This is a genomic window from Photobacterium sp. (genome assembly GCF_057456235.1).
The window spans coordinates 115,343-157,034 of sequence record NZ_JBVCPH010000011.1 but is presented as its reverse complement, the minus strand read 5'-3'; the positions used below and the strand labels follow the sequence as shown (position 1 = coordinate 157,034).

Annotated in this window: 28 protein-coding genes (1 of these 28 only partly in view); 6 read left to right on the top strand and 22 right to left on the bottom strand. The window is 48.9% G+C overall.

All coding sequences use genetic code 11. The features are described 5' to 3' along the window. Positions 1–374: 374 nt before the first annotated feature. Genes AC2204_RS13770 through dcuC form a run of 3 tightly spaced genes read left to right on the top strand, consistent with a single transcriptional unit; the run spans position 375 to position 3,967 of the window. Entirely contained in the window at positions 375–1,580 is a 1,206-nt protein-coding gene (locus AC2204_RS13770) for a PfkB family carbohydrate kinase (RefSeq protein ID WP_318926254.1), read from the top strand. 19 nt (positions 1,581–1,599) lie between these two features. Next, entirely contained in the window at positions 1,600–2,526 is a 927-nt protein-coding gene (gene rihC, locus AC2204_RS13765) for a ribonucleoside hydrolase RihC (RefSeq protein WP_318926253.1), read from the top strand. A gap of 19 nt (positions 2,527–2,545) precedes the next feature. Then, complete coding sequence (gene dcuC / locus AC2204_RS13760) at positions 2,546–3,967, top strand: C4-dicarboxylate transporter DcuC (RefSeq protein WP_318926252.1); 1,422 nt, start codon at positions 2,546–2,548, stop codon at positions 3,965–3,967. Between the two features lie 253 nt (positions 3,968–4,220). On the opposite strand, the gene AC2204_RS13755 is transcribed toward dcuC, so the two are convergent. The 14 genes from AC2204_RS13755 to hemL all read right to left on the bottom strand — a co-directional run bounded on the left by AC2204_RS13755 (position 4,221) and on the right by hemL (position 26,869). Continuing rightward, positions 4,221–5,633, bottom strand: a complete 1,413-nt coding sequence (locus AC2204_RS13755; protein WP_318926251.1) for a phosphoglucomutase/phosphomannomutase family protein — start codon at positions 5,631–5,633, stop codon at positions 4,221–4,223. Positions 5,634–5,712: 79 nt separating this feature from the next. Further along, a complete protein-coding gene (locus AC2204_RS13750) occupies positions 5,713–8,118 on the bottom strand; it encodes a glycoside hydrolase family 94 protein (RefSeq protein WP_318926250.1) in 2,406 nt (801 codons plus the stop codon). Positions 8,119–8,157: 39 nt separating this feature from the next. Further along, positions 8,158–10,089: a beta-N-acetylhexosaminidase gene (locus AC2204_RS13745; RefSeq protein ID WP_318926249.1), complete on the bottom strand. Its 1,932-nt coding sequence runs from the start codon at positions 10,087–10,089 to the stop codon at positions 8,158–8,160. A gap of 9 nt (positions 10,090–10,098) precedes the next feature. After that, positions 10,099–10,986, bottom strand: coding sequence for a glucosamine kinase nucleotide-binding domain-containing protein (locus AC2204_RS13740; RefSeq protein ID WP_318926248.1), 888 nt, complete (start codon positions 10,984–10,986; stop codon positions 10,099–10,101). After that, positions 10,979–12,712, bottom strand: coding sequence for a glycoside hydrolase family 9 protein (locus AC2204_RS13735; protein WP_318926247.1), 1,734 nt, complete (start codon positions 12,710–12,712; stop codon positions 10,979–10,981). The genes AC2204_RS13740 and AC2204_RS13735 overlap by 8 nt, the downstream gene beginning before the upstream one ends. 60 nt (positions 12,713–12,772) lie before the next feature. Continuing rightward, the gene (locus AC2204_RS13730) at positions 12,773–13,768 is read right to left on the bottom strand and encodes an ABC transporter ATP-binding protein (RefSeq protein ID WP_318926246.1); all 996 of its coding nucleotides are present in this window, start codon (positions 13,766–13,768) and stop codon (positions 12,773–12,775) included. A 29-nt stretch (positions 13,769–13,797) separates the two neighbouring features. Beyond that, the gene (locus tag AC2204_RS13725) at positions 13,798–14,769 is read right to left on the bottom strand and encodes an ABC transporter ATP-binding protein (RefSeq protein ID WP_318926245.1); all 972 of its coding nucleotides are present in this window, start codon (positions 14,767–14,769) and stop codon (positions 13,798–13,800) included. Continuing rightward, positions 14,769–15,797 carry an ABC transporter permease gene (locus AC2204_RS13720; protein WP_318926244.1) on the bottom strand — a complete coding sequence of 343 codons (1,029 nt, stop codon included), beginning with the start codon at positions 15,795–15,797 and terminating at the stop codon, positions 14,769–14,771. Before AC2204_RS13720 ends, AC2204_RS13725 begins: the two co-directional genes overlap by 1 nt. Before the next feature lie 2 nt (positions 15,798–15,799). Beyond that, entirely contained in the window at positions 15,800–16,786 is a 987-nt protein-coding gene (locus tag AC2204_RS13715) for an ABC transporter permease (protein WP_107284128.1), read from the bottom strand. 139 nt (positions 16,787–16,925) lie between these two features. Next, complete coding sequence (locus AC2204_RS13710; RefSeq protein WP_318926243.1) at positions 16,926–18,605, bottom strand: ABC transporter substrate-binding protein; 1,680 nt, start codon at positions 18,603–18,605, stop codon at positions 16,926–16,928. Between the two features lie 687 nt (positions 18,606–19,292). Then, positions 19,293–22,670, bottom strand: a complete 3,378-nt coding sequence (locus tag AC2204_RS13705; RefSeq protein WP_318926242.1) for a response regulator — start codon at positions 22,668–22,670, stop codon at positions 19,293–19,295. 276 nt (positions 22,671–22,946) lie between these two features. Further along, positions 22,947–23,966, bottom strand: a complete 1,020-nt coding sequence (gene rsmC, locus AC2204_RS13700; protein WP_318926241.1) for a 16S rRNA (guanine(1207)-N(2))-methyltransferase RsmC — start codon at positions 23,964–23,966, stop codon at positions 22,947–22,949. A 180-nt stretch (positions 23,967–24,146) separates the two neighbouring features. Then, positions 24,147–25,232 carry an AI-2E family transporter gene (locus tag AC2204_RS13695; RefSeq protein WP_318926240.1) on the bottom strand — a complete coding sequence of 362 codons (1,086 nt, stop codon included), beginning with the start codon at positions 25,230–25,232 and terminating at the stop codon, positions 24,147–24,149. Between the two features lie 338 nt (positions 25,233–25,570). Beyond that, positions 25,571–26,869, bottom strand: a complete 1,299-nt coding sequence (gene hemL / locus AC2204_RS13690; protein WP_318926238.1) for a glutamate-1-semialdehyde 2,1-aminomutase — start codon at positions 26,867–26,869, stop codon at positions 25,571–25,573. A gap of 215 nt (positions 26,870–27,084) precedes the next feature. Here hemL and clcA point away from each other — a divergent pair, with 215 nt between their 5' ends. Both clcA and erpA read left to right on the top strand, forming a co-directional pair. Continuing rightward, positions 27,085–28,488, top strand: coding sequence for a H(+)/Cl(-) exchange transporter ClcA (gene clcA, locus AC2204_RS13685; protein ID WP_318926236.1), 1,404 nt, complete (start codon positions 27,085–27,087; stop codon positions 28,486–28,488). Positions 28,489–28,547: 59 nt separating this feature from the next. Beyond that, a complete protein-coding gene (gene erpA, locus AC2204_RS13680; protein ID WP_318926234.1) occupies positions 28,548–28,889 on the top strand; it encodes an iron-sulfur cluster insertion protein ErpA in 342 nt (113 codons plus the stop codon). A gap of 101 nt (positions 28,890–28,990) precedes the next feature. Here the strand turns inward: erpA and shyC are convergent, their stop codons facing one another. Next, the gene (gene shyC / locus AC2204_RS13675; protein ID WP_318926232.1) at positions 28,991–30,310 is read right to left on the bottom strand and encodes a peptidoglycan DD-endopeptidase ShyC; all 1,320 of its coding nucleotides are present in this window, start codon (positions 30,308–30,310) and stop codon (positions 28,991–28,993) included. Positions 30,311–30,440: 130 nt separating this feature from the next. Between shyC and tyrS the strand changes: the two genes are divergently transcribed. Further along, positions 30,441–31,628 carry a tyrosine--tRNA ligase gene (tyrS, locus tag AC2204_RS13670; RefSeq protein WP_318926231.1) on the top strand — a complete coding sequence of 396 codons (1,188 nt, stop codon included), beginning with the start codon at positions 30,441–30,443 and terminating at the stop codon, positions 31,626–31,628. 68 nt (positions 31,629–31,696) lie between these two features. Here the strand turns inward: tyrS and AC2204_RS13665 are convergent, their stop codons facing one another. From AC2204_RS13665 to AC2204_RS13635, 7 genes are all read right to left on the bottom strand, one after another. Next, positions 31,697–32,308 (bottom strand): trimeric intracellular cation channel family protein, encoded by a 612-nt coding sequence (locus tag AC2204_RS13665; protein ID WP_318926229.1) that lies wholly within the window; start codon positions 32,306–32,308, stop codon positions 31,697–31,699. A gap of 123 nt (positions 32,309–32,431) precedes the next feature. Next, positions 32,432–33,256 carry a vitamin B12 ABC transporter substrate-binding protein BtuF gene (btuF, locus tag AC2204_RS13660; RefSeq protein WP_318926227.1) on the bottom strand — a complete coding sequence of 275 codons (825 nt, stop codon included), beginning with the start codon at positions 33,254–33,256 and terminating at the stop codon, positions 32,432–32,434. Further along, positions 33,257–34,213, bottom strand: coding sequence for a cobalamin biosynthesis family protein (locus AC2204_RS13655; protein ID WP_318926226.1), 957 nt, complete (start codon positions 34,211–34,213; stop codon positions 33,257–33,259). It lies immediately after the preceding gene. Then, the gene (mtnN, locus tag AC2204_RS13650) at positions 34,213–34,911 is read right to left on the bottom strand and encodes a 5'-methylthioadenosine/S-adenosylhomocysteine nucleosidase (RefSeq protein ID WP_318926224.1); all 699 of its coding nucleotides are present in this window, start codon (positions 34,909–34,911) and stop codon (positions 34,213–34,215) included. Before mtnN ends, AC2204_RS13655 begins: the two co-directional genes overlap by 1 nt. A gap of 169 nt (positions 34,912–35,080) precedes the next feature. Further along, positions 35,081–36,493, bottom strand: coding sequence for an FAD-dependent oxidoreductase (locus tag AC2204_RS13645; RefSeq protein WP_318926222.1), 1,413 nt, complete (start codon positions 36,491–36,493; stop codon positions 35,081–35,083). Positions 36,494–36,507: 14 nt separating this feature from the next. Further along, positions 36,508–40,971 carry a glutamate synthase large subunit gene (gene gltB, locus AC2204_RS13640; protein WP_318926219.1) on the bottom strand — a complete coding sequence of 1,488 codons (4,464 nt, stop codon included), beginning with the start codon at positions 40,969–40,971 and terminating at the stop codon, positions 36,508–36,510. 362 nt (positions 40,972–41,333) lie between these two features. After that, positions 41,334–41,692, bottom strand: partial view of a glutamate synthase subunit beta gene (locus tag AC2204_RS13635; protein ID WP_318926218.1) — the 3' portion only. 1,114 nt of this gene lie beyond the right edge of the window; 359 of the gene's 1,473 nt are visible here — the last part of the coding sequence; its start codon lies off the right edge, out of view — the gene reads right to left on this strand; it ends in the stop codon at positions 41,334–41,336.

Here is a 41,692-nt window from a genome sequence, read left to right as displayed (position 1 = left end):
GCTCTGCGGTGTGGCGACTAAAAACCTTACTAAGTACTTAGGGTGGCGGCGCATATTGAGTGATGATTCACTATCAAAGGCTACTTTTACAGAGAGAGTCGCTGGGTACTGGGCTCTCAACTAAGTTACTGAACAGAGCCCTACATATTTTACTGTTTATTGGTAAAGATTTTTGGTAGATGATTGAAACTGAAAACTCGAAATAACCCTGATAAAAAAAGAGAGTAAACATTCTTCGAATATCGATCAAAAAATCCTGAAGAGATGTGATCTTAATCGGACATTTCATGTCCGGTTCAGGGTGTTAATTATGATTTGCTCATTAGTTTTATAAACATTGTCATGATACTTTATATAAAGCAAGGGTGAGGTATATGAATAAGAATGAAAGAATAAGTATAATTAAAAATATTCTTATGGTTAATAAGTTTGTATATGTTGGAAAGTTAGCTTGTAAATTTAATGTAACAGAAAGAACAATTAGAAGAGATATAACATCTTTAGTTAATGCTGGAATTGCAGAGCCATTCTATGGTGGGGCATCCTTTGTAAGTATTGATAATGATAGGTGTTTTAAGAATATAGGTTTGAATAATATTATGGTTAAAGAAGGTGGGGGTGAATATAATAATATAGTTATAAACAAAGCACCTAAAGACGAAATGGTTTTTGTTTTAGGTTCATTTAATATTGATATTGTTTCTGAGTTAAGTGAATTTCCGAAAGTAGGAGAAACAGTACGTTCCATATCAACTAATTTTTACGCAGGAGGAAAAGGGGCAAATCAAGCAACGGCTGCAGCCAAGGTCAATAATAATGTACATTTAATGGCGAAGATTGGCTGTGATGATTTGGGAAAAAAAGCATCAAACTACCTGTCAGTTACAGATGTGAATTCATTGACATTATTAGAAGATAATGAAAAACCTACAGGAAATGCGATTGTTTTCGTTTCGAAAGGAACGAATAATAACTTTATTGCTATCAACTTAGGTGCTAACGAAAATATAAAGAAAAGTGAGGTCGTAGCTGCGTTTGATAAAATAAAAAAATCTAAAGTATTTCTTACTCAGTTAGAGAATAACTTTGACATTACCAAGTTAGCTATTAATTTAGCCAAAGAAAACAATGTACCAGTGATATTGAACCCTGCACCGTACAATGAAGTGGTTAAAGATATATTAACAAGCGTTGATGTTATTACGCCAAATGAAATTGAAGCGGAAGGATTGTCGGGAATACATATTCAATCTATAGAGGATGCAAAAAAAGCCGCTGAAATAATTCATCAACTTGGTGTGGAGGTTGTGATTATTACATTGGGCTCTAAAGGGGCGGTTATGTTCAATGGCACAGAATTTAAACATTATCCCTCATTTAAATCGGTTGTTGTTGATACCAGCGGTGCTGGAGACTCTTTCAATGGCAGCTTAGCGGCTTGTTTAGCAAATAAATATTCATTGGACTATGCGATTAAGTTTGCTTCTGCATTTGCGTCTCTGGCGGTGGAAAGAAAAGGTGCGTCTAACATGCCAAGTTACGACTTGGTTCAAAATAGGCTTTTAAATGAAAACTTCTGAATTTTAATTAGGTGATAAGATGATGAAAAAACAAATTATTATTGATACCGATCCTGGCATTGATGATGCGGTTGCACTCGCTATCGCATTGTTTAGTAAAGAGCTGGATGTAAAGCTGATAACGACGGTCGCAGGTAATGTTTCCGTTGATTTAGTCACTAAAAATACCTTAAAGCTTCTGTCTCACTATAAGAAGGAAGTCACTGTCGCTAAAGGGGCGTCACGACCTCTGAACGAACCGTTTATTGATGCATCCGAGATCCATGGTGCGTCGGGTCTTGAAGGTTATGATTTCCCCGCGGTTAATGATGCACTACTGTCTCAATCACATGCCGTAGAAGAGATGTACAAAACTATCATGAATGCTGAGCAGAAAATGACTCTGCTCGCAATTGGACCATTGACTAATATTGCGCTGTTGATCCGTACATACCCTGAGTGTTTAGACAAGATAGAAGAAGTTGTCATCATGGGGGGAGCCTATACGCGTGGTAATAAAGGGGTAATGTCAGAATTTAATATTGCGACGGATCCTGAAGCGGCTGATATATTGTTCAAGAGCGGACTTAAAATCACTATGGTGGGTCTTGAAATTGGTTTGAAAGCGCTCATCCTTCCTGAAGATAGTCAAAAAATTAAAGAGATGAATGTTGTCGGTGATATGTTCTATCACTTATTTAAAAAGTATCGTGGGGGATCATTTAATAAAGGTTTGAAAATGTATGATGCCACTGCTGTAGCATACTTGCTCAGACCTGATATGTTTCAGGTTCAAGACTCTTTTGTCGCGATCGAATTGATAGGGACTTATACGCGTGGGGCTACGGTCGTGGATCTTAATAATCGCCTGGCACAAAAAGAAAACTGTACTGTTTGTCTTGATATTGATCCAGACAAGTTCAAAGAGTGGATGCTGAGTTCGATCGACGCCATTAACATTAATTAATTAAATAAATAGAAAAATCATGGATAATTTATTAGTAGGTCTTTCTTCTATTATTGCAATCGGTGTCGTGATATTCATGTTGTTAAAAAACATGGATATTAAATTCACCTTACTATTCGCTGGCATGGGATTAATGTATCTTGCATTAGGAATAGGAAATACAATCCAGTTTAAAGGGTTTGAATCAACCGGTGCATTTTTGCTCGATCCTATTATGGTGATCCCAGAGCAGTTCGTTTCGACACTTTCTCGTGCAGGTATCATCATTCTGATTCTTGGCGGCTATGCGAAATATATGCAACATATTAAAGCGAGTGATGTCACGGTCTATATGTTGACTAAACCACTGGCAAAAATTAAAACACCGTATAAGTTGATCCCGTTCGTATTTCTTATCGGTAATTTTTTATCTTTGGTCATACCGAGTGCATCAAATTTAGCTATTATATTATTGGCTACATTATATCCTGTATTAAGGCAAGCTGGAATGTCCTCGCTAACGGCGGCGGCGTTGATTGCAACTTCCGCGACCGTTGTACCTACCCCTTTAGGTGGTGATAACGTCGCTATCACGCAAGAACTTGCTCATACCGCCGAATTTGCAGGTCTGACAGTGTCTGAATACGTGTTTGAATATCATGCGCTGGTTTCTATTCCAACCTTAATTTTCATGGCTATTCTGCATGTATTTTGGCAGCGCTATATGGACTCGAAAGGTGTAGCAGAGTCAGGTGAAAGTACTGCCGACACTGGGGTATCTGAAGAGAAATACCATGTTACCGGTAGCAGCCTATATAAAATTTGCTATTCAATTCTGCCATTGCTACCGATTGTGATTCTATTTGCGACCTATACACTCAATATTTTTGACATTGCTGATGTACAAGTCAGTGTTGGTTTGTCTGCATTTACCAGCTTATTTATTGCAGTTATTTTTGAACTCATTCGTACTCGTGACTTTAAGGAGACACTGAACAATACTAATAGCTTTTTCATCGGTATGGGCAATGCAATGTCGGTGGTGGCGCTATTAGTGTCGGCGTCAATCTTCGTCGTGGGCTTAAAGTCGATTGGATTGATTTCTGAACTTCAATCGTACATGCAAAGTGTTGATTCTTCAGGCTTTACGTTACCGCTCACTCTGCTATTGTTCACCGCGTTAATTACCATTTTGAGTGGCAGTGGGTTAGCACTATTTTACGCCATGGTTCCTCTCATGGTTCCGCTTGCAATGGCCGCCGACATCAGTCCACTCGCAGTTACGCTGCCGATGGGGATGGGGGGGAACTTACTGCGGGCTTGTTCACCGGTTGCCGCAGTGATCATCATCATCGCTGGAGTCACAAAACATAATCCTATGGATATAGTGAAGCGAACAGCAGTCCCGTCTGTTGGAGCGACTATTTTTATGTTCTTGTTATCAATGTATATCTATATTTAATTCTGTGTGAATTATGACGATGTACTGGCTGGGTGTTAGGACGCGCAATGTTGCAGTGGGATGGATATTAACTTGACGGTTGTTAATCGAAAGAGTGATCCTCATTTGTATTAAATAAAAAAGGGTAGCGGGGCTACCCTTGCCGCTAAAACTTCAAACGAAGGTTGGCGAAATGTAACAGCGATAGTGCTTGTTACAGTGGATTCAACAATGAATATCGTTGTCGCAGCCTGTAAGGCGCGAGCGCGAGAGGTTACACTTTCAGAAACACCTTCATTTGCTGCAAAACGGCTTCGGCTTGCTGCTGATCTTTCATTTCGACAAACAGACGCAGCAGTGGTTCTGTACCGGAGAATCGAGCCAGCGCCCAACCGCCATTTTTAAAGTAAACCTTAGCCCCATCGGCATAGCTGACTTTTTCGACATCATACTCAAACTCGGGCAGGGCCTTTTCTACGTAGATTTTATCGTATAGGCGTTCACGCTCAGAGGCTTTAAAGGTACAGTCCCCTTCAGCGGTGTAGGCATAGCCGTATTTTGCGTAGATTTCACCGAGCATTTCAGACAATTTTTTTCCGGTAACACTGATCATTTCAACCAATAGGCTCGAAGCAAATACACCATCTTTGCCCTTGATATGACCGCGAATAGTTAAGCCGCCAGAGCTTTCTCCCCCGATGAGTGAATCGTCAGCTTCCATCTGCGAGCTAATATGTTTAAAACCGACAGGGACTTCAAAGCACTTCTCTTGATAGGCTGCCGCGACTTTATCAAGCAGATGGGTTGTCGCGATATTACGTACCACTGAGCCTTTCCAGCCTTTGTATTCAAGCATGTAATAATAGAGAAGCAATAACACTTCGTTCGGGTGAATGAAGTGTCCTTTTTCATCAATAATGCCTAAACGGTCAGCATCGCCATCGGTACCAATACCGATGTCATACCCTTCATGGGCGACTAAATGCTTTAAGCGGTACAGTGTCGCGGCATTCGGTGATGGCATCAGGCCGCCAAATGAAGGGTTCTGACCATCATTGATCACATCCACATCACAACGGCCAGAAATTAGAACGGTTTGCAGTGCATTCTTAGCAACACCAAACATCGGATCGATCAGTACCCTTAGGTTGGCTTTTTTGATCGCTTCTATATCAATAAAATTAATGATTGAGTCGACGAACTCATTCATCGGATTAATCTTAGTGATCATCTTCGATTTTAGGGCGTCTTCAAAGTCGAGACTTTTTACATCACTTGCGGTCAACCCGGTAATTTGCTGTTCAATTTTTTGAGTGATGATTTCATCTGCGTCACGGCCACCTTCAATGAATATCTTGATGCCATTGTAATCGGCAGGGTTGTGAGAAGCGGTGATGCAAGCGGAGTACGTTGCGCCAATTTCCTTGCATTGAAACATTACTATCGGGGTCGGGACATATTTGTCGATAAAACTAACGTTGATTTCATTCGCCGCGAGCACTTCAGCAAACCAGGCGGCCGCTTTATCCGATAAGAAGCGGCGATCATAGCCAATAACAAAGCCGTTACCGGTAACCTGTTCTTTGAGCATTATGTTAGCAAGAGCCTGTGCGACTAATCTGACATTTTCTTTGGTAAATTCTTCGCCGATCAGGGCGCGCCAGCCACCGGTTCCAAACTGGATCATGTGGAACTCCTATTTCTCTCAATCGAAAAATGTAAAGTGGGGATGAAAGCCATCCCCAAACGTTACCTCACTATGAGGATTAGCCCATTACTACCGTAACAGTGTTGACCGTACCCTCAGCCTGCTGGGTTATCGCTCCTTCAATGGGTTCGCCATTTAGCGTGATAGAAACAACGCCTTTGCTGACATGATCCGGGTTTTCAACTTTGATGTTATATGTTGCTCCGCGCCACTGACGGGTAACGTCAAAGCCTGGCCATGCGGTTGGAATACATGGGTCGACAATCAGGCCGTCAAAGCTTAAGCGAACCCCTAGAATAAAGTTGGTGGCAGCAATGTAAGCCCAACCAGATGAACCGGTTAGCCATGGGTGGTTAGCACGGCCATGATCCTGGTGATCACGTCCCATGATGAACTGAACATAGGAATACGGTTCTGCCACCCGTTTTTCAATCATGTCGTTCTGGTTGTATGGGTTTAGTGCATCGTAGAATTTCATCGCCTGATCGCCGCGCCCCAGCTTAGCTTCCGCGACCCAGGCCCATGGATTTGGATGGGAGAAAATCGCGCCATTTTCTTTCACGCCTTGATAGACACGGGTAACGAAACCAATGTCGTCGTTAGGCGTGGCGAAAGAAGGGGCGTTCAGGTGCAGGCCGTAATCAGAGTACAGGTACTCATCAACCGAGTTCATCGCCTTTTCGCCGCGCTCTTGAGATACGGCCCCGGAAACAACCGCCCAGGTGTTAGATTCCAAGTGAACCTTGCCTTCAACCTGTTCGTTAGTACCGACTTTCTCGCCATTCTTGGTAATGCCACGGATATACCAGCCGCCATCTTCATCCCAAAGGTGCGCTTCACAGGCGTGTTGGACACCGCCGGCCATGTCTTCATAACGCGCAGCGTCTTCGTCTTTTCCTAGGAATTTAGCGAGATCAACAAACTCTTGAATTGCCCAGTAATGAAGGAATGCAACCATTGATGATTCGCCACCACCGAGGTTCAAGCAATCGTTCCAGTCTGCGCGCAAGCCTTTCGCGATACCTGTACGGCCAACCTGTTCGGCCGTGAAATTCAGCGCCGCTTTCATGTGTTCATAAACCGTGGCTTCACCGCCATCGGCAAATGGGATCACTTCGTCAAAGAAACGGGTTTCGCCGGTTTCCATGACATAGCGGCAGATCGTTGGGACAAGCCATAAATGGTCATCAGAGCAGGTATCTTCGATACCGTGGATCTTATCTTCATCACTTGGCGTTGGGACAACGGTCGGCGATTTCGATGGTTCTACATTGGCTTTTTCCGGATCAAACCAATCGGGATCGAAGAGGTGAAGGCCATAACCGGCTTTAACTTGACCGCGAAGCAGATCGACAAGGCGCTTGCGAGTCATTTCTGGGTTGGAATGAGGCACTGCCATTGCGTCTTGTGCGGTATCGCGATAGCCAAGCCCGGTACGGCCGCCGACTTCGATAAAGGAGGCAAAGCGAGACCAGACAACACATGTTTCGGCCTGGTACAGGGTCCAGGTATTGAGCATGGTGTCCAGACCTTCGTTTGGCGATGTCACCTGGAATTTAGCACAACGCTCATCCCAGTGAGATTTGATATCTGCGAAAGCGGCATCAACGTTAGCAAGGTCTTGATATTTAGCGCGTAGTTTTGCGCCGTTACCTTTACCTAAACCCAGGATATAAACAAAACGAACCTCTTCGCCGGGCTGAATAACAAATTGCTTGTGCAGTGAGCCGCAATGGTTGTAGCAGGTTTGCGCGGTATTCGAGCATTTGCCTTGTTCAACCGCGATAGGGTTAGACTCATCGCGGTAGAGACCGAGGAAGGAATCACGCTGGCCGTCATAGCTATCAGGGTCAAAGGTAGATGCAAGGTAGTAGAAACCTTCAAATTCATTGGTGTTGTAATAAAGATCGTATTCAATGACTCCCTCTTCATACGATGTACCCGCAGAGTACAGGCTCATCTGATGGTTTTGATTATCAGATTGAATATGGCTGAAGGAAAACTCTACAAATGAGAATGCGCTGATGGTGCGAGGCTTGTCGGTCTCATTCTTGATGACAACATCCCAGACTTCGGCATCTTCACCTTTAGGTACGAATAAGGTTTTTGATGCGGTAATGCCGTTGTATTCACATTTGAATTTCGAGTAAGAAAGGCCATGGCGGACTTCATAGCTGGCCTCATCAAGACTTTTTGCGACGGGCTGCCAGGAAATGGACCAGTAATCTCCTGTTTCGTCATCACGAAGGTACACGTAGTGGCCCGGGCGATCAAAAGATCCATTCGCGCGAAATTTTGTTACGCGATTATATTCAGGTGAATTGTAAAAGGAGTAACCACCCGCATTATGTGATATGACGGTACAGAACTTTTCAGTACCCAGGTAGTTGGTCCAGGGAGCCGGGACATCAGGACGAGTGATTACGTATTCTCTATTATCGTTATCAAAATAACCGTATTTCATTGCTTCCAATCCTTTTTAAATATTAACTATCTGTAGTTGCTATTCGCAGTGGCGGTAATTGATGCCCGCTTTGTCTAAGTATTTGAGTTGACCATTCAAACGCGCTTTAAAGTCATCCCAGTTACGCTGGTGAGGGGCGCTCCAGCAGAGCTCTGAAATAGCTAATAAGCGTGGATAAATCATGTATTCAAAGCGGCTTTGATTATTGACGAGCTCACACCACAGTGCCGTTTGAATACCGATAATGCGTTGGTGAGCCGGATCATCCGGGGCGAGTTCGGCGAATGGGCGATACTGATACACATTATCAAGAGGCAATTTTCCGGCCCAGTCGACACCCGGTTCATCGGCAGAATAGCCTTGTGCTAAGTCGAGATAGGTAAATTGTGCCGGTTGCATGACGACGTCATAACCTTGTTGTGCACAGTCAAGGCCTGCTTTTTCACTGCGCCATGAGAAAATGGTTGTTTGCTTGCTGACCTTGTCACCATCGGTGGCTTCCTCCCAGCCCATCATCTGCTTGCCTTTCGCTTGTAGTACTTCTTCAGCAAAACGTAACAGATGCCCCTGCAGTTCCTTGGGATCTTGATAGCCGTGTTGTGCCATTAAAGTCTGGCAAGCTTGGCTATCGGTCCAGACACCGGCAGGCACTTCATCGCCACCAATGTGCACAAAGGGGGCAGGAAATAATTCACTGATTTCAGTGAGTACATTTGAGATAAAGGTGTAGGTGCCTTTAAGTGCCGGGGATAGCACATTATCCGGATAGTTCTGAATACTGCGATATTGAGATTTATCGTCAGGATCAACCAGTAGATCCGGCAACGATTTGATCGCAGCACGGCAATGCCCGGGAATGTCGATTTCAGGAATAATGGTTATGCCCCGATCACTGGCATAGTCAATAAGATCCCTTGCATCCTGTTTGCTGTAGTAGCCCCCATAGCGCCGGTTGATGGTGGAAAATTGGGGGAGCAATACTTCATTCGGGCCACGCCATGCGCCGATACGAGTCAGTTCGGGATAAGCCTCAATCTCAATTCGCCACCCTTCGTCATCGGTAAGATGCCAATGGAAGGTGTTGAATTTATAACGGGCTAATTGATCGATGAGGTGTTTAAGGCGCTTGATCGAGTGAAAGTGGCGTGCGCAATCTAACATCATGCCGCGATAGGGGTAGTGTGGCTGATCTTGGATATCAACCATTGGAATGCTATAAGCGGCAACGGTATGATGCTCAGGATTGGCGGGTAACAGCTGCAGCAGGCTCGATGTTGCATGGGTAAAGCCGGATTTGGAGCTGGCCTGGAGCCAGATGTTATCCTGCTCGATAAGTAAGCGGTATGCGCCTTCTGCCATTTCAGGGTGAGCCTGATAATGGATATTGCCATCCCGATGGACCGGGAAATCCTCATGGAGTAATTCAGTCAACTCCTCTTGCAGCCACCGGGCCGGACCTGATGCTAACGTATTGGGTGAGGCTATCGCAGTCGATTGAGTGAACGTAAACCGGCCACGAATTGGCGTTACCGATGTTGGCAGAGGTATGATATTCAATGCCTTTTCGGGAGGGAGCTGGGTCGTAAATCGCTCTATTGCCGGCTGACCCAAGTCGATACAGGTGACTTCAACCGGGAGTGGTTGAATAAAGCCCTCGGTGGTGTTGGCGACCAGAAAAGCCTCAGGGATCCCGTCATCATGCAAGGTGAAGGGAGCCGTAGCCATGGTAAATTCAGTATAGAAATGTGAATTTGAGGCGAGCAGAGGGAGCGCTTCTGACGTTATAACGCAATAGCTCCCCAGCTGTTTAACCTGGCCACTTAACACCGACGTCGGCTCAATCCAGCGATTAATAACAAAGTGCAGTGACCAGTTTTTCACCGGCTGATCACTGAGGTTATGAAGCGTTAGCGCACAGCGAGACTCATGCTCTGCTTTGCTTATCACGGTGAAATCGACGCGGTAGCTCATTATGTCTCCTTAAAGTGGATACAGGTTGTGACAACCTTTTGCCATTGCGATAGCACCATCCATCGCATCACCCTGAGGCTGGGCAAGACGATTTTGTAACGGCGGTACGAGCCAGGGTTGAATTCGCTCCCCAATACTGCCCATTAAGCACACCTGATCGGCACCGCGCTTTATCAGTGCGGTCAGCAACATTTCCACGTCGGCGGCGGTTTGTTGCAGTAAGTCGATAGCCAAGCTATCGCCTTCGGCCGCATGAGCGAAAATAGCCGGTGAGAATTGGCCGTAGTCACAAGGGCGGGCTGTCTTTGACCAACTGACAACGGCGTCGACATCGTGTTCGAAGTGCGCCATAACATGTTGAGCGAGCAGAGTATGCGGTACTATCTCATCGACACTTAACAGCACCTGCTGGATCAGGCGCAGCCCCATCACGGCCCCGCCGCCGTGATCGGATATCGGGAACTCGCGCCCACCGACCACCTGCTGCTGGTTATCTTTGATCAAGATGCCGCAAGAGCCTGTACCGGCGATAAGAATGGCACCGTCTTCACCACGCCATGCCCCGAGGCAAGCGCCATACGCATCAGTATTTAATGTCATTGAGGCATAAGGGTGGGAGAGTGCCATAAAGGAGTACCAGGCATCCTTCTGCTCGGCACCGGCTAAAGCAAGGCCGACTGACATCGCACTGAAATCATCAGGGGTTAGCCCGGCCAGATCTGCCGCTGTTGCAATGGCATCTAGGATTGATGCCATTGCAACTTGGCCTCCTAATAAGATATTGGCACTGCCTGTTTTGGCCTCGCCAAGAAGTTCACCGTCAAGATCGCAGATCCGAGCTCGGCAGGAGGTTCCCCCACCGTCGACGCCCACATAATATTTAATTTGACTAGCCATGATAACGCTCCTTAAATTGCAAAGTTATTGCTAATAAGTACCAACCGCCATGAGGGATCCATTGCTCGCCCCAGCGCCAGTTCTGTAACATGTCGTCTTGCTGTTTCTCCGGTTTAAACGCAATGTCTTGCTCGTTCTCAAAACCGGCAGTGATCCCGTTGCACACCCCGCCTTTCGCATTGCTAAAGCCGAGTTCGGGCAGGTAATCCGGGTTATTGCGGCCATGGCCATCGACCATGCACATATCAAACGGATTTAATCCTACAATCCAATCGGTAAGGCGCTGACCATAGGTCATGAGCTTCGTTTTGACTGCGGTATCATCAACGATGTTTTGTGCCATATAAGCCATTGCGGCCAGCGAGGCAATACGGGCATTTTCACCTTGCCACCAATAACCGGTCTCATTGTTGTGAGGCATGAAAAAAGCCGTCTGCTTATCATCATCCACCGCTTTGACATACTGGCGCGGGTAGCCAAACGGGTTGTTAACTTCTGTTGTGATATTTAATTCAAAATCCAAGGCATTGAGCAGTATTTGGTAAGTTTTTTCATTTCTAATGACATCATGCTCAATGGCTAAATATTGCATTAATGCAATCGCGGGTAACCCTGCTTCTGCAGCATGAAAGTAAGGACGGCTGCCATCATCATTGGCAGACCAGTAATGCGCTATTTGGTGATCGGAGACCTGACGTGCAACTAAGCGTTGCGCCCAATGACGAGCTTGCTCCAAGTAGCGTTCTTGTTGCGTTGTTCGATAGAGCTCAACCGTGGCGAGAAGTGCACAGTACTCGTCGATGATGTTCTCCTGACCATTATCGAGGTAGTGCTTGTTCATCTCCTGCAGATGCCAATAGCCTTTTTCTGCAGCCTGAAGATAAGCGTCTGCTTGAATGGTTCCCGTATTCAGACGCGACGTCGAGGCGAACTGAGGCAAACGCGCCGCGGCTGCGAGGGCTGCAATTGACACTCCGCCACCCTGGCGGAAACCGGCCTGATAAGCATCAGACTTGATACCGTCCTGAGTTGAATACGAACAAATCTCCCGTTGCCCCGTGGACTTACTCCACTTGTCGAACACCGTCATATAAAAATAACCCTGCGGGTTTTGCATCCGCAGTAAAAAATCCGCGCCATGAAGTGCCTCTTCCATAAGGCGCTGGCGGGTAAAATCAGCAATATTTTCTTCGTCTTCGAGCACCTCATAAGCTTTAAGCATGTTCCAAACCACCATCGGGGTTTGTTGAGGATTTAAATAGTTACCGTTTGATAGGTGACTGAGGTACTTACTGACATCGCCGGACGCGTCATACCAGCCGCCACGCACATCTGCTGTTTCATCACTACCGAAGAGACGGATGTGCTGATCGGCGTGTTCATAGCTCCCAGAGCAACGCTGCGACTTAAAGTAATGCAAGAGATCACTAAAGGTACGCCGCATTAACAGCCCCTCGGCAATACAAAACGGTACCGATTGGGTATCGCCGAGCTGAATACGGTATTCGCCGCATTGATCCAGCGGGGTGAAATCGATCGAGTAGGTATACCCCGAGTGCCATTGTGCGACCGGACCACAGGCATTAAGAGGCAGCTGCATAATGGACTGCCCGTCATCACAGCGGATGATCTGTGCCGTCGTTACCGCAAGATCAGGCTGGGCCAAAACAATGGCTTGTTTGGCCCCAAGACGCTCATATCCAAGATGGTTCGTTAACAGCTGCATGTATCCTCCAATATGTAGCTGCCGTATTAGCAGCTACATAACACTCTTAATAAATATCGATTAGCTTTCGAATAAGTAACAACGTACGAAGTGGTTCTCAGAAAGCTGAGTCACTCCTGGCAATTCTTCCCGGCATCGTGCTGTGGCGTGAGTACAGCGTCCCGCAAACGGGCAGCCAAGGCTTGCCGGTGTCCAGAGCGGGATTTCACCCTTGTTGCCCTTGAGTTTTTCATGGATAGACTTGCTGGGATCGGGCACCGCAGAAACCAGTAGCTGGGTGTAAGGATGCTGGGGATCATGAATGATCTCCTCGGTATCTCCCCATTCGACCATGTGGCCGACATACATTACCGCCAGATCTTCGGCGATATAACGTGCCGTTGCGATATCGTGGGTGATATAAAGTAGCGCCATCTCACGTTCAAACTTCATCTCCTCCATCAGATTCAGTACCCCGGCACGGATGGAAACATCAAGCATCGACGTCGGTTCGTCAGCCAGTACCACTTCAGCGCCCACCGCAATGTTGCGGGCCAGATTGACACGCTGACGCTGGCCTCCCGATAGCTGGTGAGGGAATTTAGCCGCCGTCTCTTTCGGTGGGTTCAGTCCGACCTGGTCAAGCAGGCTGTAGATCTTTTCTTCAAGCTCTTTGTTATTGCCTTTACTGACTTTGTTGTGGATCAGCAGCGGGCGGGCGATATGGTGAAAAATAGTATGGGTCGGGTTCAGTGAACCAAACGGGTCTTGCCATACCATCTGGACGCCCTGACGGTACTGCATTAAATCGCGTCGGTTGGTGATATCGGCAATGTCTCGTCCGAAGTACTCAATGTGCCCCCCGGTTGGCGGATACATTTTGGCAATCATTTTAGCGGTGGTTGATTTTCCCGATCCCGACTCGCCCACCACGGCCAGGCCGCGGCTTTTGTACATTTTGAATGACACGTCATTGATTGCACGCATCTTGGATTTCTTTAACGAATTACTATTGACCGCAAAATCTTTAATCAGATTTTTACCTTCAATAATGGGCTTTCCGACAGGTTTATTCATAATGCCTCCTAATTACTTCCTATTTTTTATTAACTGCTTTTATTGAATAGGTGGCAGTTTGATAAACGACCTGGTTCAAGTTGGCGTAATTGAGTGGCAGTGCTGAAACAGGCGTCATGGGCTTTGTTACAGCGTGCCTGAAAACGGCAGCCTTGAGGTATTTCAAGCAAATTCAATGGATTGCCAGGAATGCCGGTGAGGCGGGTTTTCGGTCCGGTCAGTGGTGGAAATGAACTTCCCAGCCCTTCGGTATAAGGGTGGAAAGGCTGTTCCAGAATTTGTTTTGATGGCGCAACTTCGATGAGTTCACCTGAATACATGATGCCAATGCGATCGGAAAACTCGACCATCAACGAGAGATCATGGGTAATGAACAGGATCGAGAAGCCGAACTCCTCTTTCAGGGCATAGATTTTTTGCAGAATTTCACGCTGAACCACCACATCAAGGGCGGTTGTGGGTTCATCCATGATGATCATTTTCGGATTCAGTGCCAGTGCAATCGCTATCACCAGGCGCTGGCGCATTCCCCCCGAGAACTGGTGCGGATAGTCCCGCAGACGAGTGGGGTGAATGTCGACGATTTCCAATAGCCCTTCAGCACGGCGAATAGCCTGCTTACGATTCATATTGGTGTGGCGCATAATGACGTCACAAAATTGATCTTCGAGTGTCAGTACCGGGTTGAGTGCATTCATTGCACTCTGAAATACCATGGAGATCTGGCTCCAGCGAAAGGCCGTCATATTGGCCTCGCTGAGCTTAAGAATATCGCCATGACCGTCAAAGATCACTTCGCCACCAGAGATAAAAGCGGGCGGCTTATGCAGACGCATTAATGCCATTGCCACGGTTGACTTACCACAGCCAGACTCACCAGCCAGACCGAATATTTCGCCTTTACCGATATCAAAGCTGACATTGTTTACCGCACGTACATCGCCAGCATCTGTGATGTAGTCAACACAAAGGTTGCGAATGGAGATTTGTGGATTGGTCATTACTTTTCTCCTCCCTGAAGGGCTGGCTGAGCCGTTTCTAATGTCGCTTTTTGGGCTTCTTTATTTTGTGCTTCCATATTTTTCCAACGGCGCATCCCTTTGTGTGAACGAAGCTGTGGGTTAGCTATTTCATCCACCGCAAAGTTGAGCAGTGCCAGGCCGATTGCAACCAGAGTAAGCGCGATACACGGAACTAACAGCTCCCACCATGCGCCGACCAGCATCGAAGAGGATGTTTGAACGTTGTACAGCATGTTGCCCCAGCTGATCGTTCCCGGGTCGCCAAGGCCAAGGTATGACAATGTTGCCTCGGTCATAATCGCCAGCATGACCGAGCCGATGAAGCTGGCACCGACGATTGAAATCAGGTTTGGCAGGATTTCAACAAAGATAATGCGCCAAGACGATTCACCTAATACCTCAGCGGCTTTGATGAACTCTTTTTCTCTGATTGACAATGTCTGGGCGCGGACAACCCTGGCGCCCCATGCCCAGGCCGTTATCCCGATAACCAGGGTTATCGTTACAGGCCCCGCCTCACCAATGAAGGCCGCGAGAACAAATAATAAGGGCAGCTGTGGGATCACCAGCATGATGTTCATGGCAGCAGAAAGAATATCGTCAACCCGGCCACCAAAGTAACCGGCAGAAACACCCACTAAGGTTGCGAGAAAACAGACCATCAAGCCGGCGCCGAAGCCAACAGCGAGAGAGGTGCGTGCGCCATACACAACTTGAGACCAGACATCGCGTCCCATTCGGGTGGTGCCGAGTACGTGTTCGGCATTTTTCGACATCCGCAGGGTACGGCTGCTGTCGGCGAGGTTTTCAGCAATCCAGCCATCGGGGTTATTTTGGGCAGCCTTAACAACAAACGCAGGGTATTCGTGCGGGTTACCCGTTTTCTTGTTAGGCACATGTTCAGTAATGAACGGGGCAAAAACCGCGGCCAAAATAAACAGCGTGATAATGATTAAGCCGGCAAGGGCCTTATGGTTACTGGAAAGTAACTTAATTAAGCCTTTCATAATTATTTGCCTCCTTTACGTAGGCGAGGGTCAAGTGCCACGATGAGGATGTCAGCCATGAAGTTAAAGAACAGCATAAACAGGGTCATGATAAGCAGCTGACCTTGCAGAACCTGATAGTCACGCGCATTAATCGCGTTAAGAAGAACGGTGCCGAGGCCCGGGTAGTTGAAGATCATCTCGATAATGAGCTGCCCCCCGATAGCCATCCCCAGCGCCATCGATAGTGCCGTCACACTGGGTAGCATGGCGTTACGTGCCGCGTAGTTGAATACCACGCGGTTTTCACTTAACCCCTTGCCCTTTGCCATCGTGATATAGTCTTCGTTCAGCAGGTTGATCATGTTATTACGCATGTTGATCAAGAAGCCGCCAATCTGGATGATGGTGGCACAAAACAGAGGTAACACCGCGTGGTAGAGAACATCTTTAATGAATTCCCAGCTGGTCCAGTCAGGTGTGGTGCCTGCGGTATACGCATAGGTTGATGGGAACCAGCGAAGGCCGATCGCGAAGGTGTATAGCACCAGCATGGCAACGACCACGGGAGGTACGGCCTGAATGACCATCATCCCAGGTGAAATGAATGCATCGTATTTACTGCCGCGTTTCCAGGCTGCAAAAATACCGAGGGTCGAGCCTAAACAGAAGGCCAGAATAACGGCGGTACCCGCCAGGAACATTGACCAACCAACCGCACGGGCCATGATTTCATTAACGGTCTGCGGGAAGGTTTGAATCGAGATACCCAGATCCCAAGAAAGAATCCCTTTAAGGTAGATAAAGTATTCTTCGTGGATTGGGCCACCGACAAACCCCAATAATTGTTTCATTGCAGCGATACGCTCAGGCGTTACCTGCACAGCTGCGTTGGCGAACATCATGGTCACCGGATCTCCCGGCATCGCTCGCGGTAAAATAAAGTTCAGCGTAATCGCAAATAAAAGCGCTATCAGATAAAAAGACAGCCGTCGTATAAAGAATCCCATAACTCACACCTTAATCATCCAGCATTGATGTATTTTGCTAGATTCAGGACAGAAATCCCCCTGACGCAAAGCGCCATAAATTTCAATCGAAGGGGGAAGAGGCGGTGCGCAATGTGCGCACCGCAAGTTAATACCTAAATTATACTTTAGGCTTTAGATCAAGTACTTGTAGCAGACGTTCTTGGGTGTTGGTGATAGGCATTGGACGGCCTTTCGGGTTCTTCTCGTTCCACCAGCCAGTAAAGCGCGAGGTGTTGTACTGAGAAGTGTAAGCTCCTGACATGACAGGTACTGTTACTTGGTTTTCTGCAATGATTTTCTGGATCTTGTGAGCCATCTTAACTTGCTCGCCACGATCTGCGGTTTGGTAGAAACCCTCAAGTAATTTGTCTAGCTCAGCATTCTTCCAGTAGTGAAGCGCAAAGCGAGGCATACCATCATTTGCCTGGAAGCGTGAGTGGTAAGCACTGTCCCAGTAAGTGTACGGATCTGCACCGTGGAAGTAGTTGGTGTAAGCAACATCGTACTGAGCATCAAGCATTGCCTGGCTGTAAACCGAGAAATCAGGGGTACTTGATTTCGCTTTAATCCCGACTTCTTCAAGCATTTCAACACCTAGCTGTACGGTGTTGTTGAAGTCAGTCCAACCACTTGGTGATTGAATTGCCAGCTCAAGCTTTTTACCTGTTGGGGTTTCAACAAAGCCATCGCCATCAAGATCTTTAAAGCCCGCTTTTTTCAGCAATGCTTTGGCGTTGTCTACATTGTAGGTCATGAACGGCTTGTATTTTTCATGAACGGCTTTATCAGACCATGACTCAAATGCCTGACCTAGACCTGAGGCGTAATCATTCACCACACCGCCGCCGTAGAAAGCAATATCAATGATCGTTTCACGGTCGATGGCCATAGAGAAGGCGCGACGGAAATCGATGTTATTGATCGCTTCATTGTTACCCGCTTTCGGCGACTGGTAGTTGAACATGAATGCCTGGCTACCACCTGCAGGATACCAGTATTTATTATCTGGGCTGGCTGCTGCGTATGTGCTGTCAACATCCGGGATGAACGAGTACGTCCAGTCGAATTGACCGCTCAGTACCTGGCCCAGGAACTGATCGTTACCTGCAACTTGCGGCAGACGCAGACAGTCAACATCCAGGTTGCTGTTATCCCAGTATTGTGGGTTACGGCATTGAGTGTATAGCTGCGGGGTGAATGTTTCGATTTCAGTGAATGGACCGGTACCAACCGGGTTCTCATTGGTAAAGCGTGTAGGATCTTCTACCTTGCTCCAGATGTGCTTAGGAACAACGGATACCTTATTGATCAGGTATGGAACATTTGAGTTTGCTTCAGTCAGGTTGAAAGTAACTTTATCACCAGAAGCGATCACTGATTTCAGGCGTTGGTTGATACCTGTACGGTCAAGTTCAGGGTGTTTTTTCAGCATGTCATACGTAAATGCAACGTCTTCTGCTGTATACGCTTTTCCGTCAGACCATTTCACTCCGTCACGGATGACGAAAGTCACCTGCATTAGGTCGTCAGACATGTAATAGTCTTTTGCCAAACGCATTACCGGCTCGTTGCCTTTCAATTCGTTGAATACGACTAAAGGTTCATAGATAAAGTCTTGAACGGTATCTAATTGAGTTTGGAGAAACGGGTTAAAGTTACGTACAAATGTAGGGTAAAACTTTGGAACCATAGTCAGTTCAGTTCGCTCAGCAGCGGCGGCAATCGGTGCCGTTAATGCTGAGGTTGCAGCGGCAAAAACCGCAAGCGCTAACTTAGTTTTCTTAATATTGGCAAGCATAGCTGTTCCTTACTCTGTGCTTTTCGTTTCACTTATGGAAAATGAGTACCCCGAGGGGTAGTCCTTGAACCTGCTTCGATAGAATGAAAATACTCTTCTATTGAATGGCCTTGCAGGCTCTCAGTGCCACTAGGAAACTCTGAATAGCCAAAATCGTCAATGTGGTCGCCCGTTAAAAACGTTAAAAGAGGCGGGCTTACTGTCAAAAACGTTAATTTCATCCTAATTGATAACTTACGTCAGCTATGATTTTGAGTTCACCCTCACAGATTAGAAACCGCGTTTCACGTGGTGTGTTAGTGCTTACTATTGGTTATTTATTTTATTTTCAGTGTGTTACGTGTTGTGTTTTTATATTGTGATGTAACGCAGTAGGCATGGTGGAGTTAATTCCTGCCGTGAAATTTCACCCCGCCGTTTGTTGTGAGTTGCTTCTCATAAACTGAAATATCTTTTTTATGGTCGTGTTGTGAACGATTTTTCACCAACAAAAATGGTAATTCTGAGTGTGTGATAGCGATCTCCCGCCCTTTTTTTATTGCTAAATCTATTTTTTTTCATGATTGAATTTACGGTTTTTACTCCGGGTTTAGCCGCAAGAACCAGGGGACGGAAACAACAAATAAAGAAAAGCCCGCATCAGCGGGCTTTGTTATATCGGTCTTATTTTTAAGTCGATTGGGAAGTTTAACTGATGATATGCTGCAGCTTGTCCCGCATTGCTTTGACATCATGACGTTCAGGTGATGGTTCATTACAACGCGCCAACACAAAGTCGATAGTATTGATAACAGTGCGCCAGCGAGGCGTTTTCGGAAGCGTTTCGAGATGAAGATACTTATCGAGTGTACGTGTTTGCAGGGTACTGCGATCTAAATAGACCCGCCATAAACCACTTTCCTCGGCCAGTTCAAATTTAGTCTTCTGGGCCGATGATTCCCAATATTGTAGTGTTGCTTTCATGACATCGACCAGCAGTTGCCGAACCATGTCGCTCTTATTTTTTCCATTGTCACCCAGCCTATCGGCAAGTCGAGTGAATTCTCCTCCGAGCTCTCGTAGTTGCTGGAGGTTATCTTTATCACCATCGAATGCAAAACCTGACAGTACCTCAACCGCACTTTCTAACATGTTGATTCGATGCTGTACGGAAGGCCCTTCAATATCAAAGACGAACATCCGTTTAAGCCCCGATTCCTCCGGCAAATTGATCACATTTGTCTCTAGTGGCTTCAGTTCATCACCTATCCGATAGGTCAGGCTGCCATTAAAGTGGTGACTGTTACTGATATCATCAGGTAAATGGGTAAGCAGAAGATCATCGATATTGTGTCGTTCCAGCTGCTCGGGCGCGCGTTTAAACAGCTTTCCCGCTGCATTATTGGCGTAGCGGATCCGGCCTTCATTCTGGACGCACAGGATTGCTTCATTGGTCGACTCCATCAGCCCGAGCAGTCGGCTCTGGGTTTCTAATAAGCCCTCCTCGATGAGTTCCCGGCGTTGGATTTCCTGTTGCAGGGCCTGATTCTCCTGGCGCTGCATCTCTGTCTGGCCAGCCTGAATATGGGCGCCGATACGGGCGATCAACTCTTCTTTGTTGAATGGTTTCATCAGGTAATCATTTGCGCCGCATTCAAATCCTTTGATCCGATCTTGTACCTGACCCAATGCCGACAGCATGATCACAGGCAGCGCCAGTCGTGAATGCTGTTTGCGTAAGGTCAGACAAACCTCATAGCCACTCATTTCCGGCATCATGACATCAAGCAGCATCAGTGCGGGTTGGTGTTGTTCCAGCAATTTAAGTGCCTGAGGCCCGTTTTCTGCCGTGAGGACCCGATAGCCTTCGAGGCGTAAGAAGTTATTGAGCACTTGCAGGTTCACGGGTTCGTCATCGACGATAAGCAGCAGCTCGCCATCAGGATTTTCCGGCAGACTCTCCGTTTCACAGCTGGTGGTATTGATCGAAGAGACCTGAAAGTGGCTATTGCGCAGAGTCGGCTTGTTACTGGCAATCTCATCTTTTGAGGCCAGATTTAGCGTAAAGCTAAATGTCGCTCCAACCATTGGCTGGCTGCTGACATAGAGTCTGCCGCCCATCAGCTCAATGAGCTGACGGCTGATTGACAGTCCGAGCCCGGCCCCCTGACGATAGTTTGAGGAGCAGGTATTCGCCTGAATGAGCGGTTCGAAAATATGTTCCAGCTGCTCAGCCGGGATCCCCTGACCGGTGTCGACAACTTGAATACGAATTTGATTTTCCAGCACGGTTGCCGAAAGGACGATCTTTCCTTCCGATGTGTATTTGATGGCATTGCCGACCAAGTTGTACAGCACCTGTTCCAAGCGCTGTTCATTGGCCATAACGGGAGGAAGATCATCGGGGATCTGATTGATAATACGGATTGGCTTACTGTCCAGCAGATGGGTTGATAACTCCAGGACTAACCGGATAGCGGATGCCAGATCGACGGGATGCTTCTCGATATCCAGATCGCCGTAGCGCATTTTGTGGTAATCAAGCAGATCATCAACCAGATCAGTCAGGCGTTGTCCGCTATTGATCAGCATTTCCAACTGACGGCGTTGTGCTATTTGTACCGGGCCGTTAACCCCAGCCAACAGCGACTCGGCAATGCCGACCATGCCATGAAGCGGGGTGCGTAATTCATGTGATGTGGTGGCCAGAAATTCATCCTTCAGCTTATCGGCGATCTGGAGGTCTTCATTTTGTTGCTGAATAACGGTCAGGTTCTGTTCCAGTTCGTTATTTTGCTCACGGATCAGGGCGATCTTCTCCCTGACAGATCGTTGCATTCGGGCAAAACTCACCGCCAGTCGGCCGATTTCATCACGGCGTTCGGTGCTTTCAATCTTTTGCTCTAAGTCACCGGCCGATACCCGCTCCGTAGCCCAGGTCAGGCGTAATAAGGGGGCGGTGATAGAATTCGACAGCCAGTGCGAAATGATAATCACCAATACGATGGCGGTCAGCATGGCTGCGATAAAGATTTTTTCCAGCTGGCGAATTCGCGCAAAAGCTTCTTCTTCCGGGAGTTCAATCACTAAGGCCCAGGGGTAACCCAGAACATTTACCGGTGAAAAAGCACTGAGGACAGGGACGTGATTGAAATTGGTAAAACGACCCACTCCGGACTTGCCTGCCAGCGCGGCTTCTATACTTTGGCTGCTTAGCTTTCCCGGTAGGTTTTGACCGGGCGGGATCCGCAGTTGATGATCCGAGCCGACTAATAGGGTCTGGGCGAAGTTATTGTTACTGTCGCGATCATTAATCAGTTCGCTGATCGCCTGATTACTTAGTTCAAAAAATACGTAACTGTGTAAATAACCTTGCTGAATGATTGGAGCGGCAAACCACGCGGTGGTTTCTGTGCCATTAGGATGCTGGCTGAAATCGGTAAATACGACGGGCACCTGATCCGGCTCAGCCTGATGTTTTTTGGTCTTTTCAGCAATGGCGGCAAAGGTCTGGGTTAAGGCATCGAAAGCGGGGGGATCCGAGAGCAGATTAAGGCCGAACTTATCGTGGTTATAAACGGAGTACACAATATTTCCGTTGATATCAACCAGCATAATATCACTGAAGTCGGAGCGCTTCAGGTATTCCTGATAAACCCGATTGTAACGTTTATACATTAGCCGGTAACGTTCGTGACCAACATAATTGGTGAGGCTGTCGGTCGATTTTTCCGTGAGGGTTTCGGTAAAATAGCGACTGTTGCTGGTGCTTTTTGTGAGTGCTGCGATATCACCTAACTGATGAAAGGCTCCCACCAGACCATAAAAACGGCCGCCACTGGCATTTGACAGTTCAGAGCGGGCAAAACTCTGCACTTCTGATTCCTTTGCCGCAAAAAAACTGTTGAGTTGTTTTTGCTTGTTATCGAGCAGCGACGCAAGATGATTGGTGCTCTGCTCGGCCAGATCGTTAGAGTGAGAATTGAGGAAAAAGAAAGCGGATAGCGTCAGCGGAGTTATGCTGAGCACTAAAAAAGCCAGCATTAAAGTATGCTGGAGGCGCTTGAATCGTTTGGTATTCTGCATTCCTATGCCTGAATTTTACGTAATTGAATTCGAGTGAAGTCAGCCATCTAATGTCAACCATGCCTAGGCCATGGTGATGGATGGATTTTGACGTTTTGTGCGTATTGTTAATTTTATCTGCCGCGTATGACTCTTATACGGAGTTTATTTTTGCAATCAAGTAAGTTGGAAGGGAAGCGTGTACTGATACACAGAATTGACACTGTTGACGGAGAAATGGGGAAAAAAAGACCGATAATGGGCAGGCTGGGGGGAGGCAGCCTGCCGTCGTGGTAGTTATTTTGTGGCGGAATAGATATTGAATTTATTGGTTTTGGCGCTGATCTCGCATTGTCCCAGGCTCTGTTCAATCAGTGGCGGATAGCGCAGAAAGCTGTTGGCAACAACAATAAGTTTACCCCGCTCAAGCAGGTGGTCTGGCGCTTGAGCGATAAAATCTTCGGTGGCACGGTAGAAGGTTTTTAAACCCGCGTGAAACGGGGGGTTGCTGATTAAATAGTTATACCGTCCTTCGAGTGCGGAATAAACGTCTGTTGCGGTAAAGGTTGCCGTAAGGTTGTTGACCTCAAACGTCTCTCTGGCGGAGGCGAGAGCCAGCGCACTGATGTCACACAGCTCTAACTCGATACGCGGATTTTTCGCTTTCATCACTGCGCCGATCACCCCGGCCCCGCAGCCGAAATCAAGCACTCTTCCGCGTAGTGGTGGTAACGTATTTAATAACAGTTCTGAGCCTTTATCTAACTCACCGTGGCTGAATACACCGGGAAGCGAACGAACGGTTAATTCGACACCTGCAACGTTAATGGGATAGCTGCGGAACCATTGGCTGATGTCAAATGGCTGTACCTCGTTATCACAGCGTCCCCAGTAAAAGCTACAACGACGAGCAGTATCATACTTGGTTAACGGGCCATATGACTGAAACATCTTTTCTGCGCTTCGAACCCCGCAGCGGTTCTCGCCGACGATGCAGACTTCAGTGTTCGGGCCGAACTTAGCCAGTACCATCGACAGAAGATAGTCAGCTTCAGCTTTTGCTTTCGGCCAGTAAATTAAGACCATATCGATGTCTAACGAAGCCTCCAGCTGAGCGCCGAAGTGACATTCGAGCTGAGCGTGATGGCTCATTGATCGGTAGTAGCCATAGTTAGTGGTAAAGATCGCAACAGACTTGGCGACATTGGTCATTTCAAGCGGAAATGCATCGCTTAACTCGCCGACGACAAGTACCTTTCGATCTTCAAAAAACGCTAACTGGCGGGCAACGACCTGGCTCGCGGCGGTGTAAGACATAGATGGCCTCGATAAAACATAACTAGGTTAAGGGCGCGAATTGTTCCATAAAACACGGGGTATGGAAAGCGGATAGGCGCCACACGAAGAGTGCGGCGCGATAAGTGAATTCGGCTGGCCAAGCCGGGCGAATTGGAGTGATACCCGCGTTACACAAGGGGCCCCCTTAACCTGCGGCAATCAACTCTGATCTTGCGCGTCAAGAAACTCTTTAAATTCAAGCTCATAAAGTTTGAATAGCACAATGGTGACGGAGAAAATAATCGGGCCGTAAATTAAACCAATCAAGCCGAATAAGTGCAGGCCGCCTAAGATCGAGAAAAAGATCAGCAAGGTATTCATTCCTGAGTTCCCCTGCATTAATAACGGCCGTAAAATATTGTCGATGGAGCCCACGACGATGATCCCCCAGCCACAGAGGAACAGTGCCCATTCCCATTGATTGATCAGCAGCAGGTAAATAGCGGCGGGAAGCCAGATCAACGCGGTGCCAAATACCGGAATGAAGGAGGCGAAGGCCATCATCGACCCCCAGAATAACCCCGGGAAACCTGCCAGCCACATGGCAAAACCACCGGCAAAGCCTTGGGCTAGTGCAGTTAGGAAAGATCCTAGCACGGCTGATTTTGCCACTTGTTCAACTTCGGTCAACAGAGCGTTTTCCTGGCTGCGGGACAGCGGCAGAATGTGGCGTAAGGCCTTAACCATCTTGTCGTGATCACGTAATAAGAAAAACAGCACAAAAAGCATCAGCATAAAACTGATCACAAAGTTGGTGGCATCCCCCAGGATCTTTGCGCTGACATTGAGCAGTTGTGAACCGAATTTAGATGCCGATAAGGCAATTTTCTGAAGGATCGCCTGGGCATCAATGCCTTCAAACGGTGACCATTTGTTGATTAATAAAAGTGCTTTTTGGGCATAGGGGTGGGCGAGCAGTTCTTTGGCGCCCCCTTCGGATAACCAGGTATAGCTTTCTTTTGAGAAGGTGGTGCCCTGATGTACAATGGAGGAGAATACGATCAGTACCGGGATCACAATGATAAAGGTCAGCAGGGTGCAGGAAAGCATTGCGGCACTGTTTGGCTTCTTGGCCATCCTGCCTTCTATTCTGGTATGCAGCGGGTAATAGAGCAAAGAGATAATAAACGCCATCACAATCGGGCCTAGATAGGGCTCTACCAGTCGGTAGCTGGCATAGGCGGCAAGCGCCAGAGCAGCCATCAGCAGCCAGTGGCTAGATTCTATTTTAAACGGTTTTGGCACTTTGTTGTCCTTCGATAAGTAACACCACAGAGATCGTTATAATCGCCCTATTCCTCATCGGTAGCAATGTGAATACGCTGTTAATAGCATTTTTAATCAAAAACTTAAACGGTAGGGTGTAATGGGGTGCTGTAATTGCGGTGGCGACACCAAGAAAAAACGCAAGTTACCATTAGCGGGTCTGGTGGTGTTCGGGGTGTGTCTGCTTGTTATCTACTTCTGGCAGTAAATAGCGGGTGCAGAAAGCTGATACGGGGCCGTCTTAGAGATGACGATATAACAACGCCACTCTGTGAGTGGCGTTGTTAGTTATTGCGGGTAGCTGTCAAAGGAACGACTTAAGCTTGTGCTTCTTTTGCCAGAGTAGCAAAAGCCACCTCTGCGGCCCCGAGTGTCGCTTCAATTTCTTTTTCGCCATGGGCCAGCGAGGTAAAGCAGGCTTCATAGGCTGATGGTGCGAGGTAGACACCATTGCTCAGCATCAGGTTAAAGAAACGCTTGAAGCGTTCTATGTCGCATCGGGTCACATCAGCATAGCTGGTGACTTGCTCTTGCTCGGTAAAGAAGAAGCCGAACATGCCGCCAACCTGATTGATGGCCAGCGGAATACCATACTTGTCAGCCAGCGCTTTAAAGCCTTCGGCCAGACGTTTAGTGGTATTCGCCAGACGTTTTTCGTTGCCTTCTTGGGTTAACACCGTCAGGCAGGCATGGCCTGCGGCCATGGCAACCGGATTGCCCGATAAGGTACCGGCCTGATAAACCGGTCCGGTTGGGGCAATATACTGCATGACGTCTTTACGGCCACCAAATGCACCGACCGGCATGCCGCCACCGATGATTTTACCGAGTGTCGTCAGATCCGGCTTAATGTTGTAATAGCCCTGAGCACCGCCTTCAGATACACGGAAGCCTGTCATCACCTCATCAAGGATCAAGAGGGCGCCAAACTGATCGCAAATTTCACGCAGGCCTTCAAGGAAGCCCGGAACGGGTGGAATGCAGTTCATGTTGCCAGCGACAGGTTCCACGATAATACACGCGATTTGCTCAGGGTGTTCGGCAAACGCTTCACGTACAGAGTCAAGATCGTTAAAGGTGCAGGTCAGTGTATGTTTAGCAAAGTCAGCCGGTACGCCCGGAGAGCTTGGCTGGCCCAGCGTGAGGGCGCCAGAACCGGCTTTCACCAGCAGGCAGTCGGCGTGGCCGTGGTAGCAGCCTTCAAATTTGATGATCTTGTCACGGTGGGTATAGCCGCGAGCCAGGCGGATAGCACTCATGGTCGCTTCCGTCCCTGAGCTCACCATACGGACTTGCTCCATGGAAGGCACAAGCTTGGAAACCAGCTCAGCCATGGTGATTTCCATTTCGGTCGGCGCACCAAAACTTAAGCCTTGCTGTGCGGCGTGAATGACAGCATCACGGACAGCGACATGGTTATGACCCAGAATCATCGGACCCCAAGAGCCTACGTAGTCGATATACGCTTTACCATCAGCATCAAAAATATATGCGCCGTCAGCTCGCTCGATGAACAGCGGACTGCCGCCAACACCGGCAAAGGCGCGAACTGGTGAGTTAACACCACCTGGGATCGTTTTTTGTGCTTTAGCAAATAAATCAGCTGATTTGCTCATTGTGATGTCCTATTTTCTAGTTTATCCGGCGATTGTACCTAATATATCGGGATCTTGGCGAGTTTGATTTTCGTTATCTCGGTCACAGATGGAAAGCTAGTTTTCAAGATTGGCGGTGTAAAAAAATGCCGCAGTCGGCTAATCTTACTGCAGACGATTTTCGTCCTTCCTGTCTGCTCCTGCCGGAGCAATCTATTCTAAGATACGGCTGACTAATGACTGATAACACCCGCGGCATTCCTGCGCCTGAGCGCCTGCAACCTAGTGGACTGGTTCGGCGATTTCTTTCTCGCGATAAAACTCCTGTTTCTGTTCTTTTTCTTTCCGCGTTGGTAGGCCTGCTGGCCGGATTGCTTGCGACTTTGTTCGAGATCGGGGTGCATTGGGTTTCGGAGCAGCGTACTACGTGGCTGCGTGATGTGATCAGCAGTGTTTTTCCCTTGTGGCTTGTGGCGTTTATGATCAGTGCCGCGCTGGCACTGGTAGGCTATTTTTTGGTTCACCGTTTTGCTCCGGAAGCCGCAGGATCGGGGATCCCTGAAATCGAAGGGGCGATGGATGATATGCGTCCGGTTCGCTGGTGGCGGGTCATACCGGTAAAATTTATCGGTGGTCTCGGGGCGTTGGGCTCCGGCATGGTATTGGGGCGTGAAGGCCCGACGGTCCAGATGGGCGGAAACCTTGGCCGTATGGTGTCTGATATCTTCCGTTTGAAAGATAAGGAAGGCCGTCATGCTTTGCTGGCCTCTGGTGCTGCAGGTGGTTTAGCCGCAGCTTTTAATGCCCCGCTGGCTGGCATTATGTTTGTGGTAGAGGAAATGCGTCCACAGTTTCGTTACAGCTTGATCTCCATTAAATGTGTCATTATTTCAGCCATTGTTGCGAATATTGTTTTCCGCAGTATCAAGGGTCAGCATGCGGTGATCACGATGCCGCAATATGACGCCCCCATGCTGAAAGCGCTGTGGTTATTTTTATTGCTGGGGATGTTTTTTGGGGTGTTCGGGGTGATTTTCAATCGCCTGATCACATTGTCACAAGATCTGTTTGTTCGCATTCACCGCAATGATCGCAAGCGCTATCTGATCACCGGAACCTTGCTGGGCGGTTGCTTTGGTCTGATATTGCTGTATCTGCCAGAATTGACGGGGGGCGGGATTGCCATTATTCCGAATGCGACCAATGGTGACTACAGTATCAATCTGTTGTTGATCCTATTCTTAGCCCGGGTAGCAACGACCTTATTGTGCTTTGGTTCGGGAGCGCCCGGCGGTATTTTTGCTCCGATGCTGGCGTTGGGCACCTTGTTTGGCACTTTTTTCGGTTCGGTCGCTCAGCTGATGTTTCCTGACTTAGGACTGGAGCCGGGGATGTTTGCGATTGCCGGAATGGGAGCATTATTTGCTGCAACAGTACGGGCGCCGATCACCGGTATTTTGCTGGTTATTGAGATGACCAATAATTATGATCTGATCTTACCATTGATTATCACGACCCTGGGTGCCACTATGCTGGCACAGGTGCTTGGCGGTCAGCCAATTTATTCACAATTGCTGATTCGCACTATAAAGAAAGAAAAATTACGGCAAGATAACCGATCTGATGTGGTGAATACTTGAACGAGATAGTCAGGTATTAGATAATCACATTAATTACCGCATGTGTTTGAGAGGTTTTAATGAGCGATGCCAATTTGCCACTGACGTTTTCTGATGTTGCTGCGAATAAAGTGAAAGCGCTAATTGCCGAGGAAGAAAACCCGGACCTGAAACTTCGCGTTTATATCACCGGTGGTGGTTGCAGTGGTTTCCAGTATGGCTTTACTTTTGATGAAAAAGTGAATGACGGCGATATGACGATCGAGAACAGCGGGGTGACTCTGGTGGTTGATCCCATGAGCCTACAGTACCTGATGGGTGGGATTGTTGATTATACCGAAGGGTTGGAAGGTTCTCGTTTCTTCGTGAATAATCCTAATGCAACAACGACGTGTGGTTGCGGAGCATCATTCAGCGTATAAAAAGTTACCGGAATAGCTGCGATTAAGTATCGCATCGGTAAAAGAAAAGCCGTCACTATGTGGCGGCTTTTTTATTGTCCGGCTTTGCTAACCCGGGCACGCTAGCCCCGGTAGGCAATTAACGGGCTGTTTTCAGCCAGCAGGTGGCTAAATTGCGTCAGCTGGCTTAACCGCTTACTGGCATGCTGCTGGAAAGCGCTCTTCTTTTTGCCTCTCAGTGACTCTGCTTGTGGTAATTTCACTGTACGGGGATTCTTGTGAACGCCGTTGACCAAAAACTCATAGTGCAGGTGAGGGCCGGTAACGCGGCCGGTTCCACCTAATGTCCCCACCACCTGTCCTTGTTTAACCCGCTCTCCGGTTTTCACTTTTCGCTTCGTCATGTGCAGGTATTTAGTGATGTAAGTAGAGCTATGGCGAATAAAGACATAGTTACCATTGAACTGGTTATACCCCGATTTCAATACCACGCCATCACCTGCAGCCCAGATCGGGGTACCCACAGGAGCTGCATAATCGGTGCCTCGGTGGGCTTTTACCCGACCTGTTACAGGGTGCAGGCGGCGTGGATTGAAGTTTGAGCTCACATAACGGAAATTAATCGGTGAACGAAGGAAGGCCTTACGCATGGCATTGCCATTTTGGTCGTAATACTTGCCTTCTTCGCTACGGACTGCAGTAAAGGTTTGCCCCAGGTTTGTAAAAGTGGCTGCCAGAATATTGCCACGGCCAATAGGGTCGCCCTCGACAAAGTGCTCTTCAAATAGCACCGAGAAACTGTCACCTTCTCGGATATCGAGGGCAAAGTCGATATCCCAGCCAAAGATACCTGCAATCTCCATGATTTGGTTGGCGGTTAAACCGGCTTTGTCTGCAGCATGCCAGAAGCTCGACGTGATTGTCGCCTGGGCAAAGTTGAATTGGGTGTCGATAATTTTGTTTTCTTCCTTCGAATGGAAGGTGTCCCCAGCCCTAGTGATAACGAGGGTCTGAGTGGCATTTTTCGGTTGGATCAGCTGAATCAGGTCATTATTATCATCAAAACCAAATTTCAGGGTATCCCCCGGACGTAATGACGTCAGGCTTTTGGTGCCGTCATCGGCATTGATTAAACGGTACAGGGTTCCCGGGCTTAATCCGACTTTATCAAATACCACTGCCAGACTTTCGCCGGACTGCACTTGATGGTTTTCCCATCTTAAACTCGGATAGTGCGGCTCTTCGTCTTCTATTGCGGGTTTAAGCTGATGGGATTCAAGGCTGAGATCAAGCGAGTAGGCTTTACCAATTTCGAACTTACGTTCCGTCTGGGCGACTTTTTCAGGACCCGGAATAAGGAGCAGCAGTACCACAAAGGCACTGAGGAAAGTGATGAGGATTTGATGCATCCTGGGCAGTCGGGCAAGTTTCGATACTGACATTGGCAAAGTAATTTAAGCGCAAAAGGAAAAAATAAGACAACCCTTAGTCTAACTGGTTTCAAAAAACATCTCTATTCAAGTAAGATGGTTGATTATTACTTTTTTGCCAATTCTGTGGGAGCGAACAAGAATGGCCAGCATTGAACAAGCTTTAGCTGAAATTAAGCGTGGTGTTGATGAGCTGATTCCAGAAGAAGAGCTGATTGCCAAATTAAAAGAAAACCGTCCTTTACGGATTAAATTAGGGGCCGATCCAACCGCTCCTGATATTCACTTAGGTCACACCGTCATTCTTAACAAGCTGCGTACTTTCCAGGAACTCGGCCATGATGTCACTTTCCTTATCGGTGACTTTACCGGTATGGTTGGCGATCCTACGGGTAAGAATACGACACGTCCGCCGTTAACGCGCGAAGATGTGCTGGCGAATGCTGAAACCTATAAAGAACAGGTTTTCAAAATTCTTGATCCGGCTAAAACCAAAATCGAGTTTAACTCTTCATGGTTATCTGATCTGGGTGCTGAGGGTTTAATCCGCCTTGCAGCCAACCAGACGGTTGCTCGTATGCTTGAGCGTGACGATTTTAAAAAGCGTTATAACGAAGGTCGTCCGATTGCGATCCACGAGTTCATGTATCCGCTGCTGCAGGGGTACGATTCGGTCGCCATGGAAACCGACGTTGAGCTTGGCGGTACCGATCAGAAATTCAACCTGCTGATGGGCCGTGAATTGCAGAGAGCACATGGTCAGAAGCCTCAGGTTGTCCTGACCCTGCCTCTTCTTGTTGGCCTGGATGGCGAGAAGAAGATGTCCAAATCAGCCAATAACTATATTGGTATTGCGGATGTGCCAAGCGAGATGTTCGGCAAGATCATGTCGATCTCTGATGATCTGATGTGGAACTACTATGAGCTGCTTTCTTTCCGTCCGATCGAAGAAATCGAGCAGTTCAAAGTTGATATGGCAAACGGTCAGAACCCGCGCGATATCAAAATCCGCCTTGCCAAAGAAATCATTGCCCGCTTCCATTCTGAAGCGGATGCTGATGCGGCTGAGCAGGAATTCATCAATCGCTTCCAGAAAGGCGCAATGCCAGATGAGATGCCAGAATTTGAATTTGAAGCCGGTATCGCGATTGGTAACTTGCTGAAAGATGCGGGTTTGGTTAACTCAACCTCTGATGCTATGCGTATGATCCGCCAAGGTGCGGCTAAAATCGACGGTGATAAAATCGAAGATACTAAGCTGATACCTGCCGCGGGAGCTGCGATCTATCAGGTGGGTAAGCGTAAGTTTGCACGTGTTACATTGAAGTAATACTTCCGGGTATGACTTGTTGGCAGAAAAAAGGCGCTTAAAGCGCCTTTTTTGGATGTTTATTGAGTTTAACCCCGCAGGGCTAACGTCGGTAACGATAGATGCCAGCGGATTGCCGCAAGGCGAATTGTTAGGGTGGTTATGATCCCTGCCAGAGTCGCAACCGCAGGATCAACGTCGAAATACAAGCCGACAGTATGAATGATACCGCCAAGAATACAGGCTGTTGCATAGACTTCGGTACGCAATACCATGGGGATCTCTCTGGCCAGAACGTCACGGATCACGCCACCGCCACAGCCCGTAATAACCCCCATAATCACCGCGACCATAGGCGAGGCACCAAAACGCAGGGTCTTTTCCACCCCGATGGCAACAAACACCGCCAGGCCGATGGCATCGGCAACCGGCAGAAAGTACCACGGCATGCGTTTAGGACGGCGAACGGCCAGCATCGCCAGAAAGCAAGTGACGAAAATAACCCACAGGTAGTTGGTATCAGTGATCCAGAAGACCGGGGTTGCCCCCAGAGCCATATCACGGATCGTACCACCGCCAATAGCCGTTACACTGGCCAGTACAACCACACCAAAAGGGTCCATTCGTAAACGGCCCGCCAGTAACACACCCGATGCAGCGAAAACGGCAGTGCCGAACATATCGAGAATATAGATAAGCATGTTTGTACCTATTGGAGAAGATAGCGAGAGAAGCCGGCTGAGATTGTACGAGGAAATGAAACCGGCTCAACTTGCTGACATCGCTTTGTGATCCACCTCACGTTGAATCATGGTGAGCTGCTGTTACAGGTCGTCTTTTCTTACGCTATCCAGTAACTGGCAAACCTGCTGGACGGCTTTGATAGTACGTGGGGTCGGACGGTTTAACCAATCAGCCTGCAAGGTGAAAATATGTTGGTTATCCACCGCGGGCAATTTGCCTTGCCACTTATTCCAGACACGGGTATCAGTGCCAGAGTGGGGAGTGCCAAAGATCACCTCGGGTTGGCGAGTAACCACCTGCTCTTCAGAAACCTGGGGGTAGCTCGCAAGGCTGTCAGCGAAGATATTCTGTCCGCCGCAAACGGTAAATACCTGTGTCGGCCAGCCCCCATTGGCTACGGTAATGATCGGTGAAGCGCTCAGCTGATAGAAAAAACGAACTGGGCGAAGATCCTGGTGCTGACGCTGAAGGTCGGCTAATTGCTGGCGGAACTGATTTGCGGTTTCTGTTGCGTATTCGGGGTTGGGTGAATATTGTCCAAGTGCCTCAATCGTATTAGGAATATCTTCCAGTTGAGTGGGATTTGAATAATAAACATTGAGACCTAATTGTTCTAGCTTCGCCATTTCCCGCGGTGGATTCCCCCCTTCCCAGGCTAGGATCAGGTCCGGTTTCAGGGCGACTATCCGTTCGAGTTTAACACCGCGGTAGTTAGCCACCCGTTCCAGTTTGGTTGCGGCTTCGGGATAATCACTGTAATCACTGGCGGCGATTAATTGATCACCGAGGCCCGCGGCATAGGCCAGCTCCGTTGTGTGGGGAGACAGGCTTATGACTCGCTCAACTGCAGGGTTGGCTGCACTGATGGCCGAAAAAAAGAGTAAACAGAGACAGGCCGGGCGCACTTATATTTCTCCTTCCAAGATGAAAATGAGGGCACTTTGAATAATCACCCAGACAAGCAGTCGACTGGTGATTATCTGTTGTATTTGAGCCAAATGAAATGCAGCCGGAGCTATTTTCCCACCGATCCGGGGGCGTTCCCTTTTTCTATCATCATAGATGACGGGACCACCGAGTGATAACGATAATTTATGACCGGTTGCTATCAGTAACCAGCCGGGGCCGGGCAACAGCCAGTCTTCCCCTTGTTTAATCAGGCCTTGTAATGCCGCTTTACCATTACGACCGAGACTGATCAGCAAGGCTAAAATTCGCAGTGGGACAATATCCAATAGCGCCAGAATGCGTACTGCGGGAAGGCCAAAGACATCATATTGATGTCGGCTTGGTGACCATGAGCGAGCCAGACTGACGGCTAAACGATATAAGAGCGCCCCGATCCCTCCGGCCAGCGCATACCAGAACAGAACCCCGGCAACTAGGCGACCGTAACTGAGTAACTGGGTTTCAGCGCCAGCTTTACCCAGCCCAAGCAATGACAGGTTACGGGTATTTCGATTGAGGGAGCAGGCCAGTAACTGGCGACAGCGGTTTTTGTCTTCTTTGGCGTAAGCGCTGATAAAGTGTTTACTGAACCTGGCGGTGTATTTCCAATCAAGTGCCATCCATAGCAGAGTTAACTGAAACAGGGTTTCTATCCATACCAGCTGGTGCAGCGCAATGAGTAAGATCAGCACCGTGACCCACATCAGCCCCCAGGCCAGCAAGCCTGAAAGTAAACGTTGCCGGCGATTATCTCTGGGATTGTTTACCCTATCTGCAAGTACAATCGCTAAACGTTGCCAGATCTGCAGAGGATGAAGCGCAGTGGGAATGGGTACAAACCAATGAATGACTAACGCTCCCCACAGTGCAAGCAGGGAGCTGTTATTGAGCAAGAGCGCCAGGGTATCAGTCATTACTGATTCAATAGCTCAACCATTTTCGCGACCATGATTGACGAACTCTTTGCCGCGAGTGGCAGGAACTCTTCAAAGCTCATCGGTGATTCCTTATCAGCCACATCAGAGATGGCACGAACCACCACAAAAGGAACCTCAAACTGGTGACAAGCCTGAGCAATAGCCGCGGCTTCCATTTCTACGGCGATAACCGTCGGGAAGTTCTGGCGAATAAAGTTCTGCTTTTCAGCGCTGCAGACAAATGCATCGCCGGTACAGATCAGGCCGCGAACCGCGTGCATGCCATCCATCGCAGCCAGTGCCTGTTCTGCGTAATTCATCAGTTTTTCGTCTGCTGTAAACGCAGCCGGTTGCTGTGCCATCTGACCTATTTCGTAACCAAATGCCGTCACGTCAGCATCGTGGTAACGTACTTCCGTTGAAATAACCACATCCCCCAGATTCAGGCTTGGGGCAAAACCACCGGCAGAACCCGTATTAAGTACGACATCTGGCTGGAAAATTTCCAGTAAAACGGCTGTTCCAATGGCCGCAGCAACTTTACCGATGCCGGATTGCAACAAGACAACATCAGCGCCGTTCAGGATACCGGTGTAAAAGGTACAACCTGCTTTTTTGTGGGTTTCGCAGTGAGTCAGTTGCTCTTTCAGGATGGCAACTTCTTGCTCCATCGCGCCAATAATGCCGATTTTCATCAATCTGTTCTCTTGTTGGTCAATACTTGTTGCGCGGGCCGCAACGAGAAAAGGAATAATTGTAACATGGAGCGGGGAAGGTTGAAGCAACAAAAAACGAGAGGCCGGGGTAGCACTCTCGTTATTTTGGGCAACGTGTGGAGAACCGCTTTGCTTCTTAACTCATGGGTCAGACGTCGAGATAGTCAAGGATCCCCTGTGCTGCTAAACGCCCTTCGTTAATGGCTGTGACGACTAAATCAGAGCCACGTACGGCATCCCCCCCGGCGAAAATCTTCTCGTTGGATGTCTGGAATTGGTAGCGAGATTCTTCCGGGGCTTTGATCCGGCCATTCTGATCCAGCTCGACATGATAGTTTTCCAGCCAAGGCATGGCATGCGGTTGGAAACCAAAGGCCATAATAACGACATCTGCCTCCAGTACGTGTTCGCTGCCTTCGACAAGCTCGGGGTGACGACGGCCCGCTTCATCTGGCGCCCCCAGCTCTGTATTGACGACGTTAACACCGGTCACCTGTCCTTCGTCATTGATGTGGATACTCAGAGGCTGCAGGTTAAACATGAACTTAACCCCTTCCTCACGGGCATTTTTAAATTCACGCTTGGAGCCCGGCATATTAGCAGCATCACGACGATAAGCGCAGACCACTTCTTTCGCGTTCTGGCGAATTGAGGTCCGCACGCAGTCCATCGCCGTATCGCCTCCTCCGAGCACCACCACACGTTTGCCTTTCATGTCGAGATAGCCACCATCACTTTTCAGTCCCATCACCCGGTAGGCATTGGAAACTAAGAATGGCAGCGCGTCGTAAACACCCTGGGCGTTTTCATTTTCCAGACCTGCCCGCATGTTTTTATACGTACCGACCCCAAGGAAAACCGCATCATACTCACTGAGCAGTTGTTTCATCTGGATGTCTTTGCCGATTTCGGTATTGAGGCGGAAATCAACCCCCATCTCGGTAAAGACCCTGCGGCGATTGACCAGTACACTCTTTTCCAGCTTGAATGATGGGATCCCAAACGTCAGTAAGCCACCAATTTCCGGGTAGCGATCAAAGACCACCGGTTTTACGCCGTTGCGAACCAGAATATCGGCACACGACAAACCGGCCGGACCGGCGCCGATAATCGCGACTTTTTTGTCGACCCACTCAACATGGGACATGTCCGGCTTCCAGCCCATTTCAAAGGCTTTATCGGTGATGTATTTTTCGATATTGCCGATAGCGACCGCGCCAAAGTCATCATTCAGGGTACAGGAGCCTTCACACAACCGATCTTGCGGGCATACCCGGCCACACACTTCTGGCAGGGTGTTAGTCTGGTGTGCCAGCTCAACCGCTTCGAGGATCCGCCCCTCATTGGCCAGGCTTAACCATTGCGGGATATAATTATGTACCGGACACTTCCATTCGCAATACGGGTTACCACAATCAAGACAACGATCAGCCTGAGCACTGGCTTGTTGCGGTGTAAAAGGTTCGTAGATTTCGACAAACTCAATTTTACGAATGTTGAGCGGCTTTTTCGGCGGATCAACGCGCTCGACATCAATAAATTGGTAAACGTTCTGGCTCATTCGGTTTCCCTTCCTTATTGTGCTTGAACGCGCAGCTCAGCAGCTGAACGGCTTTGATGACCTAACAGGGTATTGACATCGGCAGACTTTGGCTTCGCCAGATAGAACTTAGGGATCCACAGATCGAAATCGGCCAGAATTTTCTGAGCCCGGCCTGAACCGGTTTCTTCCAGATGACGATCTATCAGTCCGCGCAGGTGTTCCTGATGAATTTTCAGATTATCCAGCGGCAGGGCGTCAATCAGCTCCGGGTTTACCCGGCCTGCGAAATCGCCGTCTTCATCGAGGATATAGGCAAACCCTCCTGTCATCCCGGCGCCGAAGTTAACTCCGGTCTTTCCTAGAATCGCGACGATCCCACCGGTCATGTATTCACAGGCGTTGTCGCCAGCCCCTTCTACGATCGCTATCGTGCCGGAGTTCCGTACCCCGAACCGTTCGCCGGCGGTACCTGCGGCAAACAATTTGCCACCGGTCGCGCCATACAGGCAGGTGTTGCCGATAATCGTCGCTTCATGAGACTTAAATGCGGAACCCATCGGCGGCCTGATGACGATCTTACCGCCCGTCATGCCTTTGCCGACGTAGTCGTTGGCATCACCGGTCAGATACAGGTTCAGTCCGCCGGCATTCCAGACGCCGAATGATTGGCCCGCAGTTCCGGTCAGGTGCAGGTTGATTGGCTGAGAGGCCATTCCCTGATTGCCATAACGCAGGGCAATTTCACCTGACAGACGGGCACCAATCGAGCGGTCGGTATTGCGGATATTATGGAACAGATCCGCCCCGCGGCGACGTTCAATCGCCGGTAATGCTTCTTTGAGCAGGGTATTGCTTAATACCGCGGGATCAAACGGGGTGTTTGACTCGCTGCAATACAGGGTCTTACCTTCGACGGGGGTTGGGGCATGCAGCAGGCCACTCAGATCCAGCTTGTTTTGTTTGGCGGTAACGCCTTCGAACACGGCAAGCAGATCGGTGCGGCCGATCAGATCCGTCAGCTTTTCTACCCCCAGGCTGGCCAGCAATTCACGCACTTCCCGGCCTAAACCAATAAAGTAATTCATTACCTGCTCCGGCAGACCTTTAAAGAAGTCACGGCGCAGCGTCTCATCCTGGGTGGCGACCCCGGTGGCGCAGTTATTGAGGTGGCAGATACGGAGGTATTTACAGCCCAGAGCCACCATAGGCGCCGTTCCAAAGCCGAAACTCTCCGCCCCCAGAATGGCGGCTTTGACCACATCGAGGCCGGTTTTCAGGCCACCATCAACTTGCAGGCGAATTTTATGGCGTAACCCGTTAGCGACCAGTGCTTGCTGGGTTTCGGCTAAACCGAGTTCCCATGGACTGCCGGCATATTTCACCGAGCTTAACGGACTGGCACCGGTACCGCCGTCGTAACCAGAGATGGTGATCAGATCGGCATAGGCTTTAGCCACACCCGTCGCGATAGTGCCCACGCCGGGTTCAGAAACCAGTTTGACCGATACCATGGCCTTTGGGTTGACCTGTTTTAAGTCGAAGATCAGCTGGGCCAGATCCTCGATAGAGTAAATATCGTGATGCGGAGGGGGGGAGATCAGAGTGACCCCCGGTACGGCAAAACGCAGTTTAGCGATTTCCGTCGTGACTTTGTGACCAGGCAGCTGGCCACCTTCGCCGGGTTTCGCGCCTTGAGCAACTTTGATCTGAATAACGTCTGCATTGACGAGATAGTGGGGCGTTACACCAAAACGACCCGATGCCACCTGTTTGATACGAGAGTTGCGCTCATTACCAAAGCGACTCGGATCTTCGCCACCTTCTCCCGAATTCGAGCTGCCGCCTAAGCGGTTCATGGCGATTGCCAGAGCCTCGTGGGCCTCGGGGCTGAGGGCGCCAATTGACATCGCCGCAGAGTCAAAGCGTTTATATAGCTCCGTGGCGGCCTCAACCTGTTCCACTTCGATCGGGTTTTCTGGCTTTTTGAGTTTCAGCAGATCACGAATCGCAGAGACCGGTCTCTCGTTGACGATAGTGGCAAATGCAAGGTAATCCTGGTAATCACCGGTTTTCACTGCCTTCTGCAGGGTACTGACGACGTCGGGGTTATAGGCGTGGAACTCCCCGCCATGAACATATTTCAGCAGTCCCCCCTGTTCAATCGGTTTGCGTTTCAGCCAGGCCCGGCGCGACAGGTTAAACAGATCCTGCTGGAAGTCTTCGAAGCTGGCACCGGATATGCGGCTTGAGACCCCTTTAAAGCACAGTTCAATGACTTCCTGGTGCAGTCCAACCGCTTCAAACAGCTGGGAGCAACGGTAAGAGGCGACGGTGGAAATCCCCATTTTCGACATGATTTTATACAGGCCTTTGTTCATGCCGTTGCGGAAGTTCATCATTATTTCACGGTAGGGTTTGGTTATCGCACCGCTGTCGATGAGTTTTCCCAGCGACTCATACGCTAAATAGGGGTAAACCGCAGTGGCACCAAAGCCGATGAGTACCGCAAACTGGTGCGGATCGCGAGCGGTGGCCGTTTCAACGATCATGTTGGCATCGCACCGTAGATTGGTTGTCACTAAGCGGTTTTGCACTGCACCCACCGCCATCGCCGCCGGGATCGGCAGCTTGTTCTGGTCAATGCCGCGGTCAGACAGCACGATCAGCACGGTGCCACTGCGCACCAGGCGTTCAGCCTGATCACACAGATCATTAATGGCTTGCTTAAGGTTTTTCTCGCTCGGATCATAGTTGATATCAATGATGCTGTTGCGATAGTACTGGCTATCAAGTTCGAGCAGCTGAACCAGATCGGAGTACAGCAGTACAGGGGAGTTGAAGGCCACCCGATAGGCATGGCCATCGGTTTCACTGAACACGTTCATTTCACGGCCGATACAGGTTGCCAGCGACATCACGTGTTTTTCACGGAGCGGGTCGATGGGCGGGTTGGTGACCTGAGCAAACATCTGGCGGAAGTAATCGGTGACGGCGCGCTCTTTCGAAGACAGCACGGCCATCGGGGCGTCATCCCCCATCGATCCTGTCGGCTCCTGGCCATTTTCACCCACAACCCGCAAGACCTGATCAAGCTCTTCACGGTTAACGCCGAAGAGTTTCTGGTAGGTATTGAGTTCATTATCATCGAAAGAGCGGCTGCCGACCTGATCGTCACCCAGATCTTTGAATGGGATCAGGCGTTTGACGTGGCTGTCCATCCATTCCTTGTATGGATGGCGGCTCATCAGCTCGTTATCGATGTCATTGGAATGCCAGATCTTGCCAAACTTAGTATCTATAACCAGCAGCTCCCCCGGTCCGACACGGCCTTTCTCTGCCACTTCATCGGGGGCGTAATCCCAGATCCCCACTTCAGAGGCGAGGGTGATCAGCTTGTCTTTGGTGATCACGTAGCGGGCTGGGCGCAGGCCGTTACGGTCAAGGTTACAGGCGGCATAGCGGCCATCTGACATCACGATACCGGCCGGGCCATCCCACGGCTCCATATGCATGGAGTTAAAGTCATAGAATGCGCGCAGTTCGGGTTCCATATCCGGGTGGTTCTGCCATGCTGGCGGAACCAGCATGCGCATCGCCCGGAACAGATCGAGACCACCGGCCAGAAATAGCTCCAGCATGTTATCGAGGCTGGAAGAATCCGAGCCGGTCTCGTTGACAAACGGCGTGGCAGTCTGCAGATCCGGCAGCAAGGGGGAAGCAAACTTGTACGCGCGTGCACGTGCCCACTGGCGATTACCGGCAATGGTATTGATCTCACCGTTATGGGCTAAGTAACGAAATGGCTGAGCCAGCGGCCAGCGGGGCTGGGTATTGGTCGAGAAGCGCTGGTGAAACAGACAGATGGATGACTCCAATCGTAAGTCCGCGAGATCGGTATAGAATTTCGGCAAGTCAGCTGGCATGCATAAGCCTTTGTAGACAGTGACTTGCGTTGACAGGCTGCAGATGTAGAAATCAGGATCGTCAGTCATGCGTTTTTCAATGCGACGCCTGGCAATATACAGGCGGCGATCGACATCTCGTGGCTTCCAGCCCGCAGGTGCATTAATGAATACCTGCTCAATATCAGGTAAAGATTCTGTGGCAATGGGGCCTAATACCTGCGGGTTGATTGGCACTTCACGCCAGCCAATAATGGCTAAGGTTTCTTTGGCGAGTTCTTCGTTGATAATCGTACGGGCTTGTTCGGCCCTGACGGGGTCCTGGCTGAGAAATAGCATGCCGATGGCAAATTCACGTGCGAGTTTCCAGCCTTTTTCTTCTGCAACAATACGATAAAAACATTCGGGTTTTTTCATTAACAGACCGCAGCCGTCACCGGTTTTGCCATCTGCCGCAATACCACCTCGGTGGGTCATACGATCCAATGCCGATATCGCGGTACGAACCAGTTTGTGGCTGGTTTCCCCCCCAATATGGGCGATTAGACCAAAGCCACAGTTATCTTTTTCCAGCGTTGGGTCATACAGTGTCATTGCAACTCTCCCTTGCTTCCGCCCAGCTCGGCCGGGCTGGGTTACTGCATAATGATGACAACCTCCCTGATCGCCATTTCTGCTTCCAGCAACTTTCAAGTTAACGGCTATTTACAAAAAGATCAAATAGCCATTACATCCAGTCTTTGTTTCAGTAATTACAGCAGATTTTTCTTATTAGGCATTGTTTTTTGATGGACTAAATTGGGTTGAGTCTGTCATTTTATATTTTTCACAGCGGAAGAAGGCGGAGTGTGACGCTGGGGGAAGGATGACTTAACTCGCTCAAGTTATCGGTTTGGTATACAAAAAAGCCAGCTCACAAGAGCTGGCTTTTATATAAAGTACAATCAGATGCCTGATCAGGCTCGTGATTGCATCAGTGAATACGCTTTCGCTTCCAGGTTGGTATTACCCATCAGGAAGTCATCGATTTCACGGGCACATTCGCGGCCTTCATTGATACAACGAACGACCAGAGACTGGCCGGTACGCATATCACCCGCGGCAAAGACACCTTTCTGGCTGGTGGCAAAGCCGGTTGTTGCTACATTGCCACGTTCATCCAGTTTGATGTCCAGCTGGGCCAAGACACCGGTAGGTTCCGGATGTAAGAAACCCATCGCCAGAAATGCCATGTCACAGGGAATGATGCGCTCAGAGCCGGCGACTTCATCAAAGCCCGGACGCTCGCCGGGTTTCGCTTCCTGCCACTGAATAT

Coding starts and splice junctions, on each gene's coding strand:
- AC2204_RS13770 (WP_318926254.1), top strand. CDS start 375: ATGAATAAGAATGAAAGAATAAGTATAATTAAAAATATTCTTATGGTT.
- rihC (WP_318926253.1), top strand. CDS start 1,600: ATGATGAAAAAACAAATTATTATTGATACCGATCCTGGCATTGATGAT.
- dcuC (WP_318926252.1), top strand. CDS start 2,546: ATGGATAATTTATTAGTAGGTCTTTCTTCTATTATTGCAATCGGTGTC.
- AC2204_RS13755 (WP_318926251.1), bottom strand. CDS start 5,633: ATGATCCAGTTTGGAACCGGTGGCTGGCGCGCCCTGATCGGCGAAGAA.
- AC2204_RS13750 (WP_318926250.1), bottom strand. CDS start 8,118: ATGAAATACGGTTATTTTGATAACGATAATAGAGAATACGTAATCACT.
- AC2204_RS13745 (WP_318926249.1), bottom strand. CDS start 10,089: ATGAGCTACCGCGTCGATTTCACCGTGATAAGCAAAGCAGAGCATGAG.
- AC2204_RS13740 (WP_318926248.1), bottom strand. CDS start 10,986: ATGGCTAGTCAAATTAAATATTATGTGGGCGTCGACGGTGGGGGAACC.
- AC2204_RS13735 (WP_318926247.1), bottom strand. CDS start 12,712: ATGCAGCTGTTAACGAACCATCTTGGATATGAGCGTCTTGGGGCCAAA.
- AC2204_RS13730 (WP_318926246.1), bottom strand. CDS start 13,768: ATGAATAAACCTGTCGGAAAGCCCATTATTGAAGGTAAAAATCTGATT.
- AC2204_RS13725 (WP_318926245.1), bottom strand. CDS start 14,769: ATGACCAATCCACAAATCTCCATTCGCAACCTTTGTGTTGACTACATC.
- AC2204_RS13720 (WP_318926244.1), bottom strand. CDS start 15,797: ATGAAAGGCTTAATTAAGTTACTTTCCAGTAACCATAAGGCCCTTGCC.
- AC2204_RS13715 (WP_107284128.1), bottom strand. CDS start 16,786: ATGGGATTCTTTATACGACGGCTGTCTTTTTATCTGATAGCGCTTTTA.
- AC2204_RS13710 (WP_318926243.1), bottom strand. CDS start 18,605: ATGCTTGCCAATATTAAGAAAACTAAGTTAGCGCTTGCGGTTTTTGCC.
- AC2204_RS13705 (WP_318926242.1), bottom strand. CDS start 22,670: ATGCAGAATACCAAACGATTCAAGCGCCTCCAGCATACTTTAATGCTG.
- rsmC (WP_318926241.1), bottom strand. CDS start 23,966: ATGTCTTACACCGCCGCGAGCCAGGTCGTTGCCCGCCAGTTAGCGTTT.
- hemL (WP_318926238.1), bottom strand. CDS start 26,869: ATGAGCAAATCAGCTGATTTATTTGCTAAAGCACAAAAAACGATCCCA.
- clcA (WP_318926236.1), top strand. CDS start 27,085: ATGACTGATAACACCCGCGGCATTCCTGCGCCTGAGCGCCTGCAACCT.
- erpA (WP_318926234.1), top strand. CDS start 28,548: ATGAGCGATGCCAATTTGCCACTGACGTTTTCTGATGTTGCTGCGAAT.
- shyC (WP_318926232.1), bottom strand. CDS start 30,310: ATGTCAGTATCGAAACTTGCCCGACTGCCCAGGATGCATCAAATCCTC.
- tyrS (WP_318926231.1), top strand. CDS start 30,441: ATGGCCAGCATTGAACAAGCTTTAGCTGAAATTAAGCGTGGTGTTGAT.
- AC2204_RS13665 (WP_318926229.1), bottom strand. CDS start 32,308: ATGCTTATCTATATTCTCGATATGTTCGGCACTGCCGTTTTCGCTGCA.
- AC2204_RS13655 (WP_318926226.1), bottom strand. CDS start 34,213: ATGACTGATACCCTGGCGCTCTTGCTCAATAACAGCTCCCTGCTTGCA.
- mtnN (WP_318926224.1), bottom strand. CDS start 34,911: ATGAAAATCGGCATTATTGGCGCGATGGAGCAAGAAGTTGCCATCCTG.
- AC2204_RS13645 (WP_318926222.1), bottom strand. CDS start 36,493: ATGAGCCAGAACGTTTACCAATTTATTGATGTCGAGCGCGTTGATCCG.
- gltB (WP_318926219.1), bottom strand. CDS start 40,971: ATGACACTGTATGACCCAACGCTGGAAAAAGATAACTGTGGCTTTGGT.